This window comes from Sphingopyxis panaciterrulae, from assembly GCF_014199295.1.
GTDB classification, from domain to species: domain Bacteria; phylum Pseudomonadota; class Alphaproteobacteria; order Sphingomonadales; family Sphingomonadaceae; genus Sphingopyxis; species Sphingopyxis panaciterrulae.
The window spans coordinates 1-47,481 of the sequence record NZ_JACIJH010000021.1; the positions used below are offsets into that span (position 1 = coordinate 1).

Genomic DNA, 47,481 nt, shown 5'->3' on the forward strand with positions numbered 1-47,481 from the left:
CCTGCGGCAGCCCACGTTCAATCAGGTGCGGCGCTCGCCGGGCCGCTTTACATCGAGGCTAGCACCAATCCGCGGAGCGGTTCGTGCAACGGCCAAGTCGAGCAAACTAGCGGCCGGTATGCAACGCGCCTGAAATCGGAGGCTCGAACAGGCGCCGGTCGCGATCTGAAAGCAGACTGCAGATTCTTGATCGGCTTCGATTGGCAATCGTTTCGGAACGGGCTGCGCGGAACTCGGAAACGGAGCTGCTGCCTTCGGCGCCAAAAAAATCGGACAATCCCGCACGGTGCTGTCCGCTTTCACCAGCCTCTCTCGTCTAGCGAAAGGTTCGGGAAGAATGCCTGCCCGACGACTTGCGCCGTGGCACGAGGGCAGACGGGAGAAAATCGATGACGAAGTGGATCGGGACGGGTGGCCGGGTAGCATTGGCCGTATGTGCCACAGTTGGATTGGCGCCGGATTGCCTGGCCCAATTTGCCGCGACCGAGCAACCGCCTGAACAACGAGATGCGCAGCAGCGGCCCGCTGAACCGCCGCCCGGCAAGCAGCGCAGTTCCATTGCGGTGCCGGTCGTGCCGGCACAGCCCGTGACCATCATCGGCAATCCCGGCAATTCCCGCCGTGGACAGTTTGATACGCTGCCGAAGACCGTCTTGGATCCGGACACCGTCGAAGGGGCTGCATCTTCGGACAATGCTGCTGGTCGGGACTCGTTCGCCACGGGCAAAAAGAGCGGTGGTGCGAACGGGGCAGTGCCGTCCGGACTAAGCGGCGACGTCAATGAGGGTGTCCGGGTCTCCGATGTCGAACGCGGCTATGGTCGTGCCGCCGCCTTACCCGATAACGGCAATGGCGGATCGGCTGGCGGTGTCGGCCTCAATTCTGCCGGCGAAGGCAATTTGGGGTCCAGCGCCGGCCTGCTCAATTCGGTGGCCGGGCTGGGCGGGAACAGCAACGGCGGCAGCGGCGGTAACTCGGCGCAGGGCGGCACCAATTCCGGCAGCACCGGGATCGAGGGCGCGCTGAACTCCTTCGGCGGTGCAAACGGCGGTCGGTCCGACAATAGCAATGGCAACGGCAACCGGCGCTCGAACGGCGGTCCCGCCGAAAACGGAAACTCAGGCGGCGGCCGCGACAGCGCCGGCGGATCGGCAAGAAACCTGCCCGCGCAGGGCAATTCGGCGGGCTCGGGATCGGACAGGTCGGTCGATCGAAACCAGAATGAGACGCCCGCAAACAACTCGGGACGCGAAGCCCCGAACAGCCAGAAGGACAAGTCGGGAGCCGATGGCGACGATCGTTCGGCGCGCAACGACAGCAATGCCAACGACAATGGCGGGTCGGATCGGAGCAACCGGGACGCGCCTCCCGAAGGCAATTCGGATGGCGCGGCCAAGGCCGGCGCCCCCGATCGGCCCGAAGAAGAAGGCTGGTCGGCGGGTAGCGACCCGGTTGGCCGGGCGGCGGCGCGGCGGCGCTTCGGCGATCTGGGCGCGGCTGCGGCGGGGCGTGATTTGCTGGGTGAGAAACGCGACGCGGAAGCGGTCGATGCGGAGGAAGGCCTGCGCCGGATCGGCGACCGGGTCGACCCGCTGACCGGCGCCGTGGGCATCGAGGCGCCCGTCGCCGGCGGCGTTTCGCCGCTGCTGCGCGCGGTCGTCGAAACCGCAAAGAAAAGGAAGCAGAAGAAATGAAATATCTCGGAACGATGATTGTCGCGCTCGCGCTCGCCGCACCGGCGGCGGCGCAAACCGGTCCCGCGACCGACTTGTTCGCCTTTTCGCAAGGGGCGCGGTTGGTGCAGGTTCCGGACGACGCCGAATTTACGGCGATGGACAGCAGCCCGTTCAACCTGATCGACGGATCGGCGACGACCGACTGGACGGGCGAAGCGGGGCGGCCCGCCGTGTTCGTGCTCGAACTGGCGGAGCGAACCGAATTGTCGCGCGTCGCCTTTGACACCGCCTTCCTCAATCGCGACGAAAAGTCACCGCGCGCGATCCGCGTCGAACTGTCCGACACGTCGGCGCGCAGTGGTTTCGTGCCGATCTTGGCGGCTGATCTGAAGATGAAGAAGGATGGTCAAAGCTTCGGCTTCGACCCTGAGCATCGCCCGGTCGGGCGTTGGGTGCGGCTGACGATCGCGAGCAATTATGGGGACGATTATACCGGCTTCACCGGCTTTCACGGCTATGGCCGTCCGCTCACCGCAACGGCAACATTGCCCGATGTCACCGGACGCTATGAAGGATGGAGCGGCTGGGGCACGCTCAACCTGACGCAGAGCGGCGATACCGTAACCGGCTGTTACGAATATCAGGCGGGGCGGATCACGGGCCGGATCGACGGCCGGGTGTTGACGCTCGACATGGTGGAGACGGGCCCCGACGGCGCGCCGCGACGACTGCGCGGTTATGTCGGGCTGACGCCTGATGGCGGCAAGCTGATCGGCTTCGCGCGCGGCCTCACCGAGTCCGACCGCCTTGGCTATGCCACCTATATGAGCGCGGACCGGCGGGCGAACCGCCCCGGCGCGTGCCGCTGACGTCATTTGTGAACGAAAGGATTTTGGGGATGAGCAGATCGATCATGCTGGTTGCTGTCGCGGCGTCGCTGACGCTTGCAGGATGTGGCGGCGAAGCGGCGGACAAGGGCGACGGCGCGGGTAAGGCTTCGTCGGTCGCAGCGAAGAGCGGGACGGCACCGCCGCGCGACTGGAATGCCGCCGACGCCTGCGCCGTGGTCGACAAGGCGGCGATGTCGGCGATCCTCGGACAGGCGGTCACCGAAACCCGCCTCGGCAATGTCAGCCAAAGCGATGGCGCGACCGCGGTCACCTCCGAATGCAGCTATCAGCTTGCCGATGGCGGATCGGCTACCTTGATGCTGCGCTGGTCGCCGATCGGCGACAATAGCGAGGGATCGATCAACCTGACCCGCAATGGCCTGGAGCAGACGCTCAAGGGTTTTGGTGGTCATGTCGAGACGATCGACGGACTCGGCAAGGCCGCCTTTTGGGCTGGGATGACCAAATCGCTCAATGTCTTCATCGGCGAGGATAAATTCGCGATCATCACGGTGCCGGCGAGCGAGGCTTCGAAGGAGCAGGCGGTCGCGCTCGCACGCAAACTTGGTGCTTGACGACCGCCGCGCGGCGGTGCTGCTTCGTACCGAAGCGTGATGATGCGCCAGGGGAGGGGCGATATGGTGCGGCAGCCGAGCCGGTCCGAATGGAGCCATATCCAGGCGCTGTTCGTCGAATTGATCGATCTCGACCCCACGGCGCAGGAGCACCGGCTGGCGGCGGAGGACGACTTCATTGGCGGGCAGTTGCGGGCGTTGCTCGCTGCGTCGCGCAATTCGGGGATATTGGACGGCGCGGCGCCGTCGTCGTTCGAAACCGCCCCGTGCCGGGCGTACAGCTCGCTTTCCGAAGGCGCCGTCATCGGCGGCTTTACCATCGACCGCCTGATCGGGCGCGGCGGGATGGGCGAGGTCTACGCCGCGCATCGCAGCGACAGGATGTTCGACCAGCAAGTGGCGATCAAGCTGCTCCGTCCCGAATCGGTTGCGCACAGCGAGTTGTTCGACCGTGAACGCCGCCTGCTCGCCGGACTCGAGCACCCGGGGATTGCGAGGCTGATCGACGGCGGTGTCGCGCCAGACGGGCGGCCCTATATGGCGATGGAATATGTGACCGGCGAGCCGATCGACGCGTGGTGCCGGACCCATGACGCCGATCTTGCGACGCGATTGCGGCTTTTCTGCGATGTCTGCGAAGCGGTGGCCTATGCGCACGGCCACCTGATCGTCCACCGCGACCTCAAGCCGTCGAACATATTGGTCGACGGCGACGGCCGCGTGCGGCTGCTCGATTTCGGCATCGCGCGCTTTGTGGAGATCGAAGGCGAGGGCGAGGCGCAAACCACGGTCGCGCTGATGACCCCCGATTATGCTGCACCCGAACAACTCGGAAATGCCGCCCCGACCGTTGCCACCGACGTCTATGCGCTGGGCGTATTGTTGTTCGAACTGCTTACCGGTCGCAGCCCGTGGCGCGAGCCGGGATCGGCGCTGCCGTCGGTGATCCGGCGCATCCTGAACGAAGACCCGCCCCTGCCCAGCGCGCTCGTGCCGCCCGGCTATCCCTTCGGGCGGCGCGAGGTAGCGGGTGATCTTGACGCGATCGTGCTCAAATCGATGCGCCGCGCACCGCAAGACCGTTATCGCGGTGTCGGCGACCTGGTTGACGATGTCCGAAGCCATATCGCCCTGCGCCCCGTTGCGGCGCGCTCGGGTTCGGCGGGCTATACGATCGGGCGCTACCTGCGCCGGCACCGTGTCGCGACGGCAGCGGCAGCCGCCGCTCTGCTCGCCATCGTGGCGGGTGGCGGTGCGGCCGCCTGGCAGGCGCGTCAGACGGCGATCGAGCGCGATGTCGCATTGGCCGAAGCGCGGCGATCGGAATCGATCAACCGCATGCTGACCGTCATGTTCCGCGACACCGCCAGCAGCGCCGTCGGCGAAGAGGCAACGGTCAAGCAGATGCTAGATCAGACGGCGGCGCAGCTTGTCGCGTCGGTCGACCGGAGCGCGAAATCGGCGACGCTGATTACCACGCTTGCCGATCTTTACGTCAATCTGGAGGATGCCGCCGGCGCTGACGCGCTGCTCAGCCAAGCGCTTGCGCGCGGCATCGGCGCCGGCGATCCGGTGGCGACCGCGGAAATCAAGCTGCGCCTCGCCTCGACCGCTGCCGCAATGGGGCGGACCGACGACATGGCGCCACTGCTCGATTCAGCCGATGCCGTCTTTGCCGCCGACCCGGCGCGTTTCCGCAAGGAACGCCTCGAAAGCATGAGCGGCCGGGCGCAGCTCGCGCGGCGCAAGGGCGATTACGACACCGCGATCCGGCTGTTGCAATCGAGCCTGCCTGACGCCGACCGCGTTTATGCCGAGGATCATCGCGAACTGCTGACGCGCTACAATAACCTGCTCGTCTATATGGTCGAGGCGAACCGGCTCGATGCGATGCCCGCGGTCTTTGCCGCCGCCGACGCGGCGCTGGCGCGGACGGGGCAACAGGGCAGTGCACAGGGGCTGGCGATCGAGCAATTGAAGGGCGTGCGGTTGATGAAGCTCGACCGGCTGGCCGAGGCCGAGCGCCTGTTCCGCAGCGTCGCCGACCGGCGCTGCGCGGTGTTCGGCAAGTCTGCGGCGCTGGCGGTCGATCTGCTGCAACTGGGGCGCGCCGAACTGGCGCTGGGGAAATTCGCCGCGGCGCGCGATGTTCTTGGCGAGGCGCGGCCGATGGCGATCGACAATCTTGGCCCCGATGCGGTGCCGACGCTCGTCATCACGCTCGGCCTTGCCGAAGCCTTGGCCGAGGCGGGCGACACCGGACGGGCCGAAGCGTTACTTGCCGAAGCCGCGCCGCGGATCGCCTCGATGGGACCGGTCGGCCTGCCGCAGGGCATTGCGGCGCGGACGCGGGCGATCATCCGTCTGAAGCAGGGGCGGATGGCCGAGGCGCGGCGCGAGGCCGACGCATCGGAACAGATATTCAGGACGCTCGGCGCGCCGGGCGAATCCTACCTCAAATCCTTCGCCACATTGCGTCGGCGCTTGAGCACCTAGCCCGCGCCCATTTCGTTGTGCACCCAAGCGCGCGCCTGGAGCCACCAGCGGCGCACCGTCCGGTCGCTGACGCCCAGGATTTTTGCGGTTTCCTCCTCGGTCATCCCGGCGAAGAAGCGGCAGTCGATCAGTTGCGCAAGATTGGGGTCGAGGCGCGCGAGCCGTTGCAAAGCCTCGCCCAGCCGCACGACATCCTCGTCCTCGGGCGCCGCCGCGGCGAGCGAATCGAGGCTTTCGGTAAAGGCATAGTCGGGAGCGCCACGCTTCGCCGTCATGCGGGCGCGGGCGGCGTCGATCAGTATGTGGCGGATCGCGGTCGCCGCGCAGCCGAGGAAGTGGCGTTCGCTCTCCCAATCGTTGCGCTTGCTGAGTTTCAGATAGGCTTCTGAAACCAGCGCCGTCGTTTGCAGTGTCTGTCCGCCGCCCGCGCGATAATGTTCCCGGCGCGCGATGATCTTGAGCTCGTCATACAGCGTGGCGATGAGCGCGTCGGCGTCGCCGTCGATGCTGCCAGCACGACCCGGTTCCTCGTTGATCGCCGATCTCCCCGCATGGCGCGCCATGTGGCGCGCACCCTAGATGCCTAATTTATTTGCGGTCGGCGAGATAATTTCCGCTTTTTCGGAGACGAGACCTGTCCGGATCGGGCGACCATTCCCGTCTTTCCAAATGCTGCACCCGCGGCGCCGCGTTCGGCGGCGTCGACGAGGTGACCGCGAACAAGGCGCCACCAAAGGTCGCTGCGAGGGGTCGCCCGGAAACCGATCGGCATTGCGCCGATCCATAAGGAAAGATCGATATGAAACGCATGACCACCCTCATTGGCGCGACCGCGCCCCTTGCGATCCTTGCTGCCGTCGGCGCCGCGCCGAACGCCTATGCACAGGCGACCGTCCCGTGCGTTCAGAACGCGGGGGCCGATGGCGTTCTCGGCACGCCCGACGACCCCGAAAATACGCTCGAGTGCGGGCTTGGCGCCGAAGCTTCGGCGCCGGGCGCCACCGCTTATGGAAGCGGGGCCAAGGCGACGGGCAACGAAGCGATGGCGGTCGGATTCATCGCCGCTGCCGAAGAAACGCGCTCGACCGCCGTCGGCACGGGCAGCAGCGCGACCGCGGACCAGTCGGTTGCGCTGGGCTGGGGATCGGTCGCAGACCGCGGTGCGACCATATCGGTTGGCAACGCCGGCCTCCAGCGCCAGATCACCAATGTCGCGGCAGGGACGCTCGTGTCCGACGCTGTCAATGTGGGGCAATTGAATACCGCCATGGGTGCCGCGGCGCTGACCGCGATCGCCAACTCGGCGGTGCGCAGCGGCAACAGCGGCGATAGCAGCCTGCAAAGCGACGGCAGCACCGCAAGCGGTAATGGCGCCGTCGCGCTGGGACAGGGACAGACTGCCACCGGCAACGGCGCCGTCGCGATCGGCGATCCGAATGTCGCGACCGGGACCGGCGCTGTAGCGATCGGCGCCGACAATCAGGCGATCGGCGACGGCGCTGTCGCCTTGGGCAAAGCCTCCAGCGCCTTTGGCTTGTCGGCCATCGCCATCGGCAACAATGCGAATGCGCTGGCCGATGGCAGCATCGCCATTGGTCGTGACACGATCGCGTCGCCGGCATCGGTGGCGATCGGCGCCAACGCCGCGGCAGGCGGGCAAAATGCGACCGCAGTCGGTCGCGACAGCCTTGCCAGCGGCCTTGCAAGCACCGCTTTCGGCCAAGGCGCGGCTGCCGGGGGCGATTTCTCGACTGCCACGGGCTATGGCGCGCGCGCGATCAAGGAGGGTGACACGGCGACGGGGTCGGGGGCCTTCGCCAATGGCGGCTATTCGGTCGCCTTGGGCGTGAACAGTCAGACCACGGCCCTCGGGGCGACCGCGCTGGGCGTGAACGCGAAAGCGTTGGGGGCGGACTCGGTTGCGATCGGCTCCAGCTCGGTTGCCGATGAGGCGAATACCGTGTCGGTCGGCTCGGCGGGCTTTCAGCGGCGTATCGTGAACGTCGCCGCGGGCACCGCGGCGACCGATGCGGCGAACGTCGGTCAGGTCCAGACGGTCGCGACCGCCGCGGCGGCGGCTCACATCACCGCCGATGCCGCCGTGTCGCAGAATATGGTGCAGGACAACCAAATTGCGGCGATTCAGACGGTGAACAATGTGCAGGACAATCGGCTGATGTCGCTGGAAAGCATGGCCGGAACCGCGCTTCCCGCGCTCCAGTCGCTTGCCGCGACGCACAGTGCACAGATCGGCGACCTTTATGCGATCACCGACCGCGACCGCCGCGAGGCGCAGCGCGGAACCGCCGCCGCGGTTGCGCTGGTCGCGGCGACGATGCCGTCGGAGCCTGGACGGACGAGCTATACGTTCAACCTTGCCACATTCCGCGGCGAACAGGCGGCCGGCGCGTCGATCGCGCACCGGTTCAATACCGACAACCCGTTCGCATTCACGGCCGGCGTCTCTTACGCTGGGCGTCACAATACGGCCGCGCGAATTGGGGTCGCCGGCGAATTCTGAGCTAAAAAGGGAAGGGCGGGCGCGGGGAAGTGAGCCCGCCCTTTGTTTCCTTGGGTCTAAACCCGAACCGCATCCAAGGATTATTCGCGCCGGTCTCTGCGGAATGTCGGCTTTCTTGGGTTCGGGCTTGATAGCCGCCTGACCGCTATCGGCCATTGATCCCCGTGCTGCGGGCGCTGCTTGCCAAGACAAGCGTTGACCCCATATTTTCGCACAGGGTCATTAGGCCATTGAGTAGAATGGTCGTAAATCATTCCTGAACGCAATCTGCCATCGCATCATCGAGGCAGAAATCATGCGAGGCGACCCCCCAATCCTTTCACGCATTCTCTGGAACAGCCTTCGGAGAAATATCTTCCTGTCGGCGCAACCGAGCGCCCGACTTTCTCAGCTGTTCGCATTCGGATGTTGCCTATGGGCTTCGGTAAATTTGCCGCTTGCGCTATGCGCCAGCGTTATCGCCTTCGCGGTATTTGCGGTGCTCTCGGGCAATGGGGTTCGAAGGGCGCCTTTGCTGCAAGGTGCTTTTCTTCGCAACGCACCGTTCCAAATATTCGAAACCGTGGTCACGCTGGTGGCCCTTACAATGCGCCTGTCTCCTCTTGAGCGCGATTTTGTCGCGGCCAGCTTGCTGAACCTTCTGTATCGATTCTGAAGGTCGGTGTCGCCAGCCTGCCAACTTGATGGGTGCGACATTCCGTCACCTCGCCCTGTCCTAAGGAATAGGTCCGCCTCGCCATCGGCCTGCAGCCGCTAGCCCCTTGCACGATAGGCGGGGCCCGGGCGGTCCGCGATGCTCGGGTCGATCTTCCCGGCGCCCGCTTCAGCGGGTTGGAGGAGGCCCCATTCAGCAAGGAGAGTCCCGTGTCACAGAAAATCGTCATTATCGGAGCCGGTTTCGCCGGACTGCTGGCCGCCCTTTCGGCGGCGCGGCTGCGTAATGAGAAGGGCGTCTCGCCAGCGGATTTGACCATTACCGTCGTCGCGCCCGAACCCGCGCTGATCGTCAGGCCGCGCCTCTATGAACGCGATCCCGCGTCGATGACGGCGCCCCTCGGCGAGCTGTTCGCCGCGACCGATATCGATTTCCGTGCCGGATGGGTCGACACGATCGATGCAGGGAAGGGCGTTATCAGTCTGAAGGGCGTGGACGGCGCGGCCGAAATGCTGCCCTATGATCGTCTGGTCGTCGCCGCGGGAAGCCACGGATTTCAGCCGCCGATACCTGGCCTTGCCGATTTCGGCCATAGTGTGAACGATCGGGCGGCCGCGGTCGCACTCGATAAACATCTGCAAGCACTCGCCGATCGACCAGCATCGCCCGCGCGTGATACTGTGGTGGTGGTCGGCGGCGGCTTCACGGGGATCGAGGTGGCGACCGAAATGCCCGACCGGCTGCGCGAAATCCTGGGGCAGGATACGCCGGTGCGCGTGGTGATCGTCGAGCATGGGCCGTGTGTCGCCGGCGACATGGGTGACGAGCCTCGTCCTTATATCGAGGCACGGCTGCGCGAGCTCGGTATCGAGACGATCGTCGGATCCGGCGTTTCCGGCCTCGACGAAGGCGGTGTCGCGCTCGACGATGGCGCGCGGATCGAAACCGACACGGTGATCTGGTCGGCAGGCATGCGTGCTTCGCCCCTGACCGCACAATTGCCCGGAGAGCGCGACACGCTCGGCCGCGTCCTCGTCGATCCCGATTTGCGGGTCCCTGGAGCGCCGCATATTTTCGCAACCGGCGATACCGCGAAGGCGGCCACCGACGATAAGGGTAATTTTTCGCTGATGTCATGTCAGCACGCGCGCCGCCTCGGCGCCTTTGCCGGGCATAATGCCGCCGCCGACCTGCTTGGCGAGCCAACCCTGCCATATGACCAACCATCCTATGTCGTGTGCCTTGATCTCGGTCCCGATGCCGCGATCTTCACCCGCGGTTGGTCACCCCGGACCGTCGAGATCACCGGACCCGAGGCGAAAAAGGTCAAGATGGAGGTCAATCGCGTTTGGATATATCCGCCCGCGGCAGAGCGCGCGGCAGCATTCCAGAATGCCTTCGAGGCGCGCACGGTCGATTTCTGAGGGGCGCTTTGCCGGGCTCCGCGATGGTCGTGCGCCTCACTCATTCTCGACCGACATTTTTCCCGCGGGCGCAATTGCGGCCCGTCGTCCCCTATCGAACAGGAACTCTCCATGACTGCTGTGCAATTGCCGCTTGATACGCCCTTCGGCCCGTTCACGACCGCCGCTGATGTCGCCGATGGCGTCGATCTTACAGGGAAGTCCGCGATCGTCACGGGCGGCGCATCGAATCTGGGCTTTGAGACGGTCAAGATACTCGCTTTGAAAGGCGCTCATGTTGTCGTGCCGGCACGCAATGCGAGCGCGGCCCGGCAAGTTTTCCACGATATGCCAAACGTCGAAGTCGCCGCGATGGACCTTCTCGACCCATTGTCGATCACAGCCTTCGCGTCCGGCTTTGAGGAGAGCGGTCGCGCGCTCGATCTCCTGATCCTGAGCGCCGGAGTCATGGCGACCCCGCTGTTTCGCGACCCCGCGGGGCGGGAAGGTCAGTTCGCGACTAATCATCTCGGTCATTTTCGTCTGACCGCCGCGCTCTGGCCGCGGCTTCGCGGTGCAGCCGGCGGCGCGCGCGTGGTCGTCCTGTCGTCGCGCGCGCACCAACTTGGCGGACTCGACCTGTCAGATCTCGATTTCCGGCGCCGCGCCTACGACAAATGGTTGGCGTACGGCCAGGCCAAGACGGCAAACGCCCTCTTCGCCGTCGCGCTCGACGCGCGCGGCGCGGAGCACGGCATTCGCGCCTTTTCCGTCCATCCCGGTTCGATACTGGGACCGCTTGCGCGTCACTTGAGCCGGGAGGAGATTGAGCAGTTTGGCGCGGTGCATCCGGACGGCACGGCCGTTGTCGATCCGCGGCGCGACCTCAAGAGTCCGCAGCAAGGCGCCGCCACGACGATCTGGTGCGCCACGTCGCCCGCTCTGGCGAGTTTCGGCGGGGTTTATTGTGAAGACTGCGACATTGCTTTCATCGAGGCGGACGGCGAACTCGGCGGGCCTGGTGTGCGTCCTTTCGCCGTCGACCCCGACACAGCCGAAGCGCTGTGGCACGAAAGCGCCCGGTTGCTCGATATCCGTCAGCCCGGATATTGCTGATGAGCCCCGCGCTCAAGCAGGAGTCGCCGCGCCGGCTTTGCGTTTTTTCCGGGTCGAGCACCGGAATCTCGCCGGCCTATGAATGCGCTGCGCGGCGCCTTGGCGAGCAGCTGGCACGGAGCGGCATCGCCCTGGTCTATGGCGGCGCGGCTGTCGGCCTGATGGGCGCCGTCGCCGATGCCGTGCTGGCGGGCGGTGGCCAGGTCATTGGCGTCATCCCGCAGGCGCTGGTCGAAAAGGAGGTCGCGCATCGCGGGTTGACCGAGCTGCGCATTGTAAGCTCGATGCATGAGCGCAAGGCGCTGATGGCGGATCTGTCGGATGGCTTTATCGCGCTGCCGGGCGGGATAGGCACGCTCGAGGAACTGTTCGAGGTCTGGACCTGGGCGCAGCTTGGGACCCATGCGAAGCCGTGCGCCCTGCTCAACGGCCTTGGCTTTTACGACGGGCTGCTCACCTTCCTCGATCATGTCGTCGGACAGGGCTTTCTGAAGCCTATTCACCGCGAGATGCTGATCGTCGAGGATGATCCGGCATGTCTGTTGCAGACGATAGCGCGATATCGTGCGCCGGCAGTCGGGAAGTGGGTAGGCCGCCCCGACAGATAGCCGGATCGCCGCAATGGAACCGGGACGGACGGCGCGATCCGTCCCGGATTTTCCCATCAGCTCCGGATGAAGGCCAACATATCCTTGTTGATCACATCGGCATGGGTCGCGGCCATGCCGTGCGGATAACCTTCATAAGCCTTCAGCGTCCCCTTCGCGAGCAGCTTCGCCGAGAGCGGGGCGGAGTCCGCGAACGGCACGACCTGATCGTCGGTGCCGTGCATGACCAGCGTAGGGACCGCAATCTTCTTCAGATCTTCGGTGAAGTCGGTTTCGGAAAACGCCTTGATGCAGTCGTAGTGGGCCTTGGCGCTGCCGACCATGCCTTGCCGCCACCAGTTCTGGATCAGGCCCTGGCTGACCTTCGCGCCGTCGCGGTTGAAGCCATAGAAAGGGCCCGAGGCGATATCGAGGTAGAATTGCGACCGGTCCTCGGCCAGTGCCTTGCGGAACCCGTCGAACACCTCGACGGGAAGACCGCCGGGGTTGCTGGCCTTCTTCACCATGACTGGCGGAACTGCGCCGACGAGAATCAGCTTTGCGATCGTTCCGGCTTTGGCGCGTGCGGCATAATGCGCAGCTTCGCCGCCGCCGGTCGAATGGCCGATGTGTACCGCGCCCTTGAGGTCGAGCGAAGCGACCAGCGCCGCGACGTCGGCGGCATAGGTGTCCATCTCGTTGCCGTGATCGGTCTGCGTCGAGCGGCCGTGACCACGCCGGTCGTGGGCAATCACGCGGTAGCCCTGAGAGAGGAAGAAGAGCAGCTGGTTGTCCCACTCGTCGGCCGTGAGCGGCCAGCCGTGATGGAAGACGAGCGGCTGCGCATCGCGCGGCCCCCAGTCCTTGTAGAAAATCTGCGCGCCGTCACTGGCAGTGATATAAGTCATGGGATCGGCTCCTTTGTGAGCTTTCGGGGGGATTGTGCCAAGGCTGACAGCCGACCAGCCCAGGCCGCCTGCAAGCGTCGCCGCGCCACCGGCGGCGACGAGCGCCCGGCGACCGATCATGAAATCCTGAAGTATGGGCATGCTGTGATCCTTCGCGTCGAACCGATGCCGTATACGGGATGCCCGGGACGGGATCGGCCCATTTGGGATAAGGATTTCGGGCGGCAGCGCGATTATACGGGGGATGCGCTGCGACTATGCCAAGGTCGAGGCAGGTTGGCGACTAGTCCTCGCCGCCCTTCGCTATTGGAAGGGTGAAGGTGAAGCGCGCGCCCGTGGGTTCGACGTTGTTGGCTCGGAGTGGGCCGCCGTGCGCTTCGACGATCGAGCGGCAGATGGCGAGACCCATTCCCATGCCGTGCACCTTGGTCGTGAAGAAGGCTTCCAACGCGTGATCGGGGTCGGCAAGGCCTGGCCCCGTGTCGGCGATATCGATCCGTATGCGACCGCGCTCAACGGCTCCTTCCAGCCGTAACTTTCGGCTGCCCTCCGGGCTCGCAGCCATTGCCTCGATCGCGTTGCGCAGGATGTTGACGAAAACCTGCTGGATCTGGACCGCATCGATCGCGACGGGTGGAAGGCCGGGGGCGAGCCGAATGTCGAGAGATGTTCGACTTTGCGCGAAGGGCTCGGCGAGAAGGTCTCGCACTTCGCCGACCAGCGCGCCGAGGTCGGTGGATCGGCGCGGACCGGCGCTCTTTTGGAAAAGGGCACGAATATGGCTGACGATGTCGGCTGCGGATTCGGCGCTTCGCACGATCCGGTCAACGATGCCCCGCGCGCGGGCGATGTTCGGTTCGTCGCCGGCCAGCCACCGCTGGCAAGCCTGGGCGTTGGTCATGATGGCGGCGAGCGGCTGATTGACCTCATGCGCGATCGATGCCGAGAGCTGGGCGAGGCTCGCCGCCTCGCCGGCTTTCGCGAGTTTATCCTGCGCTTGCCGGAGCTCATCCTGCGCGCGGATCTGGTCGTCGATATCGAGACAAACGCCGTTCCACTGCACAATTTCGCCGGCTTCGTCGCGCATGGCGGCGAGCCGCGTTTCGACCCAGCGAAATGTCCCGTCGAAGCGGCGCTGCCGATGGGTGAGCGCATAGGGCGCGCCCGTGCGCAGCGAATGATCGAGACGTTCGTTTACGCGGTCGAGATCGTCGGGATGGATGATGGCGCCCAACAGGCTTTGCAATCGCGGAACATCGGGTTCGTCCTTCGCCGCGACGTCGAAGCCGAGGAATTCGCGCATGTGGCGGCTGAAGTAGATCGGCCGGCCCGACGGCGTCATGCACCAGATAAGAGCGGGCGCAGTCTCGAGCAGTTCGCGCAGGGAGCGCTCGCTCTCGTGCAGGGCGGCGTCGGTCCGGCGGAAGACATCGACGTCGAAACCCGTGCCGTACCAACCCGTAACGCGGCCGTCGTCGGCGCGTGCAGGGCGGATCGCGAAGCGGTGCCAAACATATTCGCCGGTTGCCCGCAGCACGCGATATTCGTAGTTGAACGGTGTCCCGCTGCGCATGCAGCGGCGCAGCTCGGCAGAAGCGCCGTCATAGTCTGCCGGATGCACGCCCTTCTTCCAGCCAAGGTCACCGCCGTCGAGGAAAGCCGCGTCGCTCAGCGGCTCGTTGAAATCGTCCAATGTCATCGCAAGCGATGTCTGGGCCATGGGGGTCGCATAGGTGAAGCGTCCCTCGGCGTCGAAGGCGAACGCAGAGCCGTAGACGTCTTCGATGATCTTCGCGGCGTTTACCGCATCGCCGGTTTCCCCGAGCGAGGTGGCGAGCGCCCAGTCTTCGTGCGGGTCGTGAACCAAGGGGCGTACGGTGACATTGGAGGAATAGGCAGGTTCGGCACGATATTTGTGCCATCGCCATCCGTGCCTTGGCGAGCGCTGGCGGTAGCTGACGACCTGCGGTACGCCGCTGCAAAAGGCGCGTGCTTCGGCCTGTGCAATGGCTTGGCGGTCGCCGGGATGAATCGCCTCGTCCGCATGGATATGGGGTTCGGCATGGCGCCGCCACGCAAGCGCGCCCATCGCAACGCCGATTGCCAGACCGGCGAACAGGCCAGCCGGTTCGATCATGATGCCTGGCGCGCGGGTGGCAAGCGGACGCGAAATTCCGCGCCGCCTTCTGGATGGTTGGAGGCTGACACTCCTCCGCCGTGCGCCGCGACGATCGATCGGCAGATCGCGAGGCCGATTCCCATCCCTTGCGGCTTCGTGGTGAAGAAGCCGTCGAAGATATGGCCGAGATGATCTGGGTCGATTCCCGGTCCCCGGTCGCGCAAAGTAAACAGGGCTTCGCCTTTTAAGCCCGCCCTCGTTGCAATATGGATTTCCCTATCGGCCTCGCACGATGCCTCGACCGCCTGCGCCGCATTGATCAGCAGGTTGACGATGACTTGTTGGAGCTGGATGCGATCGCCGACGATTTTCGGAACGCGGCGTGCATAGGATGTCGTCACACGAATGCCGCGTGTTTCGATCTCGTGGCGGACGAAGAGGAGGCTTTCCTGCACGAGGTCGTTGAGCGCGATCGGTACCGGTTCGGGTGCCTGCTTGACGGCCATGCTGCGAATGCGGCGCACGATATCGTCGGCGCGGCGCGCGCTCGTCGCGATCCGCGTTGTCAGCTGCGCGACCTTGCCGATGTCGGGTTCGTCGCGCGCCAGCCAGCGAAGGCTCGTCTCGGCATTCGTCATGATTGCCGCCAGCGGTTGATTGACTTCATGGGCGATCGAACTGGTCAGCTCGCCGAGGGTCGAGATGCGCGCGGCGTGGCTAAAATCAGCCTGCAGCTGTCGGAGCTCGGTCTCGATGCGGAGGCGTTCCGTCACATCTTCGAGGCTGAAAATTGTCGTGTCGAGTTCGAGCAGCGGCTCGGGATAGGTGACCGAAAAGCGGACGTCGAGCAGGCGGCCGTCAAGCGCGCGTATCTTCATATATTCGCTGTAATTCTTGCGCCCGCTGAATCGCCCGATCATGACGCGGCGCAGCGAGTCCGGGCTTTCGGCGAACAGATATCCGACAGGCCGGATTAAGTCCTGTACGCTGGCGCCGCCGACGAGTTCGATCGCGCATCGATTGACGTCGGTGACCGGAACGCTCGCCGCTGCGAATTCGACGAGTTCAGGGTGATCGTCGAGATGTCCTGCAAAGTCAGTGACACCGCGCGAGCGCAGCTGGGCGTATATCTTGCCCATGTGGCTCGCATCGACCTGCCAGAGCGCGACCGGCATATAGTGAATGAGCTTGCGGTAGCGCGCCTCGCTCGCGCGCAGATAGAGGTAGGATCGATCGTCGTCGGCTGCGCCGTCGACGGCAACGAACAACCGGTCCGGTCGATCGTCGCCCGCGCGCCATACGGTAACGAGGGGATCGCGCAGGATGCCATCGGAGGCGAGGCGGCGCTGGACGCTGCGGCCTTCGCGGTCGGCGCGTGCCTCGAGGATGAGATTCGCAAGGATCGTCCGACTTTCGAGAGGCCAGAAAGCCGCGACCGACTGCCCGGCCATCAGGGCCCGCCCGCGATTGCCGCCAACCAGCCTCGCGGTCCGATCGTTGACCTCGACGATCCGCGCGGCATTGACGAGCCCGTGGAGAAGTTCGTCGCGCTCGGACGTGTCGGCGCCGGGCGCGCGGGGTGCGAGACGAGCGAGGATGTCGGCGGCGGGCGCGACGTCGATTTCCCAACTCGCCGCCATCGACCGATCCGGGACTCGGTCGTGCGCTCCCGCCCAGCCTGGTGCCTCGGGCTCTGCGCGGGCATATTCGACGACGTCGCGCAGCGTTCCGGCGCCGTCATAGCGCAGATGCCGCCGGACCCTTGCGACCCGCACGTCGCCGTCGCGCGTGCGGCGCCGAACACGTCCCTCCCACGCGCCTTCCTGAAGCAATTGCGACCAGGCGTTCGCCTCGTCGCCTGGCGCGGGCGACAGCTGGGCGCCATCGGTCCCGCAAACGGCGAGTGCGGGCCAGCCGAACAGGCGCTCGGCGGCCGGGTTCCAATAGCGTATGATCCCGGCGGGATCGAGGATGACGATGCTCTCCGATGCGAGTTCCGCGATGCCCTCCACATCGCTCTCAAGCGGGTCGAGGAGGGTCGCCGTCACCGCTTTGAGCTCGAACCTGAACTCGCGATTGCCTGCGCGAGCGCTCCCAGCAGATGCTCGTCGGTGACGGGCTTGGTGAGCCACGCGCGCGCACCGATCGCGAGGGCATGGGAACGCGTCGCTTCGTCGAGCACCGACGATAGGACGATCACCGGCAATCCCGCGCGCTCGTCGCGCAATCGTTCGATCAAATCGATGCCTGACATGCCCGGCATGCGAATGTCGGTCACAAGGCAATCGAATTGGCGGACGCGGCGCGCCGCAAGAAACTCGGCAGCGCCCTCGAAACATTCGCAGGCGAGCCCCGAGACCATCAGAAGGTCGCCCAGGGCTTCGCGAACGGCCTCGTCATCGTCCACGATCGCGACGGTCGGCATATGGGACAAGCGGCGGCATCCTCTTTCACGCGGCCTCGCTGGCCGATGGGGTCAATGTCGCGCAGCTTGTAAGCCATTATAACCATACCAAAGTCTAGGCCGGGGCCGGTTCGCGCACCTCCGCCGGCAATTTTTCCCACGCGCGGATCAGTTCGCCAACCGAAGCGGCCTGCATTTTACGCATCACATTGCTGCGGTGCAGCTTCACAGTGATCTCGGTTATACCTAGGTCGTAAGCGATCTGCTTGTTCAGCCGCCCCAGTGCGACTTCGCGCATGACCTGACTTTCCCGCGGCGTCAGCGTCGCATAGCGTTCGACCTGTTCATGGACGATTTGCGCATTGGCACGCTCGGCAATGTCGCGTTCGATCCCCGCGGTTACGGCATCGAGCAAGGTCTGATCGCGGACCGGCTTGGTCAGAAAATCGACCGCGCCGGCTTTCATCGCCTGCACCGACATGGGGATGTCGCCGTGCCCGGTCAGGAAGACGATGGGTTTGGAAATACCCGCAGAGGCCAGATGCTGCTGGAGGTCGAGCCCGCTCGCGCCCGGCATTCGTACGTCGAGGACGAGACAGCCCGCGCGATCGAGAAGCGGCGATTCGATGAGGTCGCGGGTCGAGGCGCAGCATTCGGCCTCTATCCCTACCGATAACATCAGCTCGCTGATTGCGGTGCGAACGTCCTCATCGTCGTCGACGACCAGCACGAGCGGCGGCTGTTCCTCGCATGCCGGTCGGATCATCTTTGCCTATCCTCTGCTTGCGACGGGCGCGACCGCCGTCTTGCGAGTCGCGCGTCGAACCAGGCTTTGGTGTCGCCGCCGAACTCGGCGGGGGCCTTGCGCTCGAGCCGGCCGCCAATGTCGGCCAGCGTCTCGCTCGCCAGCGTGTCGCGCATTGCCTTTTCGGCCTTGAGCATGACCGCATGGATCGAGCACACGCCGCGCGTCGCCCACTCGGGCGCGCCGTCCTCGAACAGAGCGCAACGCCCGCGTATGTCTTGACAGTCGAACAAGGGTTTGCGCCCCTCGATCGCATCGACCAGTTCGAGCACGCTGATCGCATGGGCCGGCCGCGCGAGCCGATACCCGCCGCGCACGCCTTCCGCTGCCGTCACGATCCCCGCCTTTTCCAGCTTGGCAAAAATCTTGGCCGCGAAGCTCGACGAAATTCCCTGGAAGAGAGCCAGATCGCGGGCGCTGCGCGGCGCATCGCCCGCATCGATCAGGCCCAGCAGGCAATGCAGCCCATATTCCACGCTTACGGTCATGTGCGCCATAACGCAGAGTATATTTGTCCGCGTTTGGCAAGGCAAGACATTCCTGCCTTGCCTTGCCTTGCCTGCCACATTCAGTTTTCGGATAGGATGAGCGATCCTCAAAAATTCCAGGCGACGCCCGCCAGGACTTGATGCCGATCCCATTTGGTGCCGCCGCTGCCAAGGTCGCTGTAGCGATATTCGACGCGCGCCGAGATATGGTCGGTGACAGCCCGTTCGATGCCGCCGCCAACCGACCAACCGTCGAGATTGTCCTTGCCGCGGCGCGGACCTTCGAGATCGAGGATCTGCACCCTGGTGCGGATATTCTCATAACCGCCGCGCGCATAGACGAGCGTCTTGTCGGTCACGAGGTAACCGGCGCGGACGCCCAGGTCGAAACCATATTCGGGATTGATCGCGGCCGATGCGTCCTTTTGCGCACGCGACAGGTCGTCGTCGAACCCGAAATTGACCGCTCCTTCGGCCGAAAGCACGACCTTGGCGGTTGGCTGGAGATTATAGCCGAAGAAGATGCCGGCGGTCGCCGCATCGCGGCTGTCGTCGATCGTGGCGGTGCCAAGGTCGGTCTCGACCGAGCCGAGCCGATTCTGGCTCCAGCCCGCCTGCGCCCCGACATAGGGGCCCTCGAAGGTCTGGGCCGCCGCGGGCGCCGCCGTGCCGACGGCGATCAACGCGCCGAGCGAGAGGGGGAGAGCAAGATTTTTCAACGCATGTTCCTTTCTGTCGTTTGAAAATTGGGGCGCGCGCGGCTGGGGGGGGGCGGGGCCGCGCGCGCCCCGCAGTCAGGCGCCCTTCCGGGGAGGGAGGAAGGCGCCATCGATGCCGCCCGGCCAGGGCGTCACCGTTTCACCGGCGACCATCCAGGTGCCGGAATCCTTGCGCATCCGAAGCTCGTACATCGCGGGCGGAGCGTCGGAGCTCATGCGGCGATAGAGGATCGCCGTCGCATGATCGCCCTGCTGCTCGACGTGAAGCACCCGATGTTCGGTCGAAAGCGTCGCTTCGCCCGCGTCGCGACGCGACCGGAATTCAGCGATCGAATCGTCGCGAAGAATTCGGGTCACCTCGCCGTCGCTGCCGAGGACCAGGAAAATCTGGTCGGGCGTGTAGAGCCTTTCCATGCCTTCGATGTCATAAGCGCTGCCGACATGGACGACGTCGTGGATCAAGGCGGCGATGGCGGGCTCGACGGGCGGTTGGGTCATGCTTATTTCCTTCGATGTTTGGGGATGAATCAGAGCAGCGCCATGCCGCCGTCGACGCGCAGGTTGATACCGGTCACGAAGCTGCTGGCGTCGGACGCGAGGAACAGTGCAGCGCGCGCGAGTTCCTCCGGCCGGCCGAGCCGCGCGAGCGGGATTGCGCCCGCCATCATTTCGGCAAAAGCGCCACGCTCTTCGGGCGCCACGCCCAGCTTGCCGAGGATCTCGGTTTCGGTTGGCCCGGGACTGAGCATGTTGACGCGGATGCCGCGGTCCTTGAATTCGAGCGCCCAGCTTCGCGCGAACGCCCCGATCGCCGCCTTGGTCCCGGCATAGACGGCGTGTCCGTCGAGCACCTTGTCGCTCGCGAGCGAACCGACAAGGATGATCGAGGCTCGCTCCTGCAGGTGCGGCGCGATCGCTTGGACCCCAAAGAAAGTGCCGCGGGCATTGATTCCGAACTGGGTGTCATATTCGGCTTCGCGCACCTCGCCCGATGGCGTGATCGTGTTGACTCCGGCGTTCGCCATATAGATGTCCGCACCGCCGAAACGCTCGCGAATAAGGTCCGCGACCGCGCGGTGGTGCGCCGGGTCGGCGACGTCGCCGCAGATCGCTACCGCAGCAGGGCCGATCGACCGGACTGCCTCGTCGAGTGCGGCCTGGCGCCGCCCGGTGATCACCACTTGCGCGCCCTGCTCGGCAAAGAGTTTCGCGCTCGCGAAACCAATGCCGCTGTTGCCGCCGGTAACTACGGCGACCTTTCCCTTCAAACTGTCCATAATTCACCTCTGTGGTTGAAGACGGCGATGGATTTGGCTTTTCTAGTTCGGAAAATTAGACTGGAGACAGGCACATCATTTTTGCTAAAAACTATCGAATGACCGCTGGCCTCGAACCGACGACCGGACTTCATGCCTTCGTGCGCGCCGTCGAGACGGGTTCGTTCAGCGCCGCGGCGCGTCTTGCCGGGACCACCCCCTCCGCGGTTTCTAAGAGCGTCGAACGGCTCGAACGACGCCTCGGCGTCAAACTTTTCCTCCGGTCCACCCGTTCGCTGACGCTGACTGTCGACGGGACCGCCTATTACGAGCGCATCGCCCCGCTGCTGCGTGCCCTCGACGAAGCCGGCGACGCCTTGAAGGGGGCTGAACGCGCGCAGGGGGTGCTGCGCGCCAGCATTCCCGGCGTGCTCGGTCCCGCGTTGATGGAAGCGCTCACCCGGGAATTCGTCCCGCGCTATCCCGAGATCAAGCTTGAGATCAGTATCACCGATCGCCATGTCGACCTGATCCGCGAAGGCTATGACGTGGCGTTGCGTGTCGGCGAAATGGGGAATGTCGACTGGATGGTGCGACGTCTTGCGACCCTGCCGCTCATCCTCGTCGCGGCGCCTCAATGGCTCGAACGCGTTGCCCATCCCGCGACGCGCGAAGCGCTCGCGCAATTGCCGCATATCCGGTATCGGCTTGGGTCGCAGGCCTATCCCATTCGCTTCGCCGACGGGACCGATCTGCTGCCCGAAGGGGCACTCGACACCGATTCGGGTCAGGCGATGCGGATTGCGGCGCTCGGCGGGGTCGGCATTGCGCAGCTGCTTCGGCTGGCGGTGGCGGACGATCTTGCCGCGGGACGCCTCGCCGAGATATTCCCGCACGATCCGCTCGCCTCGGTTCCCGTCCAGGCGCTGCACGCTTTCGGCCGCCTTGCACCGCTGCGCGTCCGATTGTTCACCGATTTTCTTGCAGACAGGCTTGCTGCGCATTCGGCCTGACGGACCATAAGCGTGCAGCGAGACGGGCTCGCACGGATGCCGCATTTCGAATTCCCTGGACTGGAGGGGGCGGTGTTCTGCCGGTTGGGGGCATACCGGCGCGATCGGTCGGTACGCCCCCAGGGGAGCCTTCGGCTGGAGATCAGAAATCCCAGAAGGCAGCGACCCAGCGGAAGGCGTCGCCATCGGCGGCGACGCGGCCCACCGAAGGGAAGGGCAAATGCGTCGCGACGAGATACTCACCGCTCGCGGCCGCTTGCTGCAACAGGCGAACGCGCACGCGCACCGATTCTTCGGGATCATGCTCGAAGCCGTTATGCCAGTCGGGATGGTCGAAACCGACGGGGAAGAGCGCGTCGCCCGCGAAGGTCAGGCGCTCGCCACCCGATGCGACATGGACGACGCAGTGCCCCGGCGTGTGCCCGCCGGTCAGCTTTGCGACCACGCCCGGCGCCACTTCGCACTCCTCGTCGAAGGCCATGATCTTGTCGGCATAGGCATCGATGAACTGCGTAGCGGTCTTGCGCAGAACCTCGGGAACGGGGTTAGGCATCGCCGTCTGGTCGAAGTCGGGGGTCTGCCAGAAGGCGATTTCGGTGGCCGTGACATGGATGCGCACGTCCGGATTCAGACGTCGATTCACGTCCTCGACGAGCAGCCCCCCGACATGATCCATGTGCATATGCGTGATGATGATGTCGGTGACTGATGCCAAGTCGATCCCCGCGGCCTGCAGCCGCTTGGGAAACTGGCCGGCGCGTGGGAAACCGGGGAACTGGCCGCCGAGGCCCGCATCGACCAAGATGGTCTTGTCGCCGCTGCGCAGCACGAGGACATTGAGAGCCCAGTCGAACATGTCGGGTCCGACGAACATATCCTTGAACCATTCGGCGCGGACCGCGGGGTCCACATTGGTGGCCATCGTTTCGGTGGGCAGCGGCAGCACGCCGTCGCTGACAACAAGCACATCGATGTCGCCGATCCGCAGCGCATAGCGCGACGGAACCAGCTCTTCGAAGCCCGAGGTGTCGGGCGTTGCAATAGTGTCGGGTTTCATGTCTCGATCCTCCTGAAAGCCGTGCAATCACGACGTTCAGCAAGCTAGGTGGCGGTCGGCTCCTGGTCGATTGGATCGAGGCATTGGTTGGGGCATACCTTCGGACAGGGACGATTGCCGGCATCGATAGCCGCAAAGCTGCTTTCGCTTGCTTTGCGGCGCTGACAAGGACCACGCCCTCTGGAAGCGAACGCTTTGGCCTGTTGCTAAACGTCCGCTATCCTCGTTTGCACGCTAAAAGCAGTCAGTCCGAATCGTTGAGAGTTTCAGACGCCGCCAGGCGTCGGAAAGTCTTCGGTGCCCGAACCGCGGTGGTCATGGGCTGAGCTATGGGGAAAGCTGTTTTGCGCAGGTCATGGTGCTGGACGTTGCTGCCCAAAATCGGACGTATCTGAGATCGGACCGTCTGAATTTAGATCGCAAAAGCGGACGTGCAAAAGCGGACGGGCCGATTTTGACAGTGCGGCGTCTGCTTTTGGGCAGCGTCGGCGCGAGCGGGTTCGCTTCCAGGCGCGGGTGTGCGCTGGATCGTGTCGGTGCCAGGTCGTGCCGGGTCACGGCGCAGGTGTCCCGGATGAGACCGCCGGCTGGGGCGGCGCGCGAGGCTGATTGCGGCGCTCGAAGACCTCGATGATGATCATCGTGCCGCCGCAGCACGGACAGGTCGGCCGGGGCTCTGCATCATCGGTCGGTTCGTCGGCCGGTGGCGGCGCGACGTTGAGCAGGCGGCGCGCGCGTTCGAGATGATCCTTGCGGCGTGCGCTGGCGAGCAGGCCATAGTGACGGATGCGGTGGAACCCGCGCGGCAGGGCGTGAAGTAGAAAGCGGCGGATGAACTCGTCGGCGGCGAGGGTCATGACCTGCTGCCGTCCGGCACCGGCCTTGCGATAATCCCTGTAGCGGAAGGTGACCCCGGCCTCGTCGAACCGGAGGAGGCGGCTGTTCGATATGGCGACCCGGTGGGTGTAGCGCGCGAGGTAAGCGAGCACCACCTCGGGCCCGGCGAACGGCGGCTTGGCATAGACGACCCAGCGCTTCTTGCGGACCGGCGAGAGGTGCCGCAGGAAAGCGCGCCGTTCGGCGAGATGCGTGAGGCTGCCAAAGAAAGCGAGCTTGCCGTCATCGTGCAGCGCGCGCAGCCGGGTCAGGAACAGGCGTCGGAACAGGGCACCAAGGACGCGGACCGGGAGCAGGAAGGCGGGGCGCGCGGATATCCAGCGCGTTCCATCGCGCGATAGGCCGCCGCCGGGCACGATCATGTGGATATGCGGATGATGGGTGAGCGCCGAGCCCCATGTGTGGAGGACGGCGGTGATACCGATCCGGGCGCCGAGGTGCTTCGGGTCGGCGGCGATGGTGAGCATCGTATCGGCGGCGGCCTTGAACAGCAGATCATAGACCAGCGCCTTGTTGTAATAGGCGATCGCGGTAACCTCGGCAGGCAGCGTGAACACGACGTGGAAATAGCCGACCGGGAGGAGATCAGCCTCGCGGGCTTCGAGCCAGCTGCGCGCGGCGGCGCCCTGGCACCTGGGGCAGTGCCGGTTGCGGCAGCTGTTATAGGCGATCCGCCAGTGCCCGCAGTCGGTACAGGCCTCGACATGACCGCCGAGCGCGGCGGTGCGGCAATGCTCGATCGCCGACATGATCTTGAGCTGATGCAGGCTGAGGTGCCCGGCATGGGCCATGCGATAGGCAGGCCCCGCGGCACGGAAGATGTCGGCGACCTCGAGAGAGGCGCGCATCGCTTCAGCCGTCAGACGCCTCTTCGTCCGGCGCGACCAGCGCGAGCCGGTCGAGCGGGCTGGTCACCGCGCGCATCGTCTTCGTTGTGACCTTCGTGTAAAAGGCGGTGGTGTTGAGTGCGGAATGACCGAGCAACACCTGGATGACGCGGATATCGACGCCATCCTCGAGCAAGTGCGTGGCGAAGCTGTGGCGCAGGGTGTGCGGTCCGACACGCTTGTCGATATCCGCGGCCTCGGCTGCCTCGACGACGATCCGATAGAGCTGGCGCGTGCTGATCGGCGCCGAAGCGCTCTGGCCCGGGAAGAGCCAGCCATCGGGAACGAGGATGCCTTGTTGCCGTCCGGCACGCCACCAGTCGCGCAGCAACAGGAGCAGGCCTTCGGGCAGCATCGCGTTGCGGTAGCGGCCGCCTTTACCGCGCTCGATCCGCAACAGCATGCGCTTGCTGTCGATATCGGTCACCTTCAGCGCAGACACCTCGGCGACACGCAGTCCGGCACCATAGGCGACCGACAGCGCCGCCTGGTGCTTGAGGCAGCGGGTCGCATCGAGCAGCCGCTTCACCTCGGCCATGGTCAGTACGACGGGGATCTTGCGAACCTGCCTGGTGCGGACCAGCTTGCGCGCGAGGTCGGGGCGGTCGAGCGTATGCGTGAACAAGAACCGCAGCGCCGAGACGATGCTGTTCATCGTCGGCGCCGGTACGCCCGCCTCGTGCTGCTCGAACTGGAACTGCCGGATATCCTCGGCGGTCGCGGTATGGGGCGAGCGCCCCAGCCAGGTCGCGAACCGCCCGACGTCGCGCAGATAGTTACGCTGCGTCTCGCGCGAAAACCGGCGCATGGCCATGTCGTCGATCAGCCGCTGGCGCAGTGGGCTGATCGGGCCAATCTGGATAAGCTCATTCATCGTTCGACTCCTCAGTTGAAGGAGTCGAAAAGCTCTGCCTATGGCAGACGACGTTCAATCAGCCGCGGCGCTCGCTGGGCCGCTTTCCATCGCTGCTAAAGCCAATCCGCGATAGCGGTTCGTGCACCGGCCCACTGCGCATCAGTCGCGCGACAGCCCTGCGAGAAGCGGAGCATAGGCGGCGAGCCTGCGGGATACGAACTCCGTGAACAGTCGCACGCGCTTTGTCTTGCGTGTCTCCCCCTGTGTAAGAGTCCAGAGCGTTCCGTACATGTGCAGGTCGGTGCCCGGCACCCTCACCAGCAGGGGGTCGGCATCTCCGACGAAGCACGGCAGTGTCGTGATCCCGAGCCCTTGGCGTACGGCCGCAATCTCCGCCGCGGCGTCCGTGACCCTGAATGGAACCCCGGTGATACGAACCTCGCCTTCGTTGGCCCAATCCGGAATGCCGTGCATGCTGATGACGATCCACCGGAGGGGATCGGGCGTGCCTGCGCGCCATGCGGCCAGTCGATCGCGGGAGATGTAGACGCCGCCGAACAGCTCCGGCCCCTTCAGACCGTGAAGATTGAGCGGCAGGGTTTTGCGGTCGTAGACGACGCGGAGCGCGACGTCGGCCTCGCGGTTGGTCAGATTTGCCAGTTCGCCGGACGACAGGATTTCCATCTCGATTTCCGGATGGAGGCGCGCGAAATCGGCAAGGTCCGGCATGAGCAGATGACTCGCAAGGATCGGTGTCAACGTCACCCGCAACAGTCCGCGCACGCTCTGGTCGCGCCCGAACACGCGCGTCTCCAGCTGGAGCGACGAGGTTTCCATCTGGGCGGCGAGCTCGAGCACTTCCTCGCCCGCCGCCGTCAGACGGTAGCCCGAAGGCAGCTTTTCGAACATCTGCACCCCGAGGCGTTCCTCGAGCTGGGCGATGCGTCGCAGCACGGTGGAGTGGTTCACCCCGAGGCGCCCAGCCGCTGACCGCACCGAGCCTCCGCGCGCGATGGCGAGAAAGTAGCGAACGTCATCCCAGTCGATCATGGTGCATTCCCGCGCCGTCAGCCGCATCTTCCAAAACCTGCCCTAACATACTGAGCAATGGAATGCGCGCTTATCGCGGCGTTCAGCCGTCCGGCTGGATCGTTTTCGCACCACCGATGTGCGGGATTTCCTACTCACCGCCGGACTTCGGCAGCCCCATCTTCGGGGTCTCGGCGGACCTCCCTTCCGCCACAACCCGAGACGGCGAAACAAGGACTGCATACTATGACCAGATTGAATGGAAAGACCGCCGTCATCACCGGCGGCGCTACCGGCATCGGCCTCGCCGCTGCAAAGCGCTTCATCGAGGAAGGCGCCTTTGTCTTCATCTTCGGCCGCCGACAGGATGCGCTCGACGCGGCCTTGGCAGAGCTTGGGCTCAATGCCCGGGCGGTGAAGGGCTCGGTTTCCGATGAGGCCGACCTCGACCGACTTTACGCAGCGGTGAAAGCCGAGCGCGGAAGCCTGGACATCATCTTCGCCAATGCCGGCGGGGGAAGCCAGCTCAAGCTTGGCGAGATCACCGCCGCGCACATCGACGAGACTTTCAACATCAATGTGAAGGGTACGATCTTCACGGTCCAGAAGGCGTTGCCGCTGATGGGCGAGGGCGGTTCGATCGTCCTGACCGGATCGAGCGCCGGCACGACGGGCGCTCCGGGATTTTCTGCCTACAGCGCAAGCAAGGCCGCCGTGCGCAATCTCGCGCGGACCTGGGCGGAGGAGCTGAAGGGCACCGGCATCCGGGTGAACGTGCTGTCGCCGGGGCCGACGGCGACCGAACTGGCCACGGCAGCGCTCGGCGAGGAGGGTCAGAAGGCTTACGGCTCGATGACCGCGCTCCAGCGCATGGGCGATCCGGCGGAGATCGGGGCGGCGGCTGCCTTTCTCGCGTCATCGGACAGCAGCTTCATGACCGCCAGCGAACTCGCCGTCGACGGTGGGCTGGCACAACTCTGACCCCGTCGTGGTCCCATGCCTGGGCCCCACGCAACGAAGGATGAAGGACTATGAAAAAGCTGGAAGATAAGGTCGCCGTCATAACGGGCGGCAGCAGCGGGATCGGGTTGGCCACGGCCAAGCGCTTCGTGGAAGAAGGCGCGCATGTCGTGATCACCGGGCGAAGAGAGAAAGAGTTGGAGGCGGCCGCAACCTTCATCGGAGGAAACATTACGGCGGTCGTAGGCGACGTATCGCGCTTGGAAGATCTGGATAGGCTCTACGCGACCGTGCAAGAGAAGTATGGGCACATCGACATTCTCTTCGCGAACGCGGGCGCTGGGACGATCGCGCCGCTCGCGGCGGCTACCGAGGCCCATTTTGACCAGACCTTCGACGTAAACGTGAAGGGGTTGTTCTTCACGGTGCAGAAGGCCCTTCCCCTTTTCAAGGACGGCGGTTCGATTGTCCTGAATTCTTCGGTCTCGAACGTGTTGGGGCTGCCAGGGTTCAGCGCCTACGCCGCCAGTAAGGCGGCTGTGCGAAACTTCGCGCGTGCCTGGACGCTGGAGCTGAAAGACCGCGGAATTCGGGTGAATGCCATGAGCCCCGGACCGATCGAAACGCCTGCCCTGGAGACAACGACGGGCCTTACGCCTGAGCAAGCCGAGCAAGCGGCCGCCCAATTCGCTTCGCAGATCCCTATGGGTCGCAGAGGCAAGCCAGAGGAAATCGCGGCGGCCGTCACCTTCCTCGCCTCCGATGAAAGTTCCTACGTCACCGGTGTGGATCTCGCCGTCGATGGAGGCATGGCGCAAGTCTGACCCCTGGCATCACACAAGATCGGAGAAATATTATGACCTATGCAATCATCGGCTTCGGCGAGATCGGCCAGACCCTGGCCAGGGCATTTGCCCGACGCGGTATTGACATATCCGTCGCGACCACGCGCGACCCGGAGAGCTTTGCATCCGCTGCGGCGGCGATCGGACCCGGGATCACTCCCAAAACGCTCGCGGAAGCCGCCGAGGCGGACATCATCTTCCTGGCTGTCCGGTTCCAGTCGCATTCGGATGTCGCGAAGGTGCTGCCCAGCTGGCAGGGGAAGATTATCGTCGATGTGACCAACGCCTACGGCGTTCCTGATGAGGAGCTGGGCGGACAGCCTTCCGCCAAGGTGGTTGGCGAGGCCTTCGCCGGCGGCAGGCTGGTCAAGGGCTTCAACCATCTGGTCGCTGCCGTCCTCGACCAGGACCCGGTGGCACATGGGGGCAGGCGAGTCGTTTTCCTGACGAGCGATGACGAGGCTGCTGCCGAGGAAATCGGGGCGCTTGCGGATCAGCTAGGTTTCGCGCCGATCAACCTTGGCGGGCTTTCGGAAGGTGGCCTGCTTGTGCAGGCGCAAGGGAATAGCTGGGGCCGCCTGATCTTCAAGGATCTGGTCCAGTTCGACTGACAAAAACGGGCTCCGGCGGGGCATGGCGCACGCGATCGGATCGAGCGCGGTCCGATCGCGTCGAAATGGAAAAATCCCATGTCAAACCGGACGACCAGTAAGCGAGAGAGAACAGCATGATCATCGATCTGACCGGCCGTAAGGCCATCGTTACCGGTTCCACCGCCGGCATCGGCCGCGCCACAGCGGAAGGACTGGCACGCGCGGGCGCCGCGGTCGTCGTCAATGGCCGCACCAACGCCCGGGTCGAGGAGGCCGTGCGACAGATTCGCCGGACAGTGCCCAAGGCCGACATCACCGGCGTCGCCGCGGACATGGCGACGGCCGAAGGCGTAGCGGCGCTGATCGCCGCGGCGCCTGACGCCGACATCCTCGTCAACAACGTCGGGTCCGCTCACATCCGCGAGTATCACGGCGTCGACGACATCGCCGCCATTCCCGACGAGGACTGGCTGGGCCTGTTTCAGCTCAACGTCATGAGCGGGGTACGCGCGACGCGGCACTATCTGCCCCGGATGGCAGGCCAGGGCTGGGGCCGCGTCGTGTTCGTCAGCAGCGAATCGGCGGTCAACATCCCCAAGGAGATGCTGGATTACGGCATGACCAAGACCGCGCAGCTCGCGGTATCGCGCGGGTTCGCGGAGGCCGTGGCGGGCACCGGCGTGACGGTCAACGCAGTCTTGCCCGGTCCGACCCGGTCCGAAATCCTCGGTGACTTTATGGCGAAACAGGCGGAGGCGCAGGCCATCACTCAGGATGAAGCCGAACAAGGCTTCCTCGCGGCGATGCGCCCGACCAGCCTGCTCGGCCGCTTCGCGATAACCGACGAGGTCGCCAACATGATCGTCTATGCTTGTTCCGAACAGGCATCGGCGACGAGCGGCGCGGCTTTGCGGGTCGAGGGCGGTGTGGTGCGCTTCGTCGGCTGATCGACCCGGCACGACACCGCGGCGACAAAATTTCACAACACAACAAACGTCCGCTCTCGCCAAGAGGCGACGTTTGTTCGTCGTCCGGACAGAGCCTTGAATTTGTCTTTCGACGAAGTGGGCTGTGCTGAAACCATGTCGCTTTCGAACATCCACTTTTGCGATTGCCCCAACAAGGAGCGGCCGGTCGGGAGACGGCCAGCCTTGCGCATAAACGGACAACCACCTGTTCAATGTGGAGTTTTCCACTTTGGGTAGAAGCTGCGATGCGTGATGAGTCGCAGGAACGGCGACTGTGTCCCAGTGCTCGTTACATTAGGTTGCTCGAACACGGCTTGGCGTCTGAACGGATTGCCTGGCGCATCGACACCGGCGACCGCGCGAGGTCGAGGAGGCTCGCGGTTGGTGCCGCATCCTTCCCGATGTCGGGCGTGCCGATGTTCGGCGGGCGACTGATCCGGGCCGTGCGGGCGCCTCGCGCCTGCGGCGCGACCGCGCTCAGCTTCGCTTGGCCCCCCTTCGGCGCCACGCGAAGGCGGGCCGCACTGCGCGTGTCCCGCCCCGTCCGGGCTATGATCGCTGGCGCGGGGCCGGCGCTGCGCTCCGGCGTGTCGTCGCCGCGCTGAACGCGCGGCGGCGTCGTTTCGGGGCCTTCCCTCCGTCGCGCGGGTGAGCGGCGCGCCCTTCTGGGCGCGGCCCGGCGTCCCGCAAGCCGGCCCTTCGGGACCGGCTCCTCCACTGTCGTTGCGGCCCTTGCCACCCCATCGCTTTGCGATGGGGGCCCGGCTGCGCGTGCAGGCCGCCTCCTGGCCGCGCCCGGCAGGTCGCATCTGCCGCCCACCCCCACGCCGGGGGAGGCCCATGGGGGTTTGGGGTGGCTCTTGGAGGACAGCCATGTGCCAGACCAGCAAGCGCCGCGCGGGCCGCGAGGATGGAGGCGCCAAGCCCCCGGCGCCGCGCACCAATCTCTACGATGACGTCACCCGCCGCATCATCGCCGAACTCGAAGCGGGCCGCTTTCCTTGGGTTCAGCCTTGGGGACGCCCTGAAGGCAAGGGCGGCGGCGCTGGCCCCGGCCTTCCGCGCAATGCGCTCACCGGCCGCCGCTATTCCGGCGTCAATGTCCTCATTCTCTGGGGCGCGGTGATTGAGCAGGACTGGCCGTCGCAAGGCTGGCTGACCTTTCGGCAGGCGCTGCAAGCGGGCGGCGCCGTCCGCAAGGGCGAGCGCGGCACCACCGTGGTCTATGCCGACCGCTTCACCCCCGAGGCCGAGAAGGAACGCGCGCGCCAGAGCGGCGACGAGGCCAAGAGCATCGCCTTCCTCAAACGCTTCACCCTGTTCAACGTCGCGCAATGCGAAGGGCTGCGCCCCGGCCTCGCCGTCGACCCCGCACCGCTTCCCGAACGCGAGATCGTGCCGGTCGCCGAAGCCGTCATCGCCGCGTCGGGGGTCGATTTTCGCATCGGCGGCGACAAGGCGTTTTACGTCCCGAGCGAGGATTATGTGCAGGTGCCGCCGCAGCCGGCTTTCTTCGAGCAGGTGAACTATTATCGCACGGCGCTTCACGAACTGACCCACGCGACCGGACACGCCGCGCGGCTTGACCGCAAGTTGATGAACGGGTTCGGCAGCAAGGACTATGCCCGCGAGGAACTGGTTGCCGAAATGGGCAGCGCCTTCCTTTGCGCCGCGCTCGGCATCGTCCCGACCGTGCGCCATGCTGACTATCTGGCATCGTGGCTGGCCGTGCTGCGCGAGGATAATCGCGCGATCTTCCGCGCCGCGAGCCAAGCCAGCAAAGCCGCCGACTGGTTGCTCGCGCGCCATGCCTGTCCTGAGCAAGGTCGAAGGGCCGAGGCGCAAGACCGCCAAGACGGAAGGGCGGCGGCATGATGCTCCTGACCCCCGAACTCCACGCCGCGCTGCGCGCCAACGCCGCCGCGCATCACGACGCGCTCCAGCAGGGATTGACCGAACCCGACCCCTTTCCGGTGATCAAATTCTTCAATCCGGTCGGCGCCGCGACATGGCTCGCGACCGAACTCTACGCCGATGGCGACACGCTGTTCGGATTGGCCGACCTTGGGTTCGGCTGCCCCGAACTCGGGGTGTTCAGTCTGTCCGAACTGGCGGGGATCCGCTTGCCCTTCGGCCTCGGCATCGAGCGCGATGTCGGCTTTGCGACGGCGCACCGGCTGTCGACATGGGCGGCCTGGTCGCGCCGCGCCGGTTCGATCCTGCTTGCCGAAACCCTGCTTCGCCGCGCGTCCGACGCGGTGAACGACGACGAGATTCCGCCAAGCGGCGGATAACGTGCGGCGCGTTTCGCCGCCAATCCTAGCCGGTCCCGCCCCGCTTCAAGACAAGACGGGACCGGCGCTCACGAGGAGCAAGACCATGAGACTCTCTTTTATCGACCTTGGCAAGCTGTCGATCAGCAAGGCCAATATGCGCTACGCGAAAAAAGCGCCCGACGTGTCCGACATTCTCCCGACCGTCCGCGCGCGCGGCGTTCTCGTGCCGCTGATCGTCCGCCCGAATTGTGCGCCCGATGGCTATGAGATCGTCGCGGGTGCGCGGCGCTTCACCGCCGCGCAAATCGTCGCCACCGAAAGCGGCACCGCCGACCCGCTGCCGTGCGCCATTCTCGAGGATGGCGACGATGCCGACGCGATCGAGGCGTCGATGATCGAAAATCTCGCGCGGCTCGCGCCCGACGAGGTGACGCGCTGGGAAAATTTCGTGCGGCTGGTCCGCGAAGGCCGCGACGAGGCGGACATTTCGGCAACCTTCGGAATGCCCGAACTGGCGGTGAAGCGCATCCTCGCGCTCGGCAATCTCTTGCCGCGTATCCGCGACCTTTACCGCAAGGAAAAGATCGACGCCGCGACCGTTCGCCATCTGACCTTGGCGAGCAAGGGCCAGCAAAAGGCGTGGCTGACGCTGTTCGACGACGCCGACGCCTATTGTCCGACCGGACGCCAATTGAAGGCGTGGCTGTTCGGCGGCGACGAGATCGGCACCGACAAGGCGCTGTTCGACATTGGCGATTACAAGGGCCAGATCGTCAGCGACCTGTTCGGCAAGGAGCAATATTTTGCCGATAGCGATGCCTTCTGGGCCGCACAAAATGCGGTGATCGAGGCGCGCCGCGAGGATTATCTCGACGCCGGATGGCCCGATGTCGTGATCGTCCCGCGCGGCGAATATTTCTCGGCATGGGAGTATCGCAAAGCGCCCAAGCGCAAGGGCGGGCGCGTCTATGTCGAGGTGCGGAGCAACGGCGAAGTGACCTTCCACGAGGGCTATGTCACGTCGAAGGAAGCGAAACGGCTCGAACGCGGCGAAGCCATCGACAGCGGCCCCAAGGCACCGCGCCCCGAAGTCACCGGCACTTGCCAAACCTATATCGACCTGCACCGCCACGCCGCCGTGCGCGCCGCGCTTTGCCATCATCCCAAGGTCGCGCTGCGCTTGATGGTCGCTCATGCGATTGTCGGGTCGCCGCTGTGGAAGGTTCAGTCCGAGGCGCAGACGACGCGGAGCGACGCGGTGCGCGAGAGCGTCGAAACCTGCTCCGCCGAAGCCGCGTTCGACGAGAAAAGGCGCGCGGTTCTTGCCTTGCTCGACTTCTCGCCCGAAGAGCCGACCGTGACCGGCGGCAATGCCAACGGCACTGGTCTTGTCGGCGTCTTCCTGCGCTTGCTCGACCTGCCCGACCGCGCGGTGATGGACGTGATCGTCATCGCCATCGGCGAGAGCCTCGCCAGCGGCAGCGCCGCCGTCGAGGCGGTCGGGCTGGAGATCGGCGTCGATATGGCGCGTTTTTGGCAGGCCGACGACGCCTTTTTTGAGTGTCTGCGAGACAAGGAGGTGCTGACCCGCATCGCCGCCGACGTTGCGGGCGAAGAGGTCGCGACCGCCAATGCGAAGGAGCCGGGCAAGGTCTTGAAACGCATTGTCCGCGATCATCTGGAGGGCAGCAACGGACGCTCCAAGGTTGAGGCCTGGGTGCCGAAATGGATGGCCTTTCCGCCGTCCGCCTACACCGCGCGGGGCGGTGTCGGCAGCGTCACCGCCCACGCCAAGGTGCAGGCGGCGCGCGGCGATAACCAACCCGAGCCGCAGCCCGAGCGCGAGGCCGCATAGCATGGAGGCGGGCGGCGGCGCGGCCGCCGCCCACTTTCTCGCATCTGAAAATCGCGCCGCGCCGCGCGACCGCAAGCGGTCTCGCGGCGCGGTTTTATTTGCGGGTCAAAGTATTTCCCCCGCCGTCGCCGCCTTGCTACAGGAGAAACGAAGGAGAGACGTGATGGCGGACGAACTTCAGGAAACATTATTGGCGCTCACCGCCGATATTGTTGCGGCGCATGTATCGAACAACAGCGTCGGCATGGCCGACTTGCCGACGCTGATCGGCAATGTTCACGCCGCGCTCGCCGGTCTCGGGACGCCCGTCGAAGCACCGGTCGAAGAACAGAAGCCCGCCGTCTCGATCCGCGCTTCGGTCAAGCCCGACCATATTGTCTGCCTCGAGGACGGGAAGAAATTCACGACGCTCAAGCGGCACCTGATGACCGATCACGGCCTGACGCCGCAGGATTATCGCACCAAATGGGGCCTCGCCGCCGACTATCCGCTGACCGCCCCCGATTATTCGGAGCGGCGCAAGGCGCTCGCCAAGGCCATCGGTCTCGGCCGCAAGCCCGCCGTCAAGCCCGTGGTCCGGCGTCCGCGCGCGAAGAAGACGCCCGCCGCCTGACGCTTATTTGGCGCGGTGACGGGTCACCGTCCTGCCATTCCCGCATAAGGTGCAGGTGTCGCGAATGCGCTCGAAACCGCGCGTCCCGCCGAGCGCGCGGGTGACGACATTGGCCTGCGCGGGAACCGACAGGCTGAGCCGATCGGTCACGCAGCCGTCGCACACCGCCGCGCCACCGAGCCGCATGATCAACCGTTCGATCTGCCCCGCTATCGTCGTTCCACCCGTCATCATGCCGTCGCCATAGGCGCGGTTCGGCGCGCGCGAAAGCCGTGATGCACCGCCGGAACGGCATCGCCAGGCGCTCCTGCCGCCGCGCGCATCCATATCTTCACTGGCCGCCCGCACCCATCGCCGGCTCCTGGGGCGCAGACCTGGGACGACCGCGCACCCCGCGAAACCATCGCGCGGAGCTGATGTCCCCGCGCCGCCAAGGCGGCGCTCCTCGCGGCCGCTTCGCTTCAAATCAGCCCCGCGCTTCCGGTCCTCCGCTTCGCTGCGGCCTTCGGTTCGCGGCGCGCGCGGCCGTCCCTTCGGTCCGCCCATCGCCCGGCAACGGGTCGGGCGAGCTTGAGAAGGAGTATGGAAATGCCCGCAATCGGTCATGTGCAGCGCCAGGACGACGGTTCGTTCCGCGGCGCTTTGAAGACGCTTTCGGTCAACGCCGAGATCGTCATTCTTCCCAACCGCGGCAAGACCGGCGACCAGCCCGACTACCGTATATTGTCCTCGGGTGTCGAACTGGGCGGCGGCTGGGTTCGCACCGGCGAGGTCTCCTGCCGCGAATATATCCGGCTCGCCATGTCGGCGCCCGAACTCGGCGGTCGCACCCTCTACGCCAACCTCGGCCGCGCCGCCGGGCAGGACGATGACGATGCCTTCGCCATCATCTGGAATCCCGGCGACTGAACCGAACCGCTCCGCGCCGGTCATCCGGCGCGGGGCGTTTCTTTGCTTTTGCCGCGGCGGTCTCGGGGACGAAATCAGCGCCGGGAGCGATACGGGAGGGAGGAAATCCGCTCAGCTATGCCGAGCATCCGGCGGCGAACGGGCTGCGTCAAGGATCGACGGTGCCCCCAATTTTGCCGCCGCCTCCGCTGCGCTTCGCTCCACTCCGCCGCCAACAAAATCGGCACCCCCATCGCCCGCTGCGCGGCCGCTTTGCGGTCCTGGACCCAGCCCGCCCGCCGCCGGGCGAGGCTTCATCTTTCACGAAGATGAGGAGATGAACCATGTCGATCGAACAGCAAATCGAGGAACTGCGCGCGGAGCTTTCATGGTGCGACGATGCGGCCGAGCGGCGCCAGATCGAGGCCGAATTGCGGACAATCGAAACGCAATGGAAGCGGCGCAACCGGGCGCAGCAATGTGACGATCAGGTCTGTCGGCATCGATGATCCGGCGGCCCTTGGGGCAGGTTTCGGGAGTGGCGTCGGCGGGCGTCGCTCCCCTTTTTTGATCGCAGGGGGAGGCGGGAATGGCGGTGGGGGAGGGGACTGGCGCAGGGCAAGATATAAAGCTACGGCACTGTCCGCCCATGCGCACAGTGCCTAAGCTATTGTCTGCACATCATTTTTAGAAAGAAGGAAACGGTGCCGCCGCGCTGGCGACGGTGCCAAAACACCGGGAATTGGCGGTTTTCCGTCCTATTCGGCGGCACCGATTTTCATGTCTCCGGGCCGCGCGCATGATCGGGCTTTCTCTCCTATCGAAGGCGCCGATCATGCCCACCAGCGACGATTTTGAACCGCGGCTTGGCCGCATCGGCAACAAGGGCCAGAAGCCCCGCCCGCGCAAGTTCCTCTCGCGTGTGATCGCCGCCGCCAATCTCGCGCGCGGCAGCGCTCCCGGTCGCGCGCGGCAGTCGGCTTTCACCGGCAGCCGCATCGGACGCGGCGCCGGCGTCGGGCGCGTCCTGTCATCGCGGGACCGCTTCGCCGCCTTTCGCCAGCGGCGCGTGATCGTCAAAGTTCGCACCGCCAAACTCGGCGGCAACGGGTTCGACGTTGCCAAGGCGCATCTGCGCTACGTCGAGCGCGACGGCACGACGCGCGAGGGTGGGCGCGGGCAACTTTATAGCGCCGACAGCGACGCGGTGGACCGTAATGCCTGGCTCGAACCGGCGAAGGGCGATCGCCATCAATTCCGCTTCATCGTCAGCGCCGAGGATGGCATGGAATATGACGACCTCAAGCCGCTGACCCGGCGACTGATGCAGCGCGTCGAAGAGGATTTGGGGACCAAACTCGATTGGGTGGCGGTCGATCACTACAATACCGGCCACCCGCATACCCATATTATCGTGCGCGGGAAGGACGAGCGCGGCAAGGATTTGATTATCGCGCGCGACTATATCAGCCACGGCCTGCGCGAACGCGCCTCAGAGCTGGTCGACCTCGACCTTGGCCCGCGCACCGATCACGCCATCGAGCAGCGTCTTCGCATCGAGGTCGAGCAGGAGCGGTTGACCAGCATCGACCGTGCGATGCTGCGCGAGGCCGACAAGGACATATTTGTCAGTTCCAACGCGCGCGGGGCGTTCGATCAGGCTGTCCGCATGGGGCGGCTCAAGAAGCTCGAACGGCTTGGGCTGGCGACCCGCCACGGCGCGGCGCATTGGCGGCTCGCCCCCGATCTTGCCGACACGCTGCGCCGCATGGGCGAGCGGGGCGATATTATCCGCACCATGCAGTGTGCCTATGCGGCCCGCGGAAACGCGCCCGCGCTGGTCGATCAAGTCATCTATGATCCGACCGCACCCGATGTCCGCCCGCTTGTCGGCCGCATCGTCGAGCGCGGGCTGTCCGATGAATATGCCGACCGTCATTATATCGTCGTCGAGGCGATCGACGGGCGCATCCATTATGCCGAGATCGGCAGGGGCGAGGCCGTCGGCCCGATTCCGAAAGATGCTATCGTGCAGATCGAGCCGCGCAGCAGCAGCGGTGTTCGCTCCGTCGACCGCACGATTGCCGAAGTCGCCGCCGCCAATGGTGGGCGCTACACGATCGACGGGCATTTGCGGCACGACCCGACCGCGAGCGAACCATTTTCCGAAACCCATGTCCGCAGGCTCGAAGCGATGCGGCGCGTGACCCGCAGCGTCGAGCGCGAACCCGATGGGAGCTGGATCATCACGCCCGACCATCTGGAGAAGGTGGAGCAGTTCGAGGCACGCCAGCTTCGCGACCGTCCCGTCACCGTCGAAACGCTGTCGGCGTTGCCGCTCGACAAGCTGCCGGGGGCCGAGGCCGCGACGTGGCTCGACCGGGAATTGGTTGCCGATGCCCCGGCGCCGCTTCGCGACGCCGGTTTCGGGCGCGAGGTTCGGGCTGCACAGGCCGTGCGGCGGCAATGGCTGGTCGCCGAGCAGCTTGCCGAGGAACAGGACGGGCGCATCGTCTATCGCCGCAATATGCTCGCCGCGCTCCAACGTCGCGAATTGCTGCGCGTCGCGGACCAGCTATCGAGCGAGGTCGGCAAGCCCTTCGCCGAAGCGAAACCGCAGGAGCCGATTCAGGGTCAGCTAGTCCGCGCCGTCGATATGACACGCGGGCGTCATGCGCTGATCGAACGGTCGCGCGATTTTGTTCTGGTTCCGTGGCGTCCGGTGATGGAGCGGCACATCGGCAAGAGCGTATCGGGCATCGTGCGTGACGGCGGCATAAGCTGGACGTTCGGACGGCAGCGCAGCGGACCGAGCATTTCGTGAACAGCTTGCCTTGTTGCTATTGCCTGATTTGCACGTTGAGCGATTGCAACGCGGATTGCAGTCCGCCGATACGGAGCAGTTCGACAACGGGACAGGCGGGATCGAGCTTCGATGTGACGGCGCGATCATAGATAGCGACACATTCGGCATTGGTTATGCGCGACATATAGGCAATGCCATCAAAATCCGTGCGGTCATAGAGTTGCTTGCTGAACTTTCGTCCGGCTTGCTGCGCCCGTCCGCGCACGGCGTCGGTCGGAATACCCAGTCGGCTCGCGCCGCTTGTGCGGAGGTCGAGCAGCTTGAGCGGCGCGAGCGAAACCATCTGCGCGACGACTTGCTCTTGTAGATCGGCTTCGAGCAATACACGCTTCTTTCTGCCTTGGAACCGATCGCGAATGACCTTTTCGGCAAGCGCCGTGGGGAGGTCTTGCGCGGCATATAAGATCGTGAAGCTGTGGTTCGGGCTTGAGAAGCGCGTCTCGCCATGACCCATGCCGGTCGGCGTGGCGCGATGCCGCGCTTCCATCACCCGGAGATAGCCGGTCACATCGATGGCGACGGCCAGCTCGCGCAATATCGCCGAATCGAAACTCACGGATGCTCGAAGATGGTCCGGGCCGCTTCGACGACCGCATCCTTGCGATCCTGCTTGAGCAGGTCGATCGGCCGCTTGTTCGCGAGCAGCGGGCTTTGCTGGACGAGCCAGAGCCAGGCGCGGCGGGGATGGCCGACGATCTTGAGAACATCGGCAATGCCCTCGACAGGGCGGCCGTCCACGAACTGTTCGAGCGGGAAAGCGTGCTTGCGCGCGCCGGCGAGCAGCGCGACGACTTGTCCGCGCTTCTGCCAGTCATGAAGAGTCGAGCGGGCGATGCCGCGTTCATGGAGCGCGCTCGAACCGGCGACCGGCCCGGCCCATTCTTCGAGCGGCGCCTTAGTCGCATAGTCGGAGAGGCGGCGGCGACCTTCCTCAAGGTCGATCAATTCTCCAAAACCAGCGCCCTTGCGCGGTTCGACTTTGGTGGGGTCGGGAATGACGAGCCGTCCGGCTGGCGCATCATCGCGCGCCAGCGCGGCTATCATGTCGGCGACATCGGCGCTCTTGTTCTTGAGCCGCTTCTGCTGCGCGGGGGGGAGCGCAACGACAGCCGCCGCAACGGCGGCCACAATCTGCGCGGTGTTCGCGGCGACTGTCTTGGCAAGGCCGGGCTGGCGCGTCAGTGCTTCGCTGACTTCGCTCGCCACCAACCGGCGCAGACCGGCACGGGCATCGGCATTCTGAAACTGAGTCGCCATGTTCGTCGTTCCTTCCAGAACCGATATAGGATCAAACTCCCATTTTGTCCAGAATGTCCGATATGTACAAATTGAGCCGTTAAATTCATATCATTTGATCCAAGGCCGTCATCGTCTCGGCCAGAAGCCGCTTGAGCGACAAAAGGCTCGCCCCGAGAGACATTTCGGGCCGCTCTGCCATGAGCATTAGAGCTTTCAGGACAGCGTTAGACTCACGCGCCAACAAAACGAGATGAACTCCGCTCGGGGCGTTCGTCCCACTCAGCCAGTTTTTGGCCGTGCGCGCGCTCACGCCCGTCCATTGTGTAATGATCTTTGCGCCGTTTCGCGCCGATCCAAATTCGACCTTCAACGCCGATGCGATCACCTGCGCAAACTCCTCGTCCGTTAAGATCGCGCGACCAATTGGAAAAGAACTTCCCTCCTTTGGCGACATATTGCCTCTCCTTTCCTGTTAGGGAGCGTCAGCAGGCAACCAGAAAGCAATCGATCAATACCAGGGCATATCAATGGTAATTGAGTGGACGACAGGAAAGGGTCGGCCGGGCGATGATCGGCCACCAAGGCGGGCAGCCGAATATGTCCGTATGGAGCCTTCGACCATCCGGACGCCGTGCAGGCGCCACCGCAACGGCGCGATCGGGAAATTACATCAATTTAATCCACGCAAGATGTGCGAGGTCATGCCGCGACAAGCACGGCTGGAGACTCGCAAAGCCAGCGCACGGACTCGAAATGGGCCGCAGCACAACGCACGGATCGATCCGATCTAACGCCGATATCGAGAATCTCTCCATTTCGCGGCGACGCCGCAGCCGATCCGGTGGCAAGTTGGCACAGTTCTCATGACCATCGCTGATCTCATGGCGGCTTCGCGCGCATGTTCGAGAGCCATAGGGAATTGCAGCGTGTTCCAAATAGCCGCTTATTTGCGCTGGGAAAATCCGGGCATCTCAGGCCGGCGGCTGGCGCGCTTGGCGCCGATCGCGCCAGAATGGATGTAAACGCCGCAGAAACCATGCTAGAAATCGGACATAAATGCTGCGTCATTTCGGGGGAAAGGGCAACGCATGGGGGACATAGGCACTGAAACCGGCTCGCGGGATGGCGATCTCTACGCGCGTCTCGACGAACTCGAACTCATGGTGCGGAGGCTGATGGGAGGTGTGTCCATTCCATCCGCTGCCGGCGCTTCCTTCCAACCGCTCGCAGCGGACCATCATCACAGCGGACACGCGCACCGCGAGCCCGCGACAAGACCCTCATTCGGAAGCCTCGCGCACGCTCCCGTCGATGGCCGGCACGGCGATGCTGGTCCCAGAGGTTTCGACAGCGGCCGCGCGAAGCTGGTTCGCAGGCTCATTCGCAAGCGCCGGCAGCGCGAACAGCATTTCCCGTCCGACCTGTTTGCCGATCCCGCTTGGGACATGATGCTCGATCTCTATGCTGCGCACTATGAACGGCGCGAAATATCGGTATCGAGCCTCTGCATCGCGGCGGCGGTTCCGGCGACGACGGCGCTGCGCTGGATCAAGACGATGGTCGAGGACGGGCGCTTCGTGCGCGTTGCCGATCCTGATGACGGGCGGCGGATTATCGTGAGCCTCGCCGACGATACGCGCTGCCGGCTCGACGAATATTTCGACAATTTCGAGGACTGACCCCGGCATCTGAACAGTACGCGCGCCGGAGACACGCGCCGCGCAGCGTCAATTCATGAAAAGATTGCGCCGTAGCCGCTCGATTTCCTCTTCGCTCGGGGCTTCGCCGAGTTCGCGATTGAGACGATCGATCGCCGGACTGAGGTCGGCCGCGGTGCGGCTGTCGCCCAGCTTGTCGAGACGAAGCATCTGCTCGACCAGCGTATCGCGGATCGCGCGGACGGCCCGCAACCTCTCGATATCCTCCGCCATAATGCCCTGCGCCTTGTCGGCCTCTCGTCCAGACCAGCCAAGTGCTGATGGCGAGGCGCGCGGCAGATAGCAAACTAAGCGGCAAGCGAAAACATCTTCCTCACCAAAATGACCCTATCGGATGAGGTAAGCGGTAGATTCAGTGGCCTTGTGTCTCATTTTGAGCCTTGATCAGTTCGTCGAGGCAGGCGGCGATGGCTTTCCACATCGCGATGCCTTCGCGGTCGCCGGCGAGCGCCAGCGCCCCGATCCGTTCGGCGACAACAACCGCGGCCCGAGTACTATGCTGACGTTCGATTGCGAGCGCGCAGGCCCAAACATGCTCTTGAGGCGACATGGCGTCCGATCTCTTCGTCCATTCTTCCCGCATGGACGCGGGGCTAGAACAAGCGGCGCACCATCTGCCAGACGCCGACGAGGAAGGAGCCGCCGACCACGATCGTGGCGATCCAAAATTCGATCGCGACTGCGCGATCGCGCCATTTCCTCGAATCCCGTTCCTTCATGCGGCAAGGATGACAGTAAGCAAGATTGTAGGAAAGCCCGCTTTCGCAAAATAGGAAACGCAGCGCGCCACTTGCGCAATCACCTTGCCCCGCACGATCATCACCATATTGGCAACATCTCCATCCGATTACGGACAACGGTCTTTTGCCGTAGCGGAAACTTATGGTTAATATGGCGGCACGATGCCGACGCATAATGACTCGAAATCCAAGCCCGACGAATTCGAATTGCTGACCGAAAAGCAGGCGGCGGTTCTCGGCCTTCTGGCAAAAAGCCTCACCAGCAAGGAAATTGCCGCCAAACTCGGGACATCGGAATCGGCGGTCAACCGCCATATCGAGATATTGCGGTCGCGTTTCGGCGGCATCACGCGCGCGCAGCTCGCGCAGCGCTACCGTGAAAGACCGAGCGATTTCCATCAGATAGTCGGCGCTGCCGCATGTGTAGAACCTACCAAGCAAATAATTGATCTCGCCGAAACCCCGCGCGGCACGGAAGGAGAGCCCCAGGACGACCCCAAGGCCGGTCTCGCTTTCAAGGACTCGCTCGAGATGACGATCGATGCGCCCTGGACGAGACCGGAAGAGCAAAGGGTCGTCCCGAGGGTGCTCGACGGTGACAATGCCGCGCTCACCCGTGGTGCGGCGATCGCGATCATCCTGTTCGCGCTCATCGCCAGCCTGATCCTCGGCCTTGCCGCGGCGCAGGCGATCACGGAAGCGCTCGGCAGCTAGCCGCCCTTATCGACGACAAGCTGATGAGCCCATGGCCGCGAGCGCATGGGCCGGGGGACGATAATGACCATTTCCAATCCGACCGCACCGGTTCCCGCCTATATGATGCGCATCCGCAACCAGATCCGGGCGGCCGAAGCCAAGGCCGACGAAAGCCTGCTCGCCAAGCTCGACGTGATGAGCGCGATCCTGCGGGCACGCCAGATCGAGGATATCCCCGCGCCGCACGTCGGCCAGGAAGCGATCATCCGGCTCGGCCGCGCGATCCAGTCCGACATCAGCGGTGCCAACGATGTCTTTCGCACGCATAATGCGCTCGTCGCCGACAAGACGCTGATCACGGGCATGCCGGGTCACGACGACACCAAAGTCTTCGCTGTCGAAGAGGAGGGGAGGCAGGCGGTTGCCTGACGATTGACGGCGCCGCCGCGCGGGGCCAGTTTCACTAAGTGAGCTGGATCTGGTCCTTCAACTTCCTGTCGGTCGCGATTCTCGGTGTGGCGGCGCTGCGCTGGGGAGCCGGTCCCGAACGGATCTGCGCGGCGGCGCTCCTCGCGATGAATGTTGCGGACCGCATCTATCATGCCCTCGTTGGGCGCGGGACGATCTACGGATCGGTCGATATCGGTCACCTCATCATCGATATGCTCGTCGCGGCGGTCTTCATCGGCGTCGCGCTCAAGGCGAACAGGGTCTATCCGCTATGGCTATCGGCGTTTCAGCTGGTCTCGGTCGTTTCGCACTTCGCTCGCGAGGAGAGTCGGAAGATTGCGGAACTCGCCTATTTCCTGATGAACTATGTCCCTTATTACGCCCTGCTCCTGATTCTGGCGGGCGGCATCTGGCGTCATGCGGTGCGGACGCGGCGCCACGGGCCATACCGATCGTGGCGCATCTCCTCGAGCCCTTCGCCGGCGACCGCGCGCATAACGCCGCCGTCCGGCTGATCGCACATTTCGGAAGCCTGGGGCGCGCGCTCGACGCTTCACCCGGGCAACTCGCCGCCGCGCTCGGCCGCGACGATGATCTGGTGAGCGCGATCGTCGCCGCCCGCGCGCTCATCAAGGCCGGGCTGCGCGAGCAGGTCGCAAGAACGCAGGTCTCGGTTCGCGATCCCCGCTTTCGCGATTATCTGCGCAGTATCATCGCGAAGTCGTCCACCGAATGCCTGCACGCGACCTTCGTAGCGCAGGATTGGGGCTATCTCGCCGACGAGATGCTCGCACAGGGCGGGACCAGTCATGTCGAGGGCGATCTGCGCCGGCTTCTGGGCCGGGCCTTCGACGTTGGCGCACAAGGCGTCGTTCTCGCGCACAACCACCCGTCGGGGTCGGCCGAGCCGAGCGCGGAAGACATAAGGCTGACGCGCCGGATTGCCGAACTGACCCAGGCGGTCGGCGTCCAGCTTCTCGATCATCTCATCGTTGCCGGAGCCGATATCGTCAGCATGCGCGAAAGGGGTCTGCTATGACGTCGCAGCATGACCAGCCCGGGCGGATCGAGGCCAGCGGCATCCCGCCACCCCTCGGCGGCAATGAGCAAGATCAGCTCGCGGCCATCGCACAAAGCGAGTTTCACAACCGCCGGCGCCGCGACAGCCTCATCCGCTACGATCTTTTCGCCGAACCCGCGTGGGATATGCTGCTCGATCTCTACATCGAGCAGCACCGCGGGCAGCCGGTCGCCGTCGACCGGCTTTGCGCGGCCGCCGGGGCCGCCAGCACCACCGCGCTGCGCTGGCTCGCCCTTCTCATCGAGAAGGAGCTGGTGATACGGTCGTCATCTGTCAAGGAGGACGGCATCGTCCGCGTAGCGCTGAGCGAGCGCGGGATCGGCGAGATGGAGCGCTATCTGCGCGATTTCCTGCATCGCGACCGGCTGGGCGGCGACATAGCCGCCGCGCTCTCCGCGCGCTAAAGAAGGGAGCGGGGAATAGGGGGACATGCCATGCGTGCGCTGACACTTTGCATCCTGCTTCTGCTCAGCCTGCTCGGCGCCTCGCGCGCGGCGGCGGACGACATCGTGCCGAGCGAGCGCGTGTCGAGCGCGGTGCTCGTGCGCGAAGGACCTTCGACCGATACCGCCATCCTCGGCCGCCTGCGCCCCGGCGACAGCGCGCGGCTCGTCGGGGAAGTCAGCGGCTGGTACCGCGTCGAGCTGCCCGACGGCACGCATGGCTATGTCAGCAAGGCATGGACGCTGGTGATCGGCGGCACCCCGCCTGGCGAAGCCCTGACCGGCGCGGCTTACAAGGTGCATGTGATCGACGTCGGCACCGGGCTCGCCATATTCGTCGAGGGTCGGGATTTCGCGCTGCTCTACGATGCCGGGAGCCAGGATGATCTCCACGACGGCGACGAAAACCGTGTCGTCGCCTATATCGAAGCCGTGCGTCCCGGCCTTGCGCGCATCGACCATCTGATCCTCAGCCATCCGCACAAGGATCATCTCCAACTGATGCCCGACGTCTTCCGCCGCTTCGAGGTCGGCCATGTCTGGGAATCGGGGCGCGTCAACAAGACCGATGGCTACTGCCATTTCCTCAAGGCCGCGATGTCCGAACCGGGGGCGCAATATCATGACGCGATCGCAGCGAATGCGACGCGGAGTGTCACCTTCACGGGCAGCGGCTGTAACGGCGCCGTGACGGTGCGCGAAAGCGCTATGATGGACGCGGCGCCCGTTTCGCTCGGTGTCGGCGCGCGCATGAGATTTCTCTATCGCGACCCCGCCAATCATTCCGATCCCAACGAGAACAGCGTTGTCGTCCGGCTCGACCTCGGGAGCCGGCGCATCCTGCTCGCCGGCGATGCCGAAGGCGGCGAACGCAAGCCGCCGTCGGAGCCGCCCGAGTCCGGAAGCGTCGAGGCAAAGCTCATCGCCTGCTGCGCCGCCGACCTCAAATCAGACGTCCTCATTGTCGGCCATCACGGTAGCCTGACGTCGTCGCGGCGCGCCTTTCTCGATGCGGTCGGTGCCTCGATCTACGCAGTCTCGTCGGGCCCCTATCCATACCGGCGCGTGCGGCTTCCCGACGACGAGATCGTCGCCGAACTCCAAGAGCGCGGAGAAGTGCTGCGCACCGACAAGAGCGATCTCTTTCGTACCGGCGACGAAATGGGCTCCTGCGAAATGCGCACGCGAAAGATCGGGCCCGATGCTGACGAAACGCCGGGCGGTTGCGACAATATCGTGATCACCATCGGCGGCAGCGGAGCAATGACGGCGGATTACAATCCAGCCGTGGATTGACGCGAAGGACTAACAAGTTCGCGGGAACGAAACATGGCGATGCAGGGGGCGGTTACATGAAGAATATCGTGATCTTTGCCGACGGGACCGGCCAGATCGGCGGTCTGCGCCCCGATCAACGGCTTTCGAACGTGTATAAAATGTATCGTGCGATGCGGCCTGGGCCATCCTCTCCGATCTCCTATCGCGATCAGGTCACCTATTACGATCCCGGGCTGGGCGCCGGTGAAATCGATGGGGTAACGCCCTCGAAGATCAAAAGCGTCCTCGAGGCGGCAGTTGGGGCGGGTATCGAAGACAATATGATCGACTGCTACGCCAAGATCATTTCCTACTATGAGCCGGGCGATCGCATCATTCTGATCGGCTTCTCTCGGGGTGCTTATACGGTGCGCGCACTCGCGAATATGATGAACTTGTGCGGGGTACCGACCCAGCTTCCGAATGGGGCGCCAATTCCACGATATGGGCCGGCACTTCGCGCTGTGGCGACAGAGGCGGTTAAATCGGTCTATAGTCATGGCACGGGGAAGCCTCGCGACAAGCAGCCCTATTTCCGTCAGCGCGAAGAAAAGGGGCGGCGGTTTCGCGTCACCTATGGATGCACAGCCTGCGATGGTTCCGACAATCTGCGCGGCAATGTCGAGCCCGATTTTGTCGGCGTTTTCGACACTGTCGCCGCGCTGCAGAACGCGGCAGTAATCTGGCTGGTCCGTGGGGTGTTTGCCGCCACATTGCTTCTGCTCGCTGCAAGCATCATTTTCAGCTGGCACGGGGCTTGGAGCTTGGTCTTCGGTCTCCTCACCGGCGCCGCGCTCATAGGATACGCGCGGACGGTCAAAATTCAGATTCGCTATTTCGAGCAGAACCCGGATACGCCACTCAACCTATGGGATCCGCGCAGCTGGCCGCGCATCATTGGCAACACGCACCGTGCATACTGGCGTAAGGAAAATTACGACCGCTGGCTTTCGCCCAAGGTCGGCTTTGCGCGCCACGCGCTTTCGATTGATGAAAACAGGGCCGATTTCCCCCGCGTCGGATGGGGGACGCTCGCTGCAGTGGAGGAAAATAGAGGCAAAAAGCCGGAATGGCTCGAACAGATTTGGTTTGCCGGCTGCCACAGCGATGTGGGCGGCAGCTATCCTGAGGATGAATCGCGATTGAGCGATATTGCACTTGAGTGGATGGTCGGCGAACTCAAAGCCTGCATTCCCTCCATACAGGTCCGGAAAGAATTTCTCGTCACCACACCAGATCCGCTCGGACTGCAACACGACGAGGTCTGGATGATGAAGCGATGGTTCTTCAGGAAAAGATGGAAACGCCTCCCGCGTTTGGTTGAGTCCGAGTTCAGCTTGCATCCGACTGTCGTCGAAAGGCTTAAAGCATCAGCCGTTCCTGATCCCGAATGTTCGCGGCCCTATCGACCGCCTCAGCTAGCTGGCCATCCGCAGGCAACCGAGTATTTCGCTTAGCGGCCTCAACACAATGATCGCATGTGGCCGTTGCACGAACCGCTCCGCGGATTGGTGCTAGCCTCGATGTAAAGCGGCCCGGCGAGCGCCGCACCTGATTGAACGTGGGCTGCCGCAGG

General features: G+C 64.7%; 50 protein-coding genes. 29 read left to right on the plus strand and 21 right to left on the minus strand.

The window, feature by feature from the left end:
- Window positions 1–389 precede the first annotated feature (389 nt).
- The 4 genes from FHR21_RS19415 (at window position 390) to FHR21_RS19430 (ending at window position 5,637) form a co-directional block, all read left to right on the plus strand.
- The gene (locus tag FHR21_RS19415) at window positions 390–1,694 is read left to right on the plus strand and encodes a hypothetical protein (RefSeq protein ID WP_184101369.1); all 1,305 of its coding nucleotides are present in this window, start codon (window positions 390–392) and stop codon (window positions 1,692–1,694) included.
- A complete protein-coding gene (locus FHR21_RS19420; RefSeq protein WP_184101371.1) occupies window positions 1,691–2,545 on the plus strand; it encodes a hypothetical protein in 855 nt (284 codons plus the stop codon). Before FHR21_RS19415 ends, FHR21_RS19420 begins: the two co-directional genes overlap by 4 nt.
- A gap of 29 nt (window positions 2,546–2,574) precedes the next feature.
- The gene (locus tag FHR21_RS19425; protein ID WP_184101373.1) at window positions 2,575–3,141 is read left to right on the plus strand and encodes a hypothetical protein; all 567 of its coding nucleotides are present in this window, start codon (window positions 2,575–2,577) and stop codon (window positions 3,139–3,141) included.
- Window positions 3,142–3,204: 63 nt separating this feature from the next.
- Entirely contained in the window at window positions 3,205–5,637 is a 2,433-nt protein-coding gene (locus FHR21_RS19430) for a serine/threonine-protein kinase (protein ID WP_184101376.1), read from the plus strand.
- On the opposite strand, the gene FHR21_RS19435 is transcribed toward FHR21_RS19430, so the two are convergent.
- Window positions 5,634–6,200, minus strand: a complete 567-nt coding sequence (locus tag FHR21_RS19435) for an ECF-type sigma factor (protein ID WP_184101378.1) — start codon at window positions 6,198–6,200, stop codon at window positions 5,634–5,636. The two genes, FHR21_RS19430 and FHR21_RS19435, sit on opposite strands and share 4 nt — an antisense overlap.
- Window positions 6,201–6,445: 245 nt before the next feature.
- On the opposite strand from FHR21_RS19435, the gene FHR21_RS19440 reads away from it, so the two are divergent.
- The 5 genes from FHR21_RS19440 to FHR21_RS19460 all read left to right on the plus strand — a co-directional run bounded on the left by FHR21_RS19440 (window position 6,446) and on the right by FHR21_RS19460 (window position 11,940).
- On the plus strand, window positions 6,446–8,158 hold the full coding sequence (locus FHR21_RS19440; RefSeq protein WP_184101380.1) for a YadA-like family protein: 1,713 nt from the start codon (window positions 6,446–6,448) through the stop codon (window positions 8,156–8,158).
- A gap of 430 nt (window positions 8,159–8,588) precedes the next feature.
- Window positions 8,589–8,813 carry a hypothetical protein gene (locus tag FHR21_RS19445; RefSeq protein WP_184101382.1) on the plus strand — a complete coding sequence of 75 codons (225 nt, stop codon included), beginning with the start codon at window positions 8,589–8,591 and terminating at the stop codon, window positions 8,811–8,813.
- A gap of 209 nt (window positions 8,814–9,022) precedes the next feature.
- Window positions 9,023–10,237, plus strand: coding sequence for an NAD(P)/FAD-dependent oxidoreductase (locus FHR21_RS19450; protein WP_184101383.1), 1,215 nt, complete (start codon window positions 9,023–9,025; stop codon window positions 10,235–10,237).
- A 111-nt stretch (window positions 10,238–10,348) separates the two neighbouring features.
- Window positions 10,349–11,332, plus strand: a complete 984-nt coding sequence (locus FHR21_RS19455) for an SDR family NAD(P)-dependent oxidoreductase (RefSeq protein WP_184101384.1) — start codon at window positions 10,349–10,351, stop codon at window positions 11,330–11,332.
- A complete protein-coding gene (locus FHR21_RS19460) occupies window positions 11,332–11,940 on the plus strand; it encodes an LOG family protein (protein WP_184101385.1) in 609 nt (202 codons plus the stop codon). The genes FHR21_RS19455 and FHR21_RS19460 overlap by 1 nt, the downstream gene beginning before the upstream one ends.
- 56 nt (window positions 11,941–11,996) lie before the next feature.
- Here the strand turns inward: FHR21_RS19460 and FHR21_RS19465 are convergent, their stop codons facing one another.
- From FHR21_RS19465 to FHR21_RS19505, 9 genes are all read right to left on the minus strand, one after another.
- A complete protein-coding gene (locus FHR21_RS19465; protein WP_184101386.1) occupies window positions 11,997–12,827 on the minus strand; it encodes an alpha/beta fold hydrolase in 831 nt (276 codons plus the stop codon).
- 283 nt (window positions 12,828–13,110) lie between these two features.
- Window positions 13,111–14,916 carry a PAS domain-containing sensor histidine kinase gene (locus FHR21_RS19470; RefSeq protein ID WP_184101387.1) on the minus strand — a complete coding sequence of 602 codons (1,806 nt, stop codon included), beginning with the start codon at window positions 14,914–14,916 and terminating at the stop codon, window positions 13,111–13,113.
- A gap of 44 nt (window positions 14,917–14,960) precedes the next feature.
- On the minus strand, window positions 14,961–16,994 hold the full coding sequence (locus FHR21_RS21250; protein WP_184101388.1) for an ATP-binding protein: 2,034 nt from the start codon (window positions 16,992–16,994) through the stop codon (window positions 14,961–14,963).
- Window positions 16,991–17,371, minus strand: a complete 381-nt coding sequence (locus FHR21_RS19480) for a response regulator transcription factor (RefSeq protein WP_184101390.1) — start codon at window positions 17,369–17,371, stop codon at window positions 16,991–16,993. Before FHR21_RS19480 ends, FHR21_RS21250 begins: the two co-directional genes overlap by 4 nt.
- A gap of 94 nt (window positions 17,372–17,465) precedes the next feature.
- Entirely contained in the window at window positions 17,466–18,116 is a 651-nt protein-coding gene (locus FHR21_RS19485; protein ID WP_054731583.1) for a response regulator transcription factor, read from the minus strand.
- Entirely contained in the window at window positions 18,113–18,652 is a 540-nt protein-coding gene (locus tag FHR21_RS19490) for an RrF2 family transcriptional regulator (protein ID WP_054731582.1), read from the minus strand. Before FHR21_RS19490 ends, FHR21_RS19485 begins: the two co-directional genes overlap by 4 nt.
- A 98-nt stretch (window positions 18,653–18,750) precedes the next feature.
- Entirely contained in the window at window positions 18,751–19,362 is a 612-nt protein-coding gene (locus tag FHR21_RS19495; protein WP_184101392.1) for an outer membrane protein, read from the minus strand.
- Window positions 19,363–19,437: 75 nt separating this feature from the next.
- Window positions 19,438–19,860: a hypothetical protein gene (locus FHR21_RS19500; RefSeq protein ID WP_184101394.1), complete on the minus strand. Its 423-nt coding sequence runs from the start codon at window positions 19,858–19,860 to the stop codon at window positions 19,438–19,440.
- Window positions 19,861–19,889: 29 nt separating this feature from the next.
- A complete protein-coding gene (locus FHR21_RS19505) occupies window positions 19,890–20,639 on the minus strand; it encodes an SDR family NAD(P)-dependent oxidoreductase (protein WP_184101396.1) in 750 nt (249 codons plus the stop codon).
- A 98-nt stretch (window positions 20,640–20,737) separates the two neighbouring features.
- On the opposite strand from FHR21_RS19505, the gene FHR21_RS19510 reads away from it, so the two are divergent.
- Window positions 20,738–21,631: a LysR family transcriptional regulator gene (locus tag FHR21_RS19510; RefSeq protein WP_184101398.1), complete on the plus strand. Its 894-nt coding sequence runs from the start codon at window positions 20,738–20,740 to the stop codon at window positions 21,629–21,631.
- A gap of 142 nt (window positions 21,632–21,773) precedes the next feature.
- Here FHR21_RS19510 and FHR21_RS19515 read toward each other — a convergent pair whose 3' ends face one another.
- From FHR21_RS19515 to FHR21_RS19530, 4 genes are all read right to left on the minus strand, one after another.
- Window positions 21,774–22,688 carry an MBL fold metallo-hydrolase gene (locus FHR21_RS19515; protein ID WP_184101400.1) on the minus strand — a complete coding sequence of 305 codons (915 nt, stop codon included), beginning with the start codon at window positions 22,686–22,688 and terminating at the stop codon, window positions 21,774–21,776.
- Between the two features lie 554 nt (window positions 22,689–23,242).
- Window positions 23,243–24,433, minus strand: coding sequence for an IS91 family transposase (locus FHR21_RS19520; protein ID WP_184101402.1), 1,191 nt, complete (start codon window positions 24,431–24,433; stop codon window positions 23,243–23,245).
- Window positions 24,434–24,437: 4 nt separating this feature from the next.
- The gene (locus FHR21_RS19525) at window positions 24,438–25,346 is read right to left on the minus strand and encodes a tyrosine-type recombinase/integrase (RefSeq protein WP_184101404.1); all 909 of its coding nucleotides are present in this window, start codon (window positions 25,344–25,346) and stop codon (window positions 24,438–24,440) included.
- Between the two features lie 141 nt (window positions 25,347–25,487).
- On the minus strand, window positions 25,488–26,378 hold the full coding sequence (locus tag FHR21_RS19530) for a LysR family transcriptional regulator (RefSeq protein WP_184101406.1): 891 nt from the start codon (window positions 26,376–26,378) through the stop codon (window positions 25,488–25,490).
- A 225-nt stretch (window positions 26,379–26,603) separates the two neighbouring features.
- Between FHR21_RS19530 and FHR21_RS19535 the strand changes: the two genes are divergently transcribed.
- The 8 genes from FHR21_RS19535 (at window position 26,604) to FHR21_RS19570 (ending at window position 34,467) form a co-directional block, all read left to right on the plus strand.
- Window positions 26,604–27,338 (plus strand): SDR family NAD(P)-dependent oxidoreductase, encoded by a 735-nt coding sequence (locus tag FHR21_RS19535; protein WP_184101408.1) that lies wholly within the window; start codon window positions 26,604–26,606, stop codon window positions 27,336–27,338.
- Between the two features lie 50 nt (window positions 27,339–27,388).
- On the plus strand, window positions 27,389–28,141 hold the full coding sequence (locus FHR21_RS19540; RefSeq protein WP_184101410.1) for an SDR family NAD(P)-dependent oxidoreductase: 753 nt from the start codon (window positions 27,389–27,391) through the stop codon (window positions 28,139–28,141).
- A 32-nt stretch (window positions 28,142–28,173) separates the two neighbouring features.
- The gene (locus FHR21_RS19545) at window positions 28,174–28,773 is read left to right on the plus strand and encodes an NADPH-dependent F420 reductase (RefSeq protein WP_184101412.1); all 600 of its coding nucleotides are present in this window, start codon (window positions 28,174–28,176) and stop codon (window positions 28,771–28,773) included.
- A gap of 116 nt (window positions 28,774–28,889) precedes the next feature.
- Window positions 28,890–29,702: an SDR family NAD(P)-dependent oxidoreductase gene (locus tag FHR21_RS19550; RefSeq protein WP_184101414.1), complete on the plus strand. Its 813-nt coding sequence runs from the start codon at window positions 28,890–28,892 to the stop codon at window positions 29,700–29,702.
- Between the two features lie 894 nt (window positions 29,703–30,596).
- Window positions 30,597–31,598: an ArdC family protein gene (locus FHR21_RS19555; RefSeq protein ID WP_184101416.1), complete on the plus strand. Its 1,002-nt coding sequence runs from the start codon at window positions 30,597–30,599 to the stop codon at window positions 31,596–31,598.
- Window positions 31,595–32,017 (plus strand): DUF2958 domain-containing protein, encoded by a 423-nt coding sequence (locus tag FHR21_RS19560; protein ID WP_184101418.1) that lies wholly within the window; start codon window positions 31,595–31,597, stop codon window positions 32,015–32,017. The genes FHR21_RS19555 and FHR21_RS19560 overlap by 4 nt, the downstream gene beginning before the upstream one ends.
- 85 nt (window positions 32,018–32,102) lie before the next feature.
- Window positions 32,103–33,854, plus strand: a complete 1,752-nt coding sequence (locus FHR21_RS19565; RefSeq protein WP_184101420.1) for a ParB/RepB/Spo0J family partition protein — start codon at window positions 32,103–32,105, stop codon at window positions 33,852–33,854.
- Between the two features lie 163 nt (window positions 33,855–34,017).
- On the plus strand, window positions 34,018–34,467 hold the full coding sequence (locus FHR21_RS19570; RefSeq protein WP_184101422.1) for a Ros/MucR family transcriptional regulator: 450 nt from the start codon (window positions 34,018–34,020) through the stop codon (window positions 34,465–34,467).
- 3 nt (window positions 34,468–34,470) lie between these two features.
- On the opposite strand, the gene FHR21_RS19575 is transcribed toward FHR21_RS19570, so the two are convergent.
- Window positions 34,471–34,698 carry a hypothetical protein gene (locus FHR21_RS19575; RefSeq protein ID WP_246427352.1) on the minus strand — a complete coding sequence of 76 codons (228 nt, stop codon included), beginning with the start codon at window positions 34,696–34,698 and terminating at the stop codon, window positions 34,471–34,473.
- A gap of 357 nt (window positions 34,699–35,055) precedes the next feature.
- Here FHR21_RS19575 and FHR21_RS19580 point away from each other — a divergent pair, with 357 nt between their 5' ends.
- The 3 genes from FHR21_RS19580 (at window position 35,056) to rlxS (ending at window position 38,179) form a co-directional block, all read left to right on the plus strand.
- Window positions 35,056–35,376, plus strand: coding sequence for a DUF736 domain-containing protein (locus FHR21_RS19580; RefSeq protein ID WP_184101424.1), 321 nt, complete (start codon window positions 35,056–35,058; stop codon window positions 35,374–35,376).
- Between the two features lie 323 nt (window positions 35,377–35,699).
- Complete coding sequence (locus tag FHR21_RS19585) at window positions 35,700–35,864, plus strand: hypothetical protein (protein ID WP_184101455.1); 165 nt, start codon at window positions 35,700–35,702, stop codon at window positions 35,862–35,864.
- A 326-nt stretch (window positions 35,865–36,190) separates the two neighbouring features.
- On the plus strand, window positions 36,191–38,179 hold the full coding sequence (rlxS, locus tag FHR21_RS19590) for a relaxase/mobilization nuclease RlxS (protein ID WP_184101426.1): 1,989 nt from the start codon (window positions 36,191–36,193) through the stop codon (window positions 38,177–38,179).
- Window positions 38,180–38,195: 16 nt separating this feature from the next.
- Here rlxS and FHR21_RS19595 read toward each other — a convergent pair whose 3' ends face one another.
- From FHR21_RS19595 to FHR21_RS19605, 3 genes are all read right to left on the minus strand, one after another.
- Window positions 38,196–38,777, minus strand: coding sequence for an RES family NAD+ phosphorylase (locus FHR21_RS19595; RefSeq protein ID WP_184101428.1), 582 nt, complete (start codon window positions 38,775–38,777; stop codon window positions 38,196–38,198).
- A complete protein-coding gene (locus FHR21_RS19600) occupies window positions 38,774–39,478 on the minus strand; it encodes an antitoxin Xre/MbcA/ParS-like domain-containing protein (RefSeq protein WP_184101430.1) in 705 nt (234 codons plus the stop codon). The genes FHR21_RS19595 and FHR21_RS19600 overlap by 4 nt, the downstream gene beginning before the upstream one ends.
- Before the next feature lie 85 nt (window positions 39,479–39,563).
- Window positions 39,564–39,914, minus strand: coding sequence for a hypothetical protein (locus tag FHR21_RS19605; RefSeq protein WP_184101432.1), 351 nt, complete (start codon window positions 39,912–39,914; stop codon window positions 39,564–39,566).
- 634 nt (window positions 39,915–40,548) lie between these two features.
- On the opposite strand from FHR21_RS19605, the gene FHR21_RS21365 reads away from it, so the two are divergent.
- Window positions 40,549–41,139, plus strand: coding sequence for a hypothetical protein (locus tag FHR21_RS21365; RefSeq protein ID WP_184101434.1), 591 nt, complete (start codon window positions 40,549–40,551; stop codon window positions 41,137–41,139).
- Between the two features lie 48 nt (window positions 41,140–41,187).
- On the opposite strand, the gene FHR21_RS19615 is transcribed toward FHR21_RS21365, so the two are convergent.
- From FHR21_RS19615 to FHR21_RS21135, 3 genes are all read right to left on the minus strand, one after another.
- Complete coding sequence (locus FHR21_RS19615) at window positions 41,188–41,391, minus strand: hypothetical protein (RefSeq protein ID WP_184101436.1); 204 nt, start codon at window positions 41,389–41,391, stop codon at window positions 41,188–41,190.
- 139 nt (window positions 41,392–41,530) lie between these two features.
- Entirely contained in the window at window positions 41,531–41,761 is a 231-nt protein-coding gene (locus FHR21_RS19620) for a DUF6961 family protein (RefSeq protein WP_246427353.1), read from the minus strand.
- Between the two features lie 10 nt (window positions 41,762–41,771).
- On the minus strand, window positions 41,772–41,897 hold the full coding sequence (locus FHR21_RS21135; RefSeq protein ID WP_276569305.1) for a hypothetical protein: 126 nt from the start codon (window positions 41,895–41,897) through the stop codon (window positions 41,772–41,774).
- A 228-nt stretch (window positions 41,898–42,125) separates the two neighbouring features.
- Between FHR21_RS21135 and FHR21_RS19625 the strand changes: the two genes are divergently transcribed.
- From FHR21_RS19625 to FHR21_RS19655, 7 genes are all read left to right on the plus strand, one after another.
- Window positions 42,126–42,632, plus strand: coding sequence for a response regulator transcription factor (locus tag FHR21_RS19625; RefSeq protein ID WP_184101438.1), 507 nt, complete (start codon window positions 42,126–42,128; stop codon window positions 42,630–42,632).
- A 63-nt stretch (window positions 42,633–42,695) separates the two neighbouring features.
- Complete coding sequence (locus tag FHR21_RS19630; protein ID WP_184101440.1) at window positions 42,696–43,043, plus strand: hypothetical protein; 348 nt, start codon at window positions 42,696–42,698, stop codon at window positions 43,041–43,043.
- 38 nt (window positions 43,044–43,081) lie between these two features.
- Window positions 43,082–43,579, plus strand: coding sequence for a hypothetical protein (locus FHR21_RS21255; protein ID WP_184101442.1), 498 nt, complete (start codon window positions 43,082–43,084; stop codon window positions 43,577–43,579).
- On the plus strand, window positions 43,519–44,103 hold the full coding sequence (locus FHR21_RS19640) for a JAB domain-containing protein (protein ID WP_184101444.1): 585 nt from the start codon (window positions 43,519–43,521) through the stop codon (window positions 44,101–44,103). Before FHR21_RS21255 ends, FHR21_RS19640 begins: the two co-directional genes overlap by 61 nt.
- Entirely contained in the window at window positions 44,100–44,549 is a 450-nt protein-coding gene (locus FHR21_RS19645) for a hypothetical protein (protein ID WP_184101446.1), read from the plus strand. Before FHR21_RS19640 ends, FHR21_RS19645 begins: the two co-directional genes overlap by 4 nt.
- A gap of 30 nt (window positions 44,550–44,579) precedes the next feature.
- On the plus strand, window positions 44,580–45,884 hold the full coding sequence (locus FHR21_RS19650; protein WP_184101448.1) for an SH3 domain-containing protein: 1,305 nt from the start codon (window positions 44,580–44,582) through the stop codon (window positions 45,882–45,884).
- A 56-nt stretch (window positions 45,885–45,940) separates the two neighbouring features.
- The gene (locus FHR21_RS19655; protein ID WP_184101450.1) at window positions 45,941–47,362 is read left to right on the plus strand and encodes a DUF2235 domain-containing protein; all 1,422 of its coding nucleotides are present in this window, start codon (window positions 45,941–45,943) and stop codon (window positions 47,360–47,362) included.
- Window positions 47,363–47,481 lie beyond the last annotated feature (119 nt).

Bases quoted from the DNA above. Each gene is read 5' to 3' on its own strand.
- FHR21_RS19480 (WP_184101390.1), bottom strand. From the start codon at position 17,371: ATGCCGACCGTCGCGATCGTGGACGATGACGAGGCCGTTCGCGAAGCC.
- FHR21_RS19520 (WP_184101402.1), bottom strand. From the start codon at position 24,433: ATGCGCGCCTCTCTCGAGGTCGCCGACATCTTCCGTGCCGCGGGGCCT.
- FHR21_RS19620 (WP_246427353.1), bottom strand. From the start codon at position 41,761: ATGCGGGAAGAATGGACGAAGAGATCGGACGCCATGTCGCCTCAAGAG.
- FHR21_RS19545 (WP_184101412.1), top strand. From the start codon at position 28,174: ATGACCTATGCAATCATCGGCTTCGGCGAGATCGGCCAGACCCTGGCC.
- FHR21_RS19485 (WP_054731583.1), bottom strand. From the start codon at position 18,116: ATGATCCGACCGGCATGCGAGGAACAGCCGCCGCTCGTGCTGGTCGTC.
- FHR21_RS19525 (WP_184101404.1), bottom strand. From the start codon at position 25,346: ATGAATGAGCTTATCCAGATTGGCCCGATCAGCCCACTGCGCCAGCGG.
- FHR21_RS19570 (WP_184101422.1), top strand. From the start codon at position 34,018: ATGGCGGACGAACTTCAGGAAACATTATTGGCGCTCACCGCCGATATT.
- FHR21_RS19465 (WP_184101386.1), bottom strand. From the start codon at position 12,827: ATGACTTATATCACTGCCAGTGACGGCGCGCAGATTTTCTACAAGGAC.
- FHR21_RS19505 (WP_184101396.1), bottom strand. From the start codon at position 20,639: ATGGACAGTTTGAAGGGAAAGGTCGCCGTAGTTACCGGCGGCAACAGC.
- FHR21_RS19515 (WP_184101400.1), bottom strand. From the start codon at position 22,688: ATGAAACCCGACACTATTGCAACGCCCGACACCTCGGGCTTCGAAGAG.
- FHR21_RS21365 (WP_184101434.1), top strand. From the start codon at position 40,549: ATGGGGGACATAGGCACTGAAACCGGCTCGCGGGATGGCGATCTCTAC.
- FHR21_RS19500 (WP_184101394.1), bottom strand. From the start codon at position 19,860: ATGACCCAACCGCCCGTCGAGCCCGCCATCGCCGCCTTGATCCACGAC.
- FHR21_RS19420 (WP_184101371.1), top strand. From the start codon at position 1,691: ATGAAATATCTCGGAACGATGATTGTCGCGCTCGCGCTCGCCGCACCG.
- FHR21_RS19435 (WP_184101378.1), bottom strand. From the start codon at position 6,200: ATGGCGCGCCATGCGGGGAGATCGGCGATCAACGAGGAACCGGGTCGT.
- FHR21_RS19425 (WP_184101373.1), top strand. From the start codon at position 2,575: ATGAGCAGATCGATCATGCTGGTTGCTGTCGCGGCGTCGCTGACGCTT.
- FHR21_RS19415 (WP_184101369.1), top strand. From the start codon at position 390: ATGACGAAGTGGATCGGGACGGGTGGCCGGGTAGCATTGGCCGTATGT.
- FHR21_RS19655 (WP_184101450.1), top strand. From the start codon at position 45,941: ATGAAGAATATCGTGATCTTTGCCGACGGGACCGGCCAGATCGGCGGT.
- FHR21_RS19535 (WP_184101408.1), top strand. From the start codon at position 26,604: ATGACCAGATTGAATGGAAAGACCGCCGTCATCACCGGCGGCGCTACC.
- rlxS (WP_184101426.1), top strand. From the start codon at position 36,191: ATGCCCACCAGCGACGATTTTGAACCGCGGCTTGGCCGCATCGGCAAC.
- FHR21_RS19540 (WP_184101410.1), top strand. From the start codon at position 27,389: ATGAAAAAGCTGGAAGATAAGGTCGCCGTCATAACGGGCGGCAGCAGC.
- FHR21_RS19605 (WP_184101432.1), bottom strand. From the start codon at position 39,914: ATGTCGCCAAAGGAGGGAAGTTCTTTTCCAATTGGTCGCGCGATCTTA.
- FHR21_RS19560 (WP_184101418.1), top strand. From the start codon at position 31,595: ATGATGCTCCTGACCCCCGAACTCCACGCCGCGCTGCGCGCCAACGCC.
- FHR21_RS19455 (WP_184101384.1), top strand. From the start codon at position 10,349: ATGACTGCTGTGCAATTGCCGCTTGATACGCCCTTCGGCCCGTTCACG.
- FHR21_RS19510 (WP_184101398.1), top strand. From the start codon at position 20,738: ATGACCGCTGGCCTCGAACCGACGACCGGACTTCATGCCTTCGTGCGC.
- FHR21_RS19585 (WP_184101455.1), top strand. From the start codon at position 35,700: ATGTCGATCGAACAGCAAATCGAGGAACTGCGCGCGGAGCTTTCATGG.
- FHR21_RS19575 (WP_246427352.1), bottom strand. From the start codon at position 34,698: ATGACGGGTGGAACGACGATAGCGGGGCAGATCGAACGGTTGATCATG.
- FHR21_RS19565 (WP_184101420.1), top strand. From the start codon at position 32,103: ATGAGACTCTCTTTTATCGACCTTGGCAAGCTGTCGATCAGCAAGGCC.
- FHR21_RS19645 (WP_184101446.1), top strand. From the start codon at position 44,100: ATGACGTCGCAGCATGACCAGCCCGGGCGGATCGAGGCCAGCGGCATC.
- FHR21_RS21135 (WP_276569305.1), bottom strand. From the start codon at position 41,897: ATGAAGGAACGGGATTCGAGGAAATGGCGCGATCGCGCAGTCGCGATC.
- FHR21_RS19530 (WP_184101406.1), bottom strand. From the start codon at position 26,378: ATGATCGACTGGGATGACGTTCGCTACTTTCTCGCCATCGCGCGCGGA.
- FHR21_RS19550 (WP_184101414.1), top strand. From the start codon at position 28,890: ATGATCATCGATCTGACCGGCCGTAAGGCCATCGTTACCGGTTCCACC.
- FHR21_RS19600 (WP_184101430.1), bottom strand. From the start codon at position 39,478: ATGGCGACTCAGTTTCAGAATGCCGATGCCCGTGCCGGTCTGCGCCGG.
- FHR21_RS19490 (WP_054731582.1), bottom strand. From the start codon at position 18,652: ATGGCGCACATGACCGTAAGCGTGGAATATGGGCTGCATTGCCTGCTG.
- FHR21_RS19460 (WP_184101385.1), top strand. From the start codon at position 11,332: ATGAGCCCCGCGCTCAAGCAGGAGTCGCCGCGCCGGCTTTGCGTTTTT.
- FHR21_RS19630 (WP_184101440.1), top strand. From the start codon at position 42,696: ATGACCATTTCCAATCCGACCGCACCGGTTCCCGCCTATATGATGCGC.
- FHR21_RS19440 (WP_184101380.1), top strand. From the start codon at position 6,446: ATGACCACCCTCATTGGCGCGACCGCGCCCCTTGCGATCCTTGCTGCC.
- FHR21_RS19430 (WP_184101376.1), top strand. From the start codon at position 3,205: ATGGTGCGGCAGCCGAGCCGGTCCGAATGGAGCCATATCCAGGCGCTG.
- FHR21_RS19650 (WP_184101448.1), top strand. From the start codon at position 44,580: ATGCGTGCGCTGACACTTTGCATCCTGCTTCTGCTCAGCCTGCTCGGC.
- FHR21_RS19615 (WP_184101436.1), bottom strand. From the start codon at position 41,391: ATGGCGGAGGATATCGAGAGGTTGCGGGCCGTCCGCGCGATCCGCGAT.
- FHR21_RS19580 (WP_184101424.1), top strand. From the start codon at position 35,056: ATGCCCGCAATCGGTCATGTGCAGCGCCAGGACGACGGTTCGTTCCGC.
- FHR21_RS19555 (WP_184101416.1), top strand. From the start codon at position 30,597: ATGTGCCAGACCAGCAAGCGCCGCGCGGGCCGCGAGGATGGAGGCGCC.
- FHR21_RS19470 (WP_184101387.1), bottom strand. From the start codon at position 14,916: ATGGGCGCGCTTGCGTGGCGGCGCCATGCCGAACCCCATATCCATGCG.